At 73.1% G+C, this 52,933-nt stretch carries 52 protein-coding genes and 4 pseudogenes; 27 read left to right on the top strand and 29 right to left on the bottom strand.

Annotated features, from left to right (window positions below; all coding sequences use genetic code 11):
* Together BIV25_RS33075 and BIV25_RS33070 are read right to left on the bottom strand one after the other, a co-directional pair.
* On the bottom strand, nt 1-493 hold a 493-nt coding region (locus tag BIV25_RS33075; RefSeq protein ID WP_143076735.1), incomplete at its 3' end, for a maltotransferase domain-containing protein.
* Nucleotides 494-600: 107 nt separating this feature from the next.
* On the bottom strand, nt 601-900 hold the full coding sequence (locus tag BIV25_RS33070; protein ID WP_071376163.1) for a DUF5133 domain-containing protein: 300 nt from the start codon (nt 898-900) through the stop codon (nt 601-603).
* Nucleotides 901-1,204: 304 nt separating this feature from the next.
* Between BIV25_RS33070 and BIV25_RS33065 the strand changes: the two genes are divergently transcribed.
* Both BIV25_RS33065 and glgX read left to right on the top strand, forming a co-directional pair.
* Complete coding sequence (locus tag BIV25_RS33065; RefSeq protein ID WP_071376162.1) at nt 1,205-1,705, top strand: pep a2; 501 nt, start codon at nt 1,205-1,207, stop codon at nt 1,703-1,705.
* Nucleotides 1,706-1,734: 29 nt separating this feature from the next.
* Entirely contained in the window at nt 1,735-3,852 is a 2,118-nt protein-coding gene (glgX, locus tag BIV25_RS33060; protein WP_071376178.1) for a glycogen debranching protein GlgX, read from the top strand.
* A gap of 12 nt (nt 3,853-3,864) precedes the next feature.
* On the opposite strand, the gene BIV25_RS33055 is transcribed toward glgX, so the two are convergent.
* The gene (locus tag BIV25_RS33055) at nt 3,865-4,674 is read right to left on the bottom strand and encodes a VOC family protein (protein ID WP_071376161.1); all 810 of its coding nucleotides are present in this window, start codon (nt 4,672-4,674) and stop codon (nt 3,865-3,867) included.
* A gap of 131 nt (nt 4,675-4,805) precedes the next feature.
* Between BIV25_RS33055 and BIV25_RS33050 the strand changes: the two genes are divergently transcribed.
* The 4 genes from BIV25_RS33050 to BIV25_RS33035 all read left to right on the top strand — a co-directional run bounded on the left by BIV25_RS33050 (nt 4,806) and on the right by BIV25_RS33035 (nt 7,723).
* Nucleotides 4,806-5,279 (top strand): MarR family winged helix-turn-helix transcriptional regulator, encoded by a 474-nt coding sequence (locus tag BIV25_RS33050; protein ID WP_071376160.1) that lies wholly within the window; start codon nt 4,806-4,808, stop codon nt 5,277-5,279.
* Nucleotides 5,276-6,181, top strand: a complete 906-nt coding sequence (locus BIV25_RS33045; protein WP_256256461.1) for an ABC transporter ATP-binding protein — start codon at nt 5,276-5,278, stop codon at nt 6,179-6,181. Before BIV25_RS33050 ends, BIV25_RS33045 begins: the two co-directional genes overlap by 4 nt.
* Nucleotides 6,141-6,986 carry an ABC transporter permease gene (locus BIV25_RS33040; RefSeq protein WP_071376159.1) on the top strand — a complete coding sequence of 282 codons (846 nt, stop codon included), beginning with the start codon at nt 6,141-6,143 and terminating at the stop codon, nt 6,984-6,986. Before BIV25_RS33045 ends, BIV25_RS33040 begins: the two co-directional genes overlap by 41 nt.
* 212 nt (nt 6,987-7,198) lie before the next feature.
* Nucleotides 7,199-7,723, top strand: a complete 525-nt coding sequence (locus BIV25_RS33035) for a hypothetical protein (protein ID WP_071376158.1) — start codon at nt 7,199-7,201, stop codon at nt 7,721-7,723.
* 27 nt (nt 7,724-7,750) lie between these two features.
* Here BIV25_RS33035 and hemC read toward each other — a convergent pair whose 3' ends face one another.
* The 3 genes and pseudogenes from hemC to BIV25_RS33020 all read right to left on the bottom strand — a co-directional run.
* A complete protein-coding gene (gene hemC, locus BIV25_RS33030; protein ID WP_177235497.1) occupies nt 7,751-8,692 on the bottom strand; it encodes a hydroxymethylbilane synthase in 942 nt (313 codons plus the stop codon).
* Nucleotides 8,693-8,710: 18 nt separating this feature from the next.
* Complete coding sequence (locus tag BIV25_RS33025; RefSeq protein WP_079177036.1) at nt 8,711-9,664, bottom strand: ATP-dependent DNA ligase; 954 nt, start codon at nt 9,662-9,664, stop codon at nt 8,711-8,713.
* Between the two features lie 123 nt (nt 9,665-9,787).
* A pseudogene (locus tag BIV25_RS33020) lies at nt 9,788-10,257 on the bottom strand (LuxR family transcriptional regulator); the annotation flags it as partial.
* On the opposite strand from BIV25_RS33020, the gene BIV25_RS33015 reads away from it, so the two are divergent.
* Both BIV25_RS33015 and BIV25_RS33010 read left to right on the top strand, forming a co-directional pair.
* The gene (locus BIV25_RS33015) at nt 10,247-10,456 is read left to right on the top strand and encodes a hypothetical protein (protein WP_071376154.1); all 210 of its coding nucleotides are present in this window, start codon (nt 10,247-10,249) and stop codon (nt 10,454-10,456) included. The pseudogene BIV25_RS33020 and the gene BIV25_RS33015 overlap by 11 nt on opposite strands.
* A gap of 141 nt (nt 10,457-10,597) precedes the next feature.
* Nucleotides 10,598-10,789, top strand: coding sequence for a hypothetical protein (locus BIV25_RS33010; RefSeq protein WP_071376153.1), 192 nt, complete (start codon nt 10,598-10,600; stop codon nt 10,787-10,789).
* A 447-nt stretch (nt 10,790-11,236) separates the two neighbouring features.
* Here the strand turns inward: BIV25_RS33010 and BIV25_RS33005 are convergent, their stop codons facing one another.
* Complete coding sequence (locus BIV25_RS33005) at nt 11,237-12,046, bottom strand: DMT family transporter (RefSeq protein WP_071376176.1); 810 nt, start codon at nt 12,044-12,046, stop codon at nt 11,237-11,239.
* Between the two features lie 152 nt (nt 12,047-12,198).
* On the opposite strand from BIV25_RS33005, the gene BIV25_RS33000 reads away from it, so the two are divergent.
* Nucleotides 12,199-13,056: a LysR family transcriptional regulator gene (locus tag BIV25_RS33000; protein ID WP_071376152.1), complete on the top strand. Its 858-nt coding sequence runs from the start codon at nt 12,199-12,201 to the stop codon at nt 13,054-13,056.
* A gap of 62 nt (nt 13,057-13,118) precedes the next feature.
* Nucleotides 13,119-13,565, top strand: a pseudogene (locus BIV25_RS32995) (GntR family transcriptional regulator).
* 346 nt (nt 13,566-13,911) lie between these two features.
* Here the strand turns inward: BIV25_RS32995 and BIV25_RS32990 are convergent.
* The 3 genes from BIV25_RS32990 to BIV25_RS32980 all read right to left on the bottom strand — a co-directional run bounded on the left by BIV25_RS32990 (nt 13,912) and on the right by BIV25_RS32980 (nt 16,022).
* A complete protein-coding gene (locus BIV25_RS32990; RefSeq protein WP_079177032.1) occupies nt 13,912-14,742 on the bottom strand; it encodes an XRE family transcriptional regulator in 831 nt (276 codons plus the stop codon).
* Between the two features lie 200 nt (nt 14,743-14,942).
* A complete protein-coding gene (locus tag BIV25_RS52105; protein ID WP_218158493.1) occupies nt 14,943-15,485 on the bottom strand; it encodes an SH3 domain-containing protein in 543 nt (180 codons plus the stop codon).
* Between the two features lie 249 nt (nt 15,486-15,734).
* The gene (locus BIV25_RS32980; RefSeq protein WP_071376150.1) at nt 15,735-16,022 is read right to left on the bottom strand and encodes a putative quinol monooxygenase; all 288 of its coding nucleotides are present in this window, start codon (nt 16,020-16,022) and stop codon (nt 15,735-15,737) included.
* A 183-nt stretch (nt 16,023-16,205) separates the two neighbouring features.
* Between BIV25_RS32980 and BIV25_RS32975 the strand changes: the two are divergent.
* The 3 genes and pseudogenes from BIV25_RS32975 (at nt 16,206) to BIV25_RS32965 (ending at nt 19,740) form a co-directional block, all read left to right on the top strand.
* Nucleotides 16,206-16,731, top strand: a pseudogene (locus BIV25_RS32975) (MarR family winged helix-turn-helix transcriptional regulator).
* A gap of 142 nt (nt 16,732-16,873) precedes the next feature.
* Nucleotides 16,874-17,341 (top strand): peroxiredoxin, encoded by a 468-nt coding sequence (locus BIV25_RS32970; RefSeq protein WP_071376149.1) that lies wholly within the window; start codon nt 16,874-16,876, stop codon nt 17,339-17,341.
* Nucleotides 17,342-17,397: 56 nt separating this feature from the next.
* Entirely contained in the window at nt 17,398-19,740 is a 2,343-nt protein-coding gene (locus BIV25_RS32965; RefSeq protein WP_071376148.1) for a SpoIIE family protein phosphatase, read from the top strand.
* A 20-nt stretch (nt 19,741-19,760) separates the two neighbouring features.
* On the opposite strand, the gene BIV25_RS32960 is transcribed toward BIV25_RS32965, so the two are convergent.
* Nucleotides 19,761-20,624, bottom strand: a complete 864-nt coding sequence (locus BIV25_RS32960; RefSeq protein ID WP_071376147.1) for an oxidoreductase — start codon at nt 20,622-20,624, stop codon at nt 19,761-19,763.
* A gap of 184 nt (nt 20,625-20,808) precedes the next feature.
* On the opposite strand from BIV25_RS32960, the gene BIV25_RS32955 reads away from it, so the two are divergent.
* Together BIV25_RS32955 and BIV25_RS32950 are read left to right on the top strand one after the other, a co-directional pair.
* A complete protein-coding gene (locus BIV25_RS32955) occupies nt 20,809-21,672 on the top strand; it encodes a helix-turn-helix domain-containing protein (RefSeq protein ID WP_071376146.1) in 864 nt (287 codons plus the stop codon).
* Between the two features lie 103 nt (nt 21,673-21,775).
* Nucleotides 21,776-22,751, top strand: a pseudogene (locus tag BIV25_RS32950) (TauD/TfdA dioxygenase family protein).
* Nucleotides 22,752-22,766: 15 nt separating this feature from the next.
* Here the strand turns inward: BIV25_RS32950 and BIV25_RS32945 are convergent.
* The 3 genes from BIV25_RS32945 to BIV25_RS32935 form a co-directional block, all read right to left on the bottom strand.
* Nucleotides 22,767-23,795 carry an LLM class flavin-dependent oxidoreductase gene (locus BIV25_RS32945; RefSeq protein WP_071376145.1) on the bottom strand — a complete coding sequence of 343 codons (1,029 nt, stop codon included), beginning with the start codon at nt 23,793-23,795 and terminating at the stop codon, nt 22,767-22,769.
* Between the two features lie 67 nt (nt 23,796-23,862).
* On the bottom strand, nt 23,863-25,365 hold the full coding sequence (locus tag BIV25_RS32940) for a metallophosphoesterase (protein ID WP_071376144.1): 1,503 nt from the start codon (nt 25,363-25,365) through the stop codon (nt 23,863-23,865).
* Nucleotides 25,366-25,459: 94 nt separating this feature from the next.
* Nucleotides 25,460-26,200: an SDR family NAD(P)-dependent oxidoreductase gene (locus BIV25_RS32935; RefSeq protein ID WP_071376143.1), complete on the bottom strand. Its 741-nt coding sequence runs from the start codon at nt 26,198-26,200 to the stop codon at nt 25,460-25,462.
* A 306-nt stretch (nt 26,201-26,506) separates the two neighbouring features.
* Between BIV25_RS32935 and BIV25_RS32930 the strand changes: the two genes are divergently transcribed.
* Nucleotides 26,507-28,879 carry a M4 family metallopeptidase gene (locus tag BIV25_RS32930; protein WP_177235495.1) on the top strand — a complete coding sequence of 791 codons (2,373 nt, stop codon included), beginning with the start codon at nt 26,507-26,509 and terminating at the stop codon, nt 28,877-28,879.
* A gap of 72 nt (nt 28,880-28,951) precedes the next feature.
* On the opposite strand, the gene BIV25_RS32925 is transcribed toward BIV25_RS32930, so the two are convergent.
* The 3 genes from BIV25_RS32925 to BIV25_RS32915 all read right to left on the bottom strand — a co-directional run bounded on the left by BIV25_RS32925 (nt 28,952) and on the right by BIV25_RS32915 (nt 31,830).
* Nucleotides 28,952-30,151: a glycoside hydrolase family 64 protein gene (locus BIV25_RS32925; protein WP_071376141.1), complete on the bottom strand. Its 1,200-nt coding sequence runs from the start codon at nt 30,149-30,151 to the stop codon at nt 28,952-28,954.
* A 179-nt stretch (nt 30,152-30,330) separates the two neighbouring features.
* Entirely contained in the window at nt 30,331-31,086 is a 756-nt protein-coding gene (locus BIV25_RS32920) for a dienelactone hydrolase family protein (RefSeq protein WP_071376140.1), read from the bottom strand.
* Between the two features lie 123 nt (nt 31,087-31,209).
* A complete protein-coding gene (locus tag BIV25_RS32915) occupies nt 31,210-31,830 on the bottom strand; it encodes an L-threonylcarbamoyladenylate synthase (RefSeq protein ID WP_071376139.1) in 621 nt (206 codons plus the stop codon).
* 318 nt (nt 31,831-32,148) lie between these two features.
* Here BIV25_RS32915 and BIV25_RS32910 point away from each other — a divergent pair, with 318 nt between their 5' ends.
* Both BIV25_RS32910 and BIV25_RS32905 read left to right on the top strand, forming a co-directional pair.
* A complete protein-coding gene (locus tag BIV25_RS32910; RefSeq protein WP_071376138.1) occupies nt 32,149-33,690 on the top strand; it encodes a helix-turn-helix domain-containing protein in 1,542 nt (513 codons plus the stop codon).
* A 655-nt stretch (nt 33,691-34,345) separates the two neighbouring features.
* Nucleotides 34,346-34,618: a hypothetical protein gene (locus BIV25_RS32905; protein WP_256256454.1), complete on the top strand. Its 273-nt coding sequence runs from the start codon at nt 34,346-34,348 to the stop codon at nt 34,616-34,618.
* 4 nt (nt 34,619-34,622) lie between these two features.
* Here the strand turns inward: BIV25_RS32905 and BIV25_RS32900 are convergent, their stop codons facing one another.
* From BIV25_RS32900 to tgmA, 5 genes are all read right to left on the bottom strand, one after another.
* On the bottom strand, nt 34,623-35,090 hold the full coding sequence (locus BIV25_RS32900; protein ID WP_071376137.1) for a hypothetical protein: 468 nt from the start codon (nt 35,088-35,090) through the stop codon (nt 34,623-34,625).
* 214 nt (nt 35,091-35,304) lie between these two features.
* Nucleotides 35,305-36,453 (bottom strand): PP2C family protein-serine/threonine phosphatase, encoded by a 1,149-nt coding sequence (locus BIV25_RS32895; protein WP_071376136.1) that lies wholly within the window; start codon nt 36,451-36,453, stop codon nt 35,305-35,307.
* A gap of 45 nt (nt 36,454-36,498) precedes the next feature.
* Nucleotides 36,499-37,386 (bottom strand): Gfo/Idh/MocA family protein, encoded by an 888-nt coding sequence (locus tag BIV25_RS32890; protein ID WP_071376135.1) that lies wholly within the window; start codon nt 37,384-37,386, stop codon nt 36,499-36,501.
* Nucleotides 37,387-37,424: 38 nt separating this feature from the next.
* A complete protein-coding gene (gene tgmB, locus BIV25_RS32885; protein ID WP_071376134.1) occupies nt 37,425-38,408 on the bottom strand; it encodes an ATP-grasp ribosomal peptide maturase in 984 nt (327 codons plus the stop codon).
* 17 nt (nt 38,409-38,425) lie between these two features.
* Nucleotides 38,426-38,617 (bottom strand): putative ATP-grasp-modified RiPP, encoded by a 192-nt coding sequence (gene tgmA / locus BIV25_RS32880; RefSeq protein ID WP_071376133.1) that lies wholly within the window; start codon nt 38,615-38,617, stop codon nt 38,426-38,428.
* Nucleotides 38,618-38,777: 160 nt separating this feature from the next.
* Between tgmA and BIV25_RS53425 the strand changes: the two genes are divergently transcribed.
* The 4 genes from BIV25_RS53425 to BIV25_RS54650 all read left to right on the top strand — a co-directional run bounded on the left by BIV25_RS53425 (nt 38,778) and on the right by BIV25_RS54650 (nt 41,387).
* The gene (locus tag BIV25_RS53425) at nt 38,778-38,909 is read left to right on the top strand and encodes a hypothetical protein (RefSeq protein ID WP_256256451.1); all 132 of its coding nucleotides are present in this window, start codon (nt 38,778-38,780) and stop codon (nt 38,907-38,909) included.
* A gap of 86 nt (nt 38,910-38,995) precedes the next feature.
* Entirely contained in the window at nt 38,996-39,754 is a 759-nt protein-coding gene (locus BIV25_RS53420; RefSeq protein WP_256256449.1) for a helix-turn-helix transcriptional regulator, read from the top strand.
* A complete protein-coding gene (locus BIV25_RS54655) occupies nt 39,738-40,256 on the top strand; it encodes a hypothetical protein (protein ID WP_371273090.1) in 519 nt (172 codons plus the stop codon). Before BIV25_RS53420 ends, BIV25_RS54655 begins: the two co-directional genes overlap by 17 nt.
* A gap of 729 nt (nt 40,257-40,985) precedes the next feature.
* On the top strand, nt 40,986-41,387 hold the full coding sequence (locus BIV25_RS54650) for a hypothetical protein (protein WP_371273089.1): 402 nt from the start codon (nt 40,986-40,988) through the stop codon (nt 41,385-41,387).
* Nucleotides 41,388-41,417: 30 nt separating this feature from the next.
* Here the strand turns inward: BIV25_RS54650 and BIV25_RS32870 are convergent, their stop codons facing one another.
* The gene (locus BIV25_RS32870) at nt 41,418-42,293 is read right to left on the bottom strand and encodes a fructosamine kinase family protein (RefSeq protein ID WP_071376132.1); all 876 of its coding nucleotides are present in this window, start codon (nt 42,291-42,293) and stop codon (nt 41,418-41,420) included.
* A 188-nt stretch (nt 42,294-42,481) separates the two neighbouring features.
* Between BIV25_RS32870 and BIV25_RS32865 the strand changes: the two genes are divergently transcribed.
* The gene (locus tag BIV25_RS32865) at nt 42,482-43,192 is read left to right on the top strand and encodes a tRNA-dependent cyclodipeptide synthase (protein WP_071376131.1); all 711 of its coding nucleotides are present in this window, start codon (nt 42,482-42,484) and stop codon (nt 43,190-43,192) included.
* Nucleotides 43,189-44,409, top strand: a complete 1,221-nt coding sequence (locus BIV25_RS32860; RefSeq protein WP_071376130.1) for a cytochrome P450 — start codon at nt 43,189-43,191, stop codon at nt 44,407-44,409. Before BIV25_RS32865 ends, BIV25_RS32860 begins: the two co-directional genes overlap by 4 nt.
* Nucleotides 44,410-44,488: 79 nt before the next feature.
* Here the strand turns inward: BIV25_RS32860 and BIV25_RS32855 are convergent, their stop codons facing one another.
* Nucleotides 44,489-45,352 (bottom strand): hypothetical protein, encoded by an 864-nt coding sequence (locus tag BIV25_RS32855; RefSeq protein WP_071376129.1) that lies wholly within the window; start codon nt 45,350-45,352, stop codon nt 44,489-44,491.
* A gap of 285 nt (nt 45,353-45,637) precedes the next feature.
* A complete protein-coding gene (locus BIV25_RS51515) occupies nt 45,638-46,669 on the bottom strand; it encodes a hypothetical protein (RefSeq protein ID WP_071376128.1) in 1,032 nt (343 codons plus the stop codon).
* 6 nt (nt 46,670-46,675) lie between these two features.
* Here BIV25_RS51515 and BIV25_RS53415 point away from each other — a divergent pair, with 6 nt between their 5' ends.
* The gene (locus BIV25_RS53415) at nt 46,676-46,798 is read left to right on the top strand and encodes a hypothetical protein (RefSeq protein ID WP_256256442.1); all 123 of its coding nucleotides are present in this window, start codon (nt 46,676-46,678) and stop codon (nt 46,796-46,798) included.
* A gap of 166 nt (nt 46,799-46,964) precedes the next feature.
* On the top strand, nt 46,965-47,735 hold the full coding sequence (locus BIV25_RS32845; RefSeq protein ID WP_079177030.1) for a class F sortase: 771 nt from the start codon (nt 46,965-46,967) through the stop codon (nt 47,733-47,735).
* Nucleotides 47,736-47,775: 40 nt separating this feature from the next.
* Here BIV25_RS32845 and BIV25_RS32840 read toward each other — a convergent pair whose 3' ends face one another.
* The 4 genes from BIV25_RS32840 to BIV25_RS51510 all read right to left on the bottom strand — a co-directional run bounded on the left by BIV25_RS32840 (nt 47,776) and on the right by BIV25_RS51510 (nt 51,162).
* Nucleotides 47,776-48,942 carry a GDSL-type esterase/lipase family protein gene (locus BIV25_RS32840; RefSeq protein WP_071376127.1) on the bottom strand — a complete coding sequence of 389 codons (1,167 nt, stop codon included), beginning with the start codon at nt 48,940-48,942 and terminating at the stop codon, nt 47,776-47,778.
* 36 nt (nt 48,943-48,978) lie between these two features.
* Nucleotides 48,979-49,548, bottom strand: a complete 570-nt coding sequence (locus BIV25_RS32835) for a TetR/AcrR family transcriptional regulator (RefSeq protein ID WP_071376126.1) — start codon at nt 49,546-49,548, stop codon at nt 48,979-48,981.
* Nucleotides 49,549-49,689: 141 nt separating this feature from the next.
* Nucleotides 49,690-50,499: a LacI family DNA-binding transcriptional regulator gene (locus BIV25_RS32830; RefSeq protein WP_256256440.1), complete on the bottom strand. Its 810-nt coding sequence runs from the start codon at nt 50,497-50,499 to the stop codon at nt 49,690-49,692.
* Nucleotides 50,500-50,883: 384 nt separating this feature from the next.
* Nucleotides 50,884-51,162: a hypothetical protein gene (locus BIV25_RS51510; RefSeq protein ID WP_071376125.1), complete on the bottom strand. Its 279-nt coding sequence runs from the start codon at nt 51,160-51,162 to the stop codon at nt 50,884-50,886.
* Nucleotides 51,163-51,418: 256 nt separating this feature from the next.
* On the opposite strand from BIV25_RS51510, the gene proS reads away from it, so the two are divergent.
* Nucleotides 51,419-52,831 (top strand): proline--tRNA ligase, encoded by a 1,413-nt coding sequence (gene proS / locus BIV25_RS32820; protein WP_071376124.1) that lies wholly within the window; start codon nt 51,419-51,421, stop codon nt 52,829-52,831.
* The last annotated feature ends 102 nt before the right edge of the window (nt 52,832-52,933 follow it).

Here is a 52,933-nt window from a genome sequence, read left to right as displayed (position 1 = left end):
CCGGCGCCAGCCGGGCCCGCACCGACAGGGAATCGTCACCGAGCGTGCGTGCGGCGGCCCGGACGAGGTCGCGCTCCGCCCCCTTCGGCGCCCCGGCGGCCGCCCGCTCGAACAGCTCGGCGCCCTCCTCCAGCACCAGACCGACGTCGACACCGGCCGGGATCTTGACGCCCGCGTGGTGGCGCCAGGTGGTCAGCGGGTCCGACCAGGCCTCCACCCGGTAGGTCCAGCGGCCGGTCGCGTCCGGGGTGACCTCCGCGCCCCAGCGGTCGGTGCCGGGGGACAGCTCCCGCATCGGGGTCCACGGGCCGCGCCGGCCCTTCGGATCGCGCAGGACCACATTGGCGCCGACGGCATCGTGCCCTTCGCGGAACACGGTGGCCGTGACCTGGAAGGTCTCCCCGGTCACCGCCTTCGCCGGGCGCCTGCCGCACTCCACGGCCGGCCGGACGTCGCGTACCGGTACACGGCCGATGGCCGGGGTCCTGCGCATGTATCTCACCTCCGCCGTGCGCGAAGCCGGGCCAATGGCCCGGCTTCGCGATCCGAGACGGGCCGACTCACGTCGGTCCCGGGGGGAACGCCTTGTACGGTGCCAGCTCAGGGGCTGGACGCCGTGGAACGCCGCTCCGGTGGCGGCGCGCTTCGCGCCGAACGGCGGCGCTTCGGCCGCCCGTTCTGCTCACGCAGGTAGGTGACCAGGTTCGTGCGCAGATAGCGCTCGGCCGCGTCCGCCGCCTCGCGGGCGCAGCGTTTGCCCATCAGCACGCACAGCGTGTAACCCGAGTCCTCGAACGTGGCCCGGACCGCGCGGTCGTGGGGCGAGGCGAGCATCACGCGCTCCCACGCCCGGTAACGCCGCAACTGCCGGGCCACCTCGGCCTTGGCGGGGAGCAGCATCGCCGTCTTCACCTTTCACGCTCTCGACTGGGCGCGTTCCCGACGGTCGGGTGGCGTCCGCGCGCGGAAGGGCACGGCACCGTTACGGCGATCGAGGCTTTCACTTATGGTGCACGCACGATGACGCAGCGTCTTGTTGGAGCTTCAACCATGCCTGGCGTGTCTGGTGCTCGTGTTGCACGAATGGCGTAGTGCCCGCACCGTGGAGGTGACTCAGAAGCCATCGGCACTCACGCTGTGTGTCCGGGAGCCCTCCCGGACAGGCGAGGGGAGCACGAGCTTCGCCGGTGAGGAGCAAGCGACGATGGAGACCGCAGTGCCCTGCTACTACCACCTCGACGTGGAAGTCAGCCCGGAACGGGTGGGACAGGTCAGCCGCATCCTGGCCGCCCATTTGCGCTACTGGGACCTCGACAATCTCGCGGACCCCGTCCGCCGCGGCGCCGAACTGCTGCTGCGGGCGATCCACCAGCACGCCTCCGACAGACACACATCGATCGAGATGTGGTGGAACGGGCAGCACCTGATCACCGCCTTCGGTGACGACGACCCCGATCTGCGCCCCGACCAGGACCTGCGCTCCTGCCTCGCGGACATCGCCGCCATGAGCGACGGCTGGGGCTGCTGCACCTCGGACCGCGGCAGCACCATCATCTGGTTCACGCAGCGCGCCCGGTCCGGCGAGCGCGTCCCGCGGGTGCCCCTCACGCCCGCGCCCACCCTGCGCCAGGGCCTTCCGGTGCCGCGCACACTGCCGGTCGCACGGCTGGCCGCCCCGGACGACACCCTGGAGGGCAGCCGGTGACGTCCCGCACCTCCAGATCCCGGCACGGGCTGCCCGCATGGAGCGGGCAGCCCTACCCGTTGGGCGCCACCTTCGACGGACAGGGGACCAACTTCGCCCTGTTCAGCGAGGTCGCCGAACGTGTGGACCTGATCCTGCTGGACGACGCGGGCACGCAGACCCCCGTCCGGCTGCACGAGGTCGACGGATTCGTCTGGCACGGCTACCTGCCGGGCGTCGCCCCCGGCCGGCGCTACGGGTACCGGGTGCACGGACCCTGGCAGCCGTCCCTGGGCCACCGCTGCAATCCGGCGAAGCTGCTGCTCGACCCGTATGCCCTGGCCGTCGACGGGCAGATCGACAACCACCCCTCGCTGTACGAGCGCGCCCCCGACGGCCCGGCGCCCGCCGACAGCGCCGGGCACTCCATGCTGGGCGTGGTGGCCGACCCGTACTTCGACTGGGGCGACGACCGCCCGCCCCGCACGCCCTATGCCGACTCGGTCATCTACGAGGCCCATGTGCGCGGCCTGACCCGCACCCACCCGGACGTCCCGGAGCGGCTGCGCGGCACCTACGCCGGCCTCGCGCACCCCGCGATCATCGAGCACCTGACCTCGCTCGGGGTGACGGCGGTGGAGCTGATGCCGGTGCACCAGTTCGTGCAGGACGGCGTCCTCCAGGACCGGGGCCTGGCCAACCACTGGGGCTACAACACCATCGGCTTCTTCGCCCCGCACAACGCCTACGCCGCCTTCGGTACCCGGGGCCAGCAGGTCAACGAGTTCAAGGCGATGGTGAAGGCGCTGCACGCGGCCGGTCTCGAAGTCATCCTCGACGTCGTCTACAACCACACCGCCGAGGGCGACGAACGGGGCCCGACCCTGTCCTTCCGGGGCATCGACAACGCCTCCTACTACCGGCTGGTCGACGGCGACTGGGCGCACTACTACGACACCACCGGCACCGGCAACAGCCTGCTCATGCGCCACCCGTACGTCCTGCAGCTCATCATGGACTCGCTGCGGTACTGGGTCACCGAGATGCGCGTCGACGGCTTCCGCTTCGACCTCGCGGCCACCCTCGCCCGGCAGTTCCACGAGGTGGACCGGCTCTCGGCGTTCTTCGACCTGATCCAGCAGGACCCGGTGATCAGCCGCGTCAAGCTCATCGCCGAGCCGTGGGACGTGGGCGAGGGCGGCTACCAGGTGGGCAACTTCCCGCCGCTGTGGTCCGAGTGGAACGGCAGGTACCGCGACGCCGTACGGGACTTCTGGCGGGCCGAGCGCGGCTCGCTCGGCGAGTTCGCCTCCCGGCTGACCGGCTCCTCCGACCTGTACCAGCACAGCCGGCGCCGTCCCCGCGCGAGCGTCAACTTCGTCACCGCGCACGACGGGTTCACGCTGCGCGACCTCGTGTCGTACAACGACAAGCACAACGAGGCCAACGGCGAGGACAACCGGGACGGCGAGAGCCACAACCGGTCCTGGAACTGCGGGACCGAGGGCGACACCGACGACCCCGGCATCCTCGAACTGCGCGCCCGCCAGCAGCGCAACCTGCTGGCGACGCTGCTGCTCTCGCAGGGCATCCCGATGCTCTCCCACGGCGACGAACTCGGCCGCACCCAGCGGGGCAACAACAACGCCTACTGCCAGGACAACGAGATGTCCTGGACCGACTGGGAACTCACCCACGAACAGCGGTCGTTGACGGCGTTCACCCGGCACCTGATCGCCCTGCGCGCCGCCCACCCCGTGCTGCGCCGGCGCCGGTTCTTCCGCGGCGAGACCGTGACCAACGCCGACCAGCCGCTGCCCGACCTGATGTGGCTGCGCCCCGACGCCCGTGAGATGACCGACCGGGACTGGCAGCGCGCCGACGCGCACTCGGTGACGGTGTTCCTCAACGGCGACGCCATCGCCGAACGCGACTCCTACGGGCGCCGGATGACCGACGACTCCTTCCTTCTGCTCGTCAACGGCTACTGGGAACCCGTCGTCTTCCGGCTGCCGGGCCCCGCGTTCGCCGAACGCTGGACGACCCTCATCGACACGGCCGACCCGGACGGCATCCCGGACGAGCGGGAACACAAGGCGGGCACGCGGCTCCGGGTGGAGGCACGCGGCCTGGTCGTGCTCTCCAGGCCGTCGCGCGTCACCCGCTAGGCGGCGGAGCGCTCAGCGCTGCCGGTGCGAGGTCACCGTGAACTGGGCCCCGTCCGGGTCTCGCAGGATCGCCTCGTCCTCCGCCTCGCTGAGCACACTGCCGCCGTGCTTCTCCGCCGTGCGGGCGCAGCCCAGGACGTCCGCGACGGCGAAATGGATCTGCCAGTGCGGCCGTACGGACGGATCCGGTGCCGACTCCACCGCGCCCGAGTCGATCCGGGCCACGATGTCGCCCTGGCTGCGCAGCACCACCTCGCCGCCCTCGTACTCCACCTCGCAGCAGCCCGGCTTCCCCGACGCCCAGTCGAGGATCTCGCCGTAGAACAGCGCGGCGTCGAAGGCGTCGCGCGTGTGCAGCCGGATGAAGGTCGGCGAGGCCCGGCGCCAGGCCTCCCAGTTGCCGACCAGTTCCCCCTGCCAGATACCGAACGTCGCCCCGTCCCGGTCGGCGAGCAGCGCGGCCCGGCCCGGCGGGAAGGACAGTGGTCCGACGGCCGCCGTACCGCCGCGCTCGCGGGCCCGGGCCACGGCGGTGTCGGCGTCCGGCACCGCGAAGTACGGCGTCCAGGCCACCGCCATCTGCCACATCGCGGCGACGGCCGCGATCCCCGCCACCGGCACCCCGTCGGCCAGCGCGATACGGAAGTGCTCGCCCAGCTTCACGCCGCGCCAGCGCCAGCCCAGGACGGCCGTGTAGAACTCCTGGGTGGCCGCGAGGTCGCGGCTGGTCAGGCTCACCCAGCACGGGGCGCCGAAGACGGAGTGCGTGGAGACGACGTCCCGTCTGCGCGGTCCACCGTCGGCAGGGGTCTTGTGGTTCATGGCGGTCGCGTCCTGGGGTCGGGGACGGTCTGGCACCAGTGTCCACTGCACGGCCCGGTTCGCGCTTCTTGACCTCTCCTTTGACCGCCGTCCGGGGGGAAATACCTCTGTAGCAGAGGTAATCTTCGAAGGTGGAACACGAGAGCTACCCGGAGGAGCTGGCGGACACGCTGGTGCGCATCCAGCGGCTGATCCGGCGCCGCCTGCGCGGCGGGCTCGCCGTGCCCCGGCTGCGCGGGGCCGAGGTGGAGCTGCTGCGGCTGGTCGAGTGCCGGCCCGGCATCGGCATCTCGGACGCCGCCAGGGCGCTGCACCTGGCGGGCAACTCCGTGTCGACCCTGGTCAACCAGCTGGTCAAGGGCGGCTATCTGGTCCGCGAGACCGACCCGGCCGACCGCAGGGCCGCCCGCCTGCTGCTCACCGGGTCCGCCGAGAAGCGGCTCGCCGACTGGCAGCGCCGCCGGGCCGAGCTGGTGTCCCGGCACGTCTCACGGCTCGACGAGGCCGACCGGGAAGCCCTCCGCGCGGCCCTTCCGGCGCTGCGCAGGCTGGCCGTCACCCTGCACGAGGAACACGAGGAGCACGAGGAGACAGAGAAGCCATGACGCAGCCCGAGGAACAGGACACGGGTCCGGGCCCGACGACGAGCGAGAGCACTGGCGTGGCCGACGGAGGAGGCGAGGGTGCAGCCGACGCCGTCTCCTGCACCTCCCTGAGCTACGCGTTCGGCGACACCAGGGCAGTCGACGGGCTGGACCTCGCCGTCCGCGAGGGCGAGGTGTTCGGACTGCTCGGCCCCAACGGCGCCGGCAAGACCACCGCCATCCGCTGCGTCACCACGCTGCTGCCCGTGCCGGCCGGCACGGTCCGGGTCTTCGGCCACGACGCGGCGAAGGAACGCATGGCGGTGCGCCGGCTCCTCGGCTACGTCCCGCAGCAGCTCTCCGCCGACCAGGGCCTCACCGGCCGGGAGAACGTCGCCCTGTTCGCCCGGGTCTTCGACGTGCCCCGGCGCGAGCGCCCCGCCCGCGTCGCCCAGGCCCTCGCCGCCGTCGGCCTCGCCGACGCCGCCGACCGGCTGGCCGGCACCTACTCCGGCGGCATGGTCCGCCGCCTCGAACTCGCCCAGGCCCTGGTCAGCGCACCCCGGCTGCTGATCCTGGACGAGCCGACCATCGGCCTGGACCCGATCGCCCGCACCGGCGTGTGGGAGCACATCAACGCCGTGCGCGCCGTGACCGGCATGACCGTCCTCGTCACCACCCACTACATGGACGAGGCCGACCAGTACTGCGACCGGGTCGGCCTCATGCACCGCGGCCGGATCCGCGCCCTCGGCACCCCGGCCGAGCTGCGCCGGGGCCTCGCCGAACACCAGGGCACCGACACCCTGCCCACGCTGGAGGACGTCTTCCGCGCCATCGCCGGCAGCGGCCTCGACGACACGTCCGGAGGAGGTTTCCGCGATGTCCGCAGCACCCGCCGCACCGCGCACCGAGTCGGCTGACCACACGGATCTTCTGCTCACCCCGCCCGTGCCCCGCGCCGGCTGGCGGCTGCTGCCCGCCCGGGTCGGCGCCATGTGCGCGGTCGAGCTGCAGAAACTGCGCCACGACCGCACCGAGCTCTACACCCGCGCCGTCCAGCCCGCCCTGTGGCTGCTGATATTCGGCCAGACCTTCACCCGCATCCGGGCGATACCCACCGGCGGCATCCCCTACATCGACTTCATGGCGCCCGGCATCATCGCCCAGTCGGCGATGTTCATCGCGATCTTCTACGGCATCCAGATCATCTGGGAGCGCGACGCGGGCATCCTGAACAAGCTCCTCGTCACCCCGACCCCCCGCTCGGCACTCATCACCGGCAAGGCGTTCGCGGCCGGTGTGAAGTCCCTGATCCAGGCCGTCGTCGTCATCGTCATCGCGGCGATCCTCGGCGTGGCGCTGACCTGGAACCCGCTCAGGCTGCTCGGCGTCGCCGTGGCCGTCGTGCTCGCGTCCGCCTTCTTCTCCTGTCTGTCGATGACCATCGCGGGCATCGTGATCAGCCGCGACCGGCTGATGGGCATCGGCCAGGCGATCACCATGCCCCTGTTCTTCGGCTCCAACGCCCTCTACCCCGTTTCGGTGATGCCGGGCTGGCTGCAGGCCGTCAGCAAGGTCAACCCGCTGAGCTATCAAGTCGACGCGCTGCGCGGCCTGCTCCTCGGCACACCGTCGCATCTCGGCGCCGATTTCGCGGTGCTCGCGGTGGCCGCCGCGCTCGGCATCGCGGCCGCCTCCTCGTTGCTCGGCCGCCTCGCCCGGTGATCGCGCTCGCGCGGCCCGCCGATCTTGTACGAACGTGATGTGCGGCACGCGCGCGTACCCCCGGAAAAGGGGCCGTGAACGGATTCTTCCTGGGCAGCGCTTGATCAGCGATCAAAGCGGGCGAACCCGCTGGCCACAGCGCATTCTGCGCATTTGACAGTGCACTGAGCGCACAGATAGACAGCAGCTCTCGATAGGTCGAGAGGGGCACTGTGTACGAGCCGAACGTGGTCGGGGACTGGCACGAGTACGACGAGCATGCCGGTCTGCGGGTCCGCGTCCACCGCCTGGAGGCGGCGGAGCCGCCGCGCGGACGCGACGACGCCGCTGCCGGGCTGACGTACTTCAGTGTCCGGGTGACCGTCGAGAACCGCGGCGCGCGGCACTACGGCATCCATCTGGAGGACGGTCAGATCGACGTCCGCGTAGGCCCGGACGGCGAGGCCGCGTTCATGGACTGGCGCAACTCCCAGTTCATCGAGGGCTTCGACGTCTATCCGCTGCGCCGGGCCACCGCCGTGCTCTACGCCGCCGCCCCCGAGGCCGCCCTGACCCACGTGGACGTACAGGTGCAGCTGCGGGTGGAGGAGGAGTGGACCGACCGCCGGCTGTGGGCCGGCGGCATCGGCGTCCAGGAGGCGTCCGCCGCGGCCGCCCCGACGGGCAGCCCCCAGGGCAGCCTCGCCCACCAGGTCAGCGCCTTCCTGCGGGACCAGACGGAGCCGGGCTCCGCCTGACCCCCCAGGCCCGCGCGCCGTACGACGTCAGTGCGGGATGCCGTCGATGATCTCCCGTGCGCCCTGGCGCAGCAGCGCCACCGCGACCGAGGTGCCGAGGGTGGCCGGATCGAGCCGCCCGGCCCACTCGTGGGCGTTCAGCCGGGTCTTGCCGTCGGGTGTGAACACACAGGCGCGCAGGGAGAGTTCCCCGCTGCGGTCCACGCGCGCGTACCCGGCGATGGGGCTGTTGCAGTGGCCCTGGAGCACATGCAGGAACGTCCGCTCGGCCAACGCCTCCCGGTGCGTGTCCGGGTCGCCGAGACCGCTGACCGCGTCGATGACGCCGTTGTCGTCCTCCCGGCACTGCAGGGCGAGGATGCCCGCGCCGATCGGCGGCATCATCGTCTCCGTGGACAGCACCTCGCTGATCACGTCGGTCCGCCCGATCCGCTCCAGCCCCGCCACCGCGAGCAGCAGCGCGTCCGCCTCGCCCTCGGCCAGCTTCGCCAGCCGGCGGTTGTCGTTGCCGCGGAACGGCACGCACTCCAGATGCGGGTGCGTGGCGGCCAGTTGGGCGATCCGACGGACCGAGGAGGTGCCGATCCGGGTGCCGGCGGGCAACTCGTCCAGGGTCAGCCCGTCCGGGTGGACCAGGGCGTCCCGGATGTCGTCCCGCTTCAGGAACGCGGCGAACACCGTCCCGGCGGGCAGCGGGCGGTCGGCGGGCACGTCCTTCACGCAATGCACGGCGAGGTCGGCCTTCCCGGCCAGCAGGGCCGCATCGACCTCCTTGGTGAACGCCCCCTTGCCCTCGACCTGGGACAGGTCGCCGAGCCACTTGTCGCCGGTGGTCTTCACCGGGACGACCTCGGTGCGCAGTTCCGGGTGCAGAGCGGCCAACTCGGCGCGGACCCGGTCGACCTGAGCCAGGGCCATGGGCGAGTCGCGGGAGACGATACGGATCAATTCGGGAACCGGCATGCGCACACGATAGACCTTCGGCGTTCATCGAAGGTCTTCGGGCAGGTCGGCCGCCGACTCCTCCGGTGCGAGGTCCGGACGTAGCCGCTGCCAGACCGGCTGGCGCAGCGACCCGTTGCGGGTGCGGGTGCTGTAGGAGACCTCGCCCACCAGTCGCGGCAGCACCCAGTGGGCGCCCGCGATCCGCGGCACCGGGTCGAAGGGACACCGTCCGCTCGCCGCGGCATCGAGCAGCCGGGCCAGCTCCAGGCGCTCCGCCTCGCTCCAGCCGGTACCGACCCCGCCGACGTACCGCAGCCGGCCGCCGGAGCGCTGGCCGACCAGCAGCGCTCCGGGCAGTCCGGCCAGCCGTCCCTTCCCGGGCAGCCAGCCGCCGACGATCACGTCCTCGGACCGCATGTTCCGGATCTTGATCCAGGCGCGGGAGCGCACCCCGGGCTCGTACACCGAGTCCAGCCGCTTGCACACCAGACCCTCCAGACCGTGCTCCCTGGTCGCCGCGAGCGCCTCCGCGCCGTGCCCGGTGACCGCGCCCGGCACCGACCAGTACGGCCCCGCCAGATCCAGTTCCTCCAGCCGTACCCGCCGCCGCGCGTACGACTGCCGTACCAGGGACTCACCCAGATAGGGCACGTCGAAGAGCACCAGATGGACCGGTGTCCCGGCCGCCCTGCGCGCCGCCCGCGCGGGGGAGTGGGCGAGCCCCATCCGGCTCTGCAACAGCTGGAAGTCGGCCCGCCCGTGCTCGTCCAGAGCCAGTACCTCACCGTCCAGCACGGCGGCCGTCGTGCCCAGGGCGGCGCCGAGCGGCCGGAGTTCGGGATAGGCCGCGGTGATGTCCTCGCCCGACCGGGCACGCAACAGCACACCGCCGTCGCCGGGCAGGTACACCATCGCCCGCTGGCCGTCCTGCTTTGTCTCGTACGCCCAGCGCGCGTCCTGGGCGGCGGGCGGCAGTACGCCGGGCGTGGCGAGCATCGGCGCGATGAGCGGTAGGGACGGGGGTACGGCGGTCACGGCTGAAGTCCTCGACCGCTTCCGCCGGCCGCACGCGCTTTCGCCCGCCGGTTCCCCTGAACGGGCCCCGCAGGGCACGGCGGATCAGGCGTGCCGGGCGTGCCGCAGATGGGCGGGCACCGCCGGCACCCTGCGGTGCCCGCTGTCGGTCGGCGGCAGGCCCGGCTTCAGGAAGACGTTGCCGATGTGCTTGCTGACGGAGCGTTCGGTGATGACGAGCCTCCGGGCGATGGTGGTGTTGTCGTGGCCCTCGGCCGTCAGCCGCGGCACCTCCCGCTCACGTGGGGTGAGCGCGTGCAGGGGCGAGACCGCGTGACGGCCCGTCAACTCCGTCACCACCTCGGGGCCGAGAGCCGTGCCGCCGCGCGCGACCCGGTCCAGCGCGTCGAGGGACTCGTCCACACAGCCCACCCGGTCCTTGAGCAGGTAACCCACCCCACGCGCCCCACCGCTCAGCGACTCGGCAGCCGCTCACGCGCCGCCAGCGCCGCACACAGTCCCTCGTCACGGAAGCCGGGCGGCATCCGTACGTCCAGTACGGCGATGCCGGGCCGCTGGGAGCTGCCGCCCGAGGTCCGTGCCGAACGCGGCCGGATGGTCCGGCAGTTGATCCTGCACACCTGTGCCGAGCAGGAACGCGCGCTCGCCGAGGGCGCCCCGACCCCACGCGTCACCTGGGCGGGTGCGGCCGACGGGCTCGCCTACGCGATCGTCGGCCTGTGGCCGGCCCCGGCGACACGCGCCACGGACTGACCCCCGCGACCCCGCCCGGACTCCGGTCACCCGGGCTGCGCTCGCCTGGACTCCGGCGCCCGAGCCCGGCTCACTCGGGCCGCAGTCACCCGGGTCCACTCCACCTGGCTCCGGCTTGTCCGGATCCCGGTCACCGGGGCCATGCTCACCCGGGTCCACTCCACCAGGCTTCGGCTCGCCCAGATCCCGTTCACCAGAGCCATGCTCACCCGGGTCTATTCCACCTGGGCCGCGCTCGCCCGGATCCCAATCATCGGGGCCATGCTCACCCGGGTCCACTCCACCAGGCGTCGGCTTGTGCGGATCCCGTTCACCGGGGCCGCGCTCGCCTAGGCCCCCGGCGACGCGGGCCGCGGTCGCCTGGATACCAGTCACCTAGGCCATACTCGCCCGCGCCCACCTCATCCGGGCCGCGGTCACCTGGGTCCACTCCACCCAGCCCCCGCTCGCCTGGGCCTTGGTCCCCAAGACCACGCGCGCCCGGCCCCCACTCTCCCGGGCCTCGGTCACCCGGCCCCACCTCACCCAGCCCCCTCACCCGGCGTTCACGCGCCATCTCATGCATCGAAGGTCGCCGCGACCGGGGTGACTCACTTGAGTCAAGCAAGTGATTCTCCGGTCCCGGTCGTACAGTCCGGGGGCGGTGCGGCAGGCCCAAGCGGGGTCGGCGAAGTCCGGTGCGGTTCGGCGGCGCCCCGAAGGGGCGCGGGGAACTGCGCGACCAGCCACGACGGACCCGCAGATGACCGACGGCACGTTGCGGCACTTCCAGCGGAGCGCTTAGTCCTTCGTCGCGATGCTCACCGCGTTCGCCGCCACCACCGCCCCGATGCCTGCCCACTCCGCCACGCCCAGGCTCTGGCCCAGGACGACCCGGCCGACCAGGGCCGCCAGTACCGGGTTGACGCTCATGAACAGGCCGAAGGTCTGCGCGGGGACGCGGCGCAGGGTCAGCAGGTCGGCCAGGTAGGGTACGGCGGAGGACAGGACGCCTGCCGTCACCGCGCACAGGACGGCCCCGGCCGTCGGCGGATGGCGCAGGGCGACCACGATGCCGGCCGGGACGAAGGCCAGCGCGGAGACCGTCGCGGCCGCCGCGGCGCCCTGCGCGCCGGGTATGCGCCGGCCGACGACGCGGTTGAGCAGGATGTATGACCCCCAGCAGCATGCGGCGACCAGGCCGAGGGCCATGCCGGCGTAGTCGGCGGAGGGCCGCGGACGCATCAGGACGATCACCCCGGCCGCGGCCACCACCGCGCACCCGGCGTCCAGCCGGCGCCGCGTGGCGGCCAGGGCGATGGCCAGCGGACCGAGGAACTCCAGGGTCACGGCGAGGCCCAGACCGATCCGGTCGACGGCGCTGTAGAGGCTGAGGTTCATCGTGCCGAACACCGCGGCCAGCAGCAGGACCGGCCACCACTGGCGCCAGGTGAAGGCGCGCAGCCTGGGCCGGCCGACGGCGAGCAGGACGAGTGCGGCCACGTACTGACGCACCGCGACCACACCGAGCGGACCGAGCACCGGGAAGGCCAGCGCCCCGACGGCGGCGCCGGTCTGGTTGGAGAGCCCGCTGCCGAACATGGTGGCCACACCGGCCAGGGGCCCGGACTGTGCCGGGGACGGGGTCACGGTCGTGGGCGCGGCCACGGCCGGGCGTCGGAGAGCGCGTCGCATACCGGGATCGTGTGCCGCCCGCACGCTTGCGCAAAATGCATACTCCGCACCATCTATACGCTGAGCGTATGCACGACGTCGATCTGCGCCAGCTGCGCTGCCTCGTGGCGATCGTCGACGAGGGCACCTTCACGGACGCGGCGATCGCCCTAGGCGTCTCGCAGGCCGCGGTCTCCCGCACCCTCGCCTCCCTCGAACGCTCCCTGGGCGTACGGCTGTTGCGCCGTACCTCACGCGAGGTGACCCCCACCGCGACCGGGCTGCGCGTGGTGGCCCAGGCCCGCCGGGTGCTCGCGGACGTCGCCGACCTGGTAAGGGAGGCGACCTCGGGCCACACCCGGCTGCGGGTCGGCTACGCCTGGTCGGCGGTGGGCCGGCACACGGTCGCCTTCCAGCGGCGCTGGAACGCCGCGCACGGCGACATCGACCTGCATCTCGTGCGCGTCAACTCGCCCGCCGCCGGACTCGCCGAGGGCGCCTGCGACCTCGCCGTCGTCCGCAGACCGCTGGAGGACCGGCGGTTCGACACCGCGATCGTCGGCCTGGAACGCCGGCTGTGCGCGCTCGCCGCCGACGACCGGCTCGCCCAACGCCGTTCGGTCCGGCTGGCCGAACTGACCGACCGCACCCTGCTCGTGGACCGCCGTACCGGCACGGCCACCGTCGACCTGTGGCCGCCGGAGGCCCGCCCTGCCGTCGAGGAGATCCATGACGTCGACGACTGGCTCACCGAGATCGGCGCCGGTCGCGGCATCGGCGTCACGGCGGAGTCGACCGCCAACCAGTACCCGCGGCCCGGCATCGTCTACCGGCCGGTGCGCGACGCCGAACCCGTCGCCGTACGCCTCGCCTGGTGGCGCGACGACCCGCACCCGGCCCGGCAGGCGGTCGTCGAACTGCTCACCGAGCTATACCGGACGGCCTGAGGCGGACGGCCAGATAGCGCGAACAGAATTGTTGACAGGCTAAACAGCATGCGCTCGCGCAGCTGCGGCAGGTGATCCAGTGAGATGGCACCGGCCCAGCGGCTGGTGGAGAACGAACTCGCCGAGCAGTTCGGTGTGACGCGGGCCAGCATCCGTGCGGCACTGATCGATCCGGCGGCGCAGGGACTGGTGGAGCGGATCCGCAACCGCGGTTCGCGGGTGCGGGTGGTGACCGTCGAGGAGGCGGTCGCGATCACGGAGTGCCGCATGGTCCTGGAAGGACTGTGCGCCGCCAAGGCCGCCGTCGCCGACGGCGAGCCGGTGACGTACTCCGAGCTCGACCACCGGCTCCACGACCGCATCCGGGAGATCTCCGGCCGGGGCGCCCCCGGCAGTCCCTGAACGAACACCGGGCGATGATCGAGGCGATCAGGGCCAGGGACCCGCAGGCGGCCGAAGCGGCCGTCCGCGCCCACCTCGCCGGCGTGATCGACACGCTCGGCGACTGACCCGGCGCGCCGCCGGGCGCGTTGTGCGCCGCGTCGAGTGCCGGTCGCCGGGGTGGGTGGGCGTTCACCGACCGTGTCCATCCGCTCCGCCCCGGACAGCCGCGCCACCGCCGTCGGCTGGACCTCGGGCGTGGGCCGCTTCGGCGCCGTCTTCGGGCCGTGGTTCGGCCGGCAGCTCCTCGCGGCGGGCGACGGCGACCGGGCTTCACCGCCTTCGCCCTCGCCGGGGTGTCCTCCATGGTGTTCATCGGCATCGTCGCGCTGCGCACGCCCCGGCGCCCGGAGCGCAGCGGCAGCGGGCGGCGACTCGTCACGGCCGGCTGACCCGCCCGGCCCGCGCGTAAGGTCACCCGAGGTCGGCCGGCGTCACGTCCCGCCCCGTGCACGCCAGTTCCCCGCCCACCTCGGCACACGCCTCCACCCCCTGGGGCGAGGACACCGACAGCATCGGACTGCTGTCGCCGGCGGTGTCGTCCGCGGGATAGTCGGCCGTCAGCACGTCCTCCCCCTTGCGCACCGACACCTCGTGGGCCCGCGCCGAGCGCAGCCGGACCTGCGACCAGGCGGTGCCGCACGCCGCCGACCAGCGCAGCCGGACCGTGTAGGCGGGGTCGGTGACCGAGCTCGTGGTCCGCGCGTCCCGGGCGCACACCGAGGCGTCGGGCAGCTCGCCCTGGCACGAGCGGGCGTGGCAGCGCGGCACCGCCGGCAGGGTCTGTGCGGCGGGCGTGGTGCCGGGCCGGACGGCCAGGATCACGGTGGCGGCCACCGCCGTCACCGCACCGAACACGGCGAGCGCCGACAGCGGCAGCCAGGAGGGGAGAACGGACGCACGGCGTGACCGAACCCGGCCGGACTCCTCGGCGGGGTTCGCGCCGGTCGTGTCCGGCGTGTCCGGCGCCGACGGGGGCATGCCGCTCACATCGGCCGGATCCCACTCGGCGAGTACGGCGTCGGGATCGGCGCCGGCGAGCCGGCACAGCGCCTCCACGGCGGGCCGGGGCGGCGGCGTGCCGCCGGACAGATAGCGGTGCCACGCGGACTTGCTGTACGGAGTGCGTGCGGCGAGCGCCGCCAGGCTCAGTCCCGTGCGGTCCTTCAGCGCACGCAGTCCCGCCACCAGTGGCTCGTCCGGCGTGGTCGATGTCGATGCTGTCGATGCCTGAGGGTGCCGCATCGTGCGTCCTCGACTCCCTTTTCCGCTATGGGCTCCCCTATGGGAGGTTTCGCCCCTGTTGTCGGAATGGCTTCCCGGGAGTGCGGCGTGCGCAACACACGGTGAGGTATGAGGAAGGTGAAGTGTGGACGTACCGAAGGCCCGTTCGGGGATCGTCGAACGGGCCTTCGGTGTCCGGGTGGTGCGGCGGTGAGGGGCCGTCAGCACCAGGGCAGGGCGCGGTGGGTGCGGACGTAGTACGCCGAGACGTAGCCCCTGTGGTGCGCGAGCCGGTACCAGGTGCGGTTGCCGTGGACCCACGAGCCGTGCGTCCGGCAGGTGAGGTGCAGGTACCGGCCCGCGTGCCGGTGGCCGATCACCCGGTAGCCGGTCCCGGGGCCGGAGCGGACGTTGAGCCCCGCGTACCCGGTGGTGACGCGGCCGTAGGTGCGGTACGGACGGACGCGGTACGGTGCCGCCGCGCCGACCGGGCGGTACGCCGTGCCCTGGAGGGTGTAGTGGTGGAACCGGCGGGCGTGGTACGCGCGGCGCAGGTGGTGCCGGTGCAGGCGGTACGCGGAGTGCCTGCGGTGGTGGATGCGGTACGGGGCGTGGTGGTTGTGGTCGGCGCGGTACTGGCTGATCGCGCCGGGCACCGGGGACGAGGTGGCGGCGTCGGCGGGCGCGGCCCCGGCCGCCGTGGGCAGCAATGCGAGGACCGCGACCGTGGCCAGCAGACCGCTCTTGAGGGTCTGTCGGATCATGGCAACCTCCGGCTGTCGTTCTCGTGACCACGAGCAGTGATCACGACAGCCAGCGTTTCCGCGGCGCGCCGCCGCAATGCCGTTCCGGTGTCCCCGGGGACACCCGGGACGTCCCCCGGGACGAACCCTCGCGCCGCCCCCCCGCCCGCCTGCGCCGGAGCGGACCGGCGTGCCGCCGTGCCGCCCGTCTCGGCGCCGGTCCGGACGGCGCGTCCCGGGGCGGTGTCCGGGGTGTCCGGGGGCTCCGGGTCAGACGGTCTCGGCGAAGGTGATGGTCCGCTCCTTCAGCAACGGGAACACCGTGCCCCGGATCAGCTCCGCGAAGTGGTCCGTGCGCTTGTGCGCCTCGAAGCCGTCGCGGTCGGTGTACCGCTCGTACAGCAGGAACGCCCCCGGCTGGTCCACCACCTCGTGCGCCTCGTAGGCGAGGTTCGCGGGCTCGGACGCGACCAGCTCGCGCATCGCGCGCAGCGCGTCACGCACGGTGTCCACATCGGCGGGCGCGCACTGGTACTGGGCGACGACGGCGAAGGCCATGGGTTCCTCCGGAGTTCCTCGGGGCGGGTCGTGGTTCTGCCGATTGCAGCACGGGGGTGCCGCGGTGGCCGGTAGGACACGCGTCCGGTGGTGTCGGCCGGAATCGGGCGGCGTCGGGCGGCGTCGAGCAGGGGGCCCGCGGAAGTTACTTGACTTACGCAACGAGCTGTTGAACTCGCAGGTATGCCCACGGAACCGCTGTCCGGCCTGCCCGTCGCCTCCCCGGAGGTCGCCGGCATCGAGCGCGCCCTGACGCGCGTCACCTACCTCAGCACGCGATCCCGGCAGCACGAGCGGCTGATGGGGCTGGCCGGTGTGCCGCTGGACCGGGCCGCGGTGCGCTGCTGTGGCAGATCGCCGACTCCGGGCCGTTGCGGCCGGGCGAGCCGGCACAGCGCCTGGGCGTGGAGGCCTGGCACGTGACCCGGACCGTCCAGCAGCTCCAGCGGGCCGGCCATGTCAGCCGGGTCCCGGACCCGACGACCGGCGGGCCCAGCGGATCCAGCTGACCGACGCCGGACGGGAGGCCGTCGGACGGATCCGGGAGGCCGGCGCCCGGGGGATGCGGCTCGCCCTCGCCGGCTGGCGGCCCGAGGAGCTGCGGCAGATGGCCACGCTCTTCCACCGCATGGTCGACGACTTCCTCGCGTACACGGTCGAGGAGGACTCCGGCCGGGAGGCCGACGCCACCTCGCCGGCAGCGGGCTGACGGCCCGGTCGTCGTAGGAGGGCCGCGGTGTGCGCGCCCGTCTCTACCGTCCAGTAATATCCGGCCGCAGGCCGGCAGGGCCGCAACGCGGTACGGCCGGCGAGGCGGGGCGCGCAGTCGCCCGAAACGAGGAGGGACGGTCGTGACCGAACGCATCGAGATCGGGAGCAAGGTCGAGGACTTCGCTCTGCCCGACGAGACGGGCGCCACCCGCAGGCTCACCGAGCTGCTGGCCGAGGGGCCCGTGGTCCTCTTCTTCTACCCCGCCGCCATGACCCCCGGCTGCACCGCCGAGGCCTGCCACTTCCGCGACCTCGCCGCCGAGTTCGCCGCCGCCGGGGCCCGGCCCGTCGGCATCAGCGGTGACACGGTCGGCAAGCAGCAGGAGTTCTCCGGCGCCCACGGCCTCGGCATGCCGCTGCTCTCCGACGTCGACGGCACCGTGCGCGAGCGGTTCGGCGTCAAGCGCGGTTTCTCCCTCGCCCCCACCAAACGTGTCACCTATGTCATCGCCCGGGACCGCACCGTACTGGAGGTCGTCCGCAGCGAGCTGCGCATGAACACCCACGCCGACCGGGCTCTCGCCGCCCTGCGCGCCCACCAGGGCTGAACCCCGTTCCACCGGCGCGCTTGATGCGCCGGAACAATCGGAACATCCTTGGGCGTATGAAGCATGTCGCCGCAGTGGCGATCATCGATGCCGTCGGCACCGTGACCAGGTGGAGCGACGGCGCGCGGCAGCTCACGGGCCATCCGGCCGCGGACGTCGTGGGCCGGCCGGCGGCCGGCCTGCTCGCCGAGGACATCCCCGGCGAGCTGCTCGCCGCCCGGACCGGCACCGTCGTCCTGCGGCACCGTGACGGCCACCGTGTCCCGCTGGCCCTCACCGCGCTCCCCGTGGACGGCGCCGACGGCGAACCCGCCGGCTTCGTCGTGACGGCCCACCCGCCCGCCACGGCCCTGGCCGCCCAGGCCTTCGAGCAGGCCTCCGTGTCCATGTCCGTCTTCGACCTCAAACAGCACTACCTGCGGGCCAACCACGCCGCCGGGCATGTCCTGGGCGTCCCCGAGGAAGCGCTGATCGGCCGCCACCTCATGGAGACCGTCGAGGACGTCGAGCACAGCCGCGGCTTCCTCGCCCACCTGCGCCAGGTCGCCGAGACCGGCCGGGCGCTGCGCTACGAGAGCTTCACCGGCGCCCCCGCCCTCAACCGGGAGCACGCCTGGACCACCGAGATGTGGCCCCTGCACGACGACTCCGGCACCCTGACCGCGGTCGCCCTCGCTGCCCTCGACAGCAGCGAACAGTACTGGGCCCAGGCACGCCTCGTCCTGCTCAACGAGGCCGCGGCCGCCATCGGCACCACCCTCGACGTGGTCCGCACCGCTGAGGAACTGGTCGAACTGCTCGTGCCGCGCTACGCCGACTTCGCCAGTGTGAACCTGCTTGACTGGGTCCTCGGCACGGAGGAGCCGCCGATGATCCCGGACGGCCCCGTCACCCTCCGCCGTGTCGCCCACGGCTCCACCCACGCGGGCAACCCCGGCGCGGCCGTGCACCTCGGCGAGGCCGATGCCTACGAGCCCTCCTCACCGCTCGCCAGCGCCTTGCGCGAAGGCCACTCCGTCCTCAGCCAGGCCGGCGAGCCGGAGTTCGTGAAGTGGCTGGAGGAGCGCAATCTCCGCTCGCCCGAGGGCCGCTCCTTCCGTGAGGGCGCCCACTCCGTGCTCGTGGTGCCGCTGCGCGCCCGCGGCACCACGCTCGGCGTCGCGGTCTGCGTCCGCATGGCCCACCCCGACGCGTACGGTCCCGACGACGCGGTCTTCGCCGAGGAACTCGGCAGCCGCGCCGCCGTCTGCATCGACAACGCCCGCCGCTTCGCCCTGGAGCGCAGCACCGCCCTCGCCCTCCAGCACAGCCTGCTCCCACGCGGCCTGTCCGGACAGGTCGCGCTCGACGTGGCCCATCGGTACCTGCCGTGCGGCTCCCTGGCCGGCATCGGCGGCGACTGGTTCGACGTCATCCCGCTCTCCGGCGGCCGGGTCGCCCTGGTCGTGGGCGACGTGGTGGGCCACGGCATCCAGTCCTCGGCCACCATGGGACGGCTGCGCACGGCCGTACGCACCCTCGCCGACGTCGACCTGCCGCCCGACGAACTCCTCACCCACCTCGACGACCTGGTTCTCCTGCTCGCTGCCGAGGACAGTGGCGAGGACATCCGTGAGGAGGTCGCCGAACTCGGCGCCACCTGCCTGTACGCCGTCTACGACCCGGTCTCGCGCCGCCTCACCCTGGCCGCCGCCGGCCATCCGGCCCCGGCCGTCGTGCTGCCCGGCGGCACCGCCGAGACCGTCCCCATGGCCGCCGGGCCGCCGCTCGGCGTGGGCGGCCTGCCGTTCGAGGCGACCGAACTGGACCTGCCCGAGGGCTCCGTCGTCGCGCTCTACACCGACGGTCTGCTCGAGGACCGCGACCGGGACTTCGACGGCGCCACCGACGCGCTGTGCCGCGCCCTGACCGCACCCGTCGGCTCCCTCGACGCCCTGTGCGACAGCGTCCTGAAGGCCGTCCTGCCCGACCAGCCCGGCGACGACGTCGCCCTGCTCCTCGTCCGCACCCGCGCCCTCGGCGCCGACCGCGTCGCCACCTGGGACGTGCCTCCCGACCCCGCCGCGGTCGCCGCCTTCCGGCAGGCGGCCGGTGCCCAGCTCACCGCCTGGGGCCTGGACGAGGCCGCTTTCGTCACCGAACTCGTCGTCAGCGAACTCGTCACCAACGCCATCCGCTACGGCGAACCGCCCATCCAGCTCCGCCTGATCCGCGACCGCGCCCTCATCTGCGAGGTCTCCGACGCCAGTTCCACCTCCCCGCACCTGCGCCGGGCCAACGACTACGACGAGGGCGGCCGCGGACTGCTCCTGGTCGCCCAGCTCACCCAGCGCTGGGGCAGCCGGCAGACCGGCCGAGGCAAGACGATCTGGGCCGAACAGGCACTGCCCGAGGCCTGATCGACCAGGAGCGGTCGGGGTCAGGCCCCGATTTCGTCCAGCTCGGCCAGCGCGTCCGCAGGCAGCTCCAGGCCCGCGGCGGCGATGTTCTCCCGCAGATGCTCCGGGGACGACGTGCCGGGGATCAGCGCGATGTTCGGGGAACGGTGCAGCAGCCAGGCCAGTGCCACCTGCTGCGGCGAGGCCTCCAGGCGGGCGGCGACCTTGGCCAGAGTCTCGGACTGGAGCGGGGTGAAGCCGCCGAGCGGGAAGTACGGTACGAACGCGATGTCCAGCGCCGCCGTACGCGCCAGCAGCGCGTCGTCCTGCCGGTTGGCCAGGTTGTAGAGGTTCTGCACGGTGACCACCGGCGCGATCGCCCGCGCCTCGTCCAGCTGCGCGGCGGACACGGCGCTCAGCCCCAGATGCCGGATCAGCCCCCGCTCCCGCAGTTCGGCCAGCGCGCCGAACTGGTCGGCGACGGAGTCCTCGTTCGGGGTGTCCAGGTCGCCCAGCCGCAGATTGACCACGTCCAGGGTCTCCACCCCGAGGTTGCGCAGGTTGTCGTGGACCTGCGCCTTCAGGTCCTCCGGGTGCCGCGACATCATCCAGCTGCCGTCGGCAGCCCGGCGGGCGCCCACCTTGGTGACGAGGTGCAGGCTCTCGGGGTACGGGTGCAGGGCCTCGCGGATGATCTCGTTGACGACGACCGGGCCGTAGAAGTCTGCGGTGTCGATGTGCGTGACACCGGCCTCCACCGCGGCGCGCAGCACCGCCACCGCCCGGGCGCGGTCCTTCGGCGGGCCGAAGACGTGCGGCCCGGCCAGTTGCATGGCGCCGTAACCGACGCGGGTCAGGGTCAGGCCGTCGGCCGGGGTGATGGTGCCGCCGAGCTGTGCGGTCATGTCGTACCTCTCAGTATGCGAAGTGTGTGCGCTATGTGATGCGTGCGGTGTCTCCGGGCGCCGGTTCCTCCGGTGGCCTCGTCGTCCACCCTGCGCCGGGGGCGGGCGGCGGTGGCAGTACCCCCGTGTTCCTGGGAGTGGCAGGGACAGTCACCGCTGCCCGGCCGGCCGTACGGTGGGTGCCATGGACGGTTCGAACGCGCTCGGTGAGTTCCTGCGCGCCCGCCGGGCGCTGGTGCGGCCCGAGGACGTGGGGCTGCCCGGCGGCGGGCTGCGCCGGGTGCCGGGGCTGCGCCGCGAGGAGGTCGCGATGCTCGCCGGCATCAGCTCCGACTACTACCTGCGGCTGGAGCAGGGCCGGGACCGCAACCCGTCCGTGCAGGTCCTGGAGGCCATCGCGCGCGTGCTGCGGCTGGACGCCGACGCCACCGCCCACCTCGTCTCGCTCGCCCAGGACCGGCCCGCCACCGCGCTACGGCCCGGGCCCCGCGCGCGGCAGGTCCCGCAGAGCCTCCTCCAGCTGATCGACGGCTGGCCGCGCAACCCCGCCTATGTGCAGAACCGCTATGCCGACTGCCTGGCCGCCAACGCCCTCGCCACCGCGCTCACCCCGAACTACCGGCCCGGCGTCAATGTCCTGCGGGCCGTCTTCCTCGACCCCGCCGAGCGCGAGCTGCGCCGGGACTGGGCGGACCTCACCGAGGAGGGCGTGGCCGTGCTGCGGTCCGAGGCCGGGGCGGACGCCGCCGACCCCCGGCTGCGCGACCTGGTCGGCGAGCTGTCCCTGCGCAGCGAACGGTTCCGCACGCTGTGGGCGCGGCACGAGGTGCGGCCCCGGCGCGGCCGTATCAGCCACCTGACCCATCCGCAGGTCGGCGACCTCGAACTGCACTCCGACAAGCTGTCCGTGGACGGTACCGACGGACTCACTCTGGTCGTCTTCCACGCGGTGCCGGGCAGTCGCAGCGCCGAACTCCTCGACATCCTCGGCAGTCTCAGCGCGCCGACGGGGGAGGCCGCCGCAGCGGAGCGTGTCGAGGACCCGTAGGGGAGGTGCGTTGCCCGGCGCTCGTCCGGGAGTTCGCCGTGTGCGGGCGTGCAAGGTGTCACGATCGGTTCCGGAGCCGGTACCGACGAGCATCGGAGCGCGCATGACGACGCACAGGGCCACCGACCGGGCGGCGGAGCATGTCGAGGGCGTGGAGGTGAGACCGGTCGCCGGGTACCTCGGCGCCGAGATCTCCGGCGTCGACCTCGCGAGGCCGCTCGACGACGCCGTGGTGGCCCTGATCCGGGAGGCGGTGCTGCGCTGGAAGGTGGTGTTCTTCCGCGGACAGGAGCTGGACCACGCCCGACACGTCGTCTTCGCCCGCCGCTTCGGCGAACCGGTCGTCCTCGGCCGCCGCGGCAGCGCCTCCCCGGCCGGATTCCCCGAGGTGGAGACCACCGCGGACCGTCTGGAACCGGGTGGCCGGTTCGGCATGGAGCACGAGGAGTGGCTGCGCCGGCGCCGGCACACCCTGCTGCGCGGCCGGCACTGCGACCACGGCGCCCGGATCGACCTGCCGGCCGCGACGATCCTGCGCGCCGAGAACGTACCGCCCTATGGCGGCGACACCACCTGGGCCGACCTGGCCGCCGCGTACGCCGGTCTGCCGGCGCCGGTGCGCGCCTTCGTGGACGGGCTGCGCGCCGAGCACCGGCTCGGCGTCGGCTATCAGCCCCGGCCCGGCGATGACGCGTACGTCCGCCACCCCCTGGACCATCAGGTGGCCTCCGTCCATCCGCTGGTGCGGGTGCATCCGGAGACCGGGGAGCGGGTGCTCTTCGTCAACGGCTACTACCTGGAGCAGATCGCCGACGTCTCCCGTCCGGAGAGTGCCGCGCTGCTGGAGATGCTGCTGGAGCAGGCCGTGCGCCCCGAGTACACGGTCCGCTTCCGCTGGGAGCCCGGCAGTGTGGCCTTCCGGGACAACCGGGCCACCACCCACCTCGCCCCCAGCGACAACGCCCATCTGGGTTTCCCCCCGGATCATGCACCGGGTGATGCTCGCCGGGGAGGTGCCGGTCGGAGTCGACGGCAGGCCGTCGGAGCCGGTCACCGGTACCGAGGCGGGGCGCTGGTGAAGCGGGCCGCGCCGGTCAGCTCGCGAGGCGCCGGCCGAGGGCGGGGGCCAGGTTCGTCGCCATGTCGGTGAGGATCTGGACGTAGTCCTCGTGCGCGAAGGTGAACGGCAGCGCGAACGCGACCTCGTCGACCTCGCGGAACGCGGCGTGCGCGTGCAGCCGTTCGGCGATCTGCGCCGAGGTGCCCACCAGGTCCGGCGCGAACAGCAGCCGCCCGGGGCCCTGCGGGGTGGTGGTGCGCGGCAGCCGCTCGGCCGCGTACGCCTCGTACTTGGCACGCTGCTCCGGGCTCGCGGAGTCGGTGGGGATCACCACCAGACCCTGCGAGACCCGGGCGGCCGCGCCGTCGGGGTGGTGGGCGCGGAACTCCTCGATCAGGGCCAGCTGGATCGCGGCGAAGTCCGGTTCCCCGTGCGGGTCTTCGGCCTTGACGACACTGCTGGTCAGGAAGTTCATTCCGTGCTCACCGGCCCAGCGCGCCGAGCCGAGGCCGGCGCCGCCGTACCACAGCCGCCGGCCGAGGCCGGGGGAGTGCGGCTGGACCACGTCGGAGAACACCTCGAAGCCCTCGACCCCGCTGAAGTCGCTGGCGGGCTTGCCGCGTACGAAGTCCAGCAGCCGCCGTACCCGCTCGTAGGAGAAGTCCTCGGCGCCGGCGGTGTCCGGGTGGAGCGCCTGCCTGACGTGGTCGTAGTGCATCGGCGGGCCGACGCTCACGCCCGGGTTCAGCCGGCCGCCGGACAGCAGGTCCACGGTCGCCAGGTCCTCGGCGAGGCGCAGCGGGTTCTCCCAGCCCAGTGGGATCACCGCCGTGCCCAGCTCGATGCGCCGGGTGCGCTGGGAGGCCGCCGCGAGGACCGCCACCGGGGAGGAGATGCCGTACTGGAGGTGGCGGTGGCGGACCCAGGCACTGTCGAAGCCCAGCCGCTCGCCCAGCTCGATGATCTCCAGCGTGGACTCGTGGCCCCGCGCCGGGTCCGCCGCGTCGAACAGGCCGATCGTGAGAAAGCCCAGCTTGCGCAGCGGGCGTGGGGTGGACGGCACGGGCTCCTCCAACGGTCGTACGCCGGCAGTGCCCCGATTCTGGCAGGCCAATGTGACAACTGTGTGATCACTTCAGCGGGATGAAGACCTCGTCCTCGACCGGCGGATCGATCTCCTGAGCGCGGTTGCCGGTCGCGGCGAAGCAGCGCAGCCGGACCTCCTCCGGGGCGACGTCGAGCCGCAGGAAGCACTTGAAGAACGGCGGGCTGTAGGTGGCCGAGCCGGGTGAGAACAGCGAGGTGTACGCCTTGCGCACGGGCAGCCGGAACCGGGACGTGCGGTCCGGGCGGCCGCCCGTGCCGAGCAGGCCCGCCACCAGCCGGGTGCGCCGGGTCACCCGGGCGTCCGGACCGGGCGCGCGGCCCGGCTCGATGCCGAGCCGCTCGGCGACGACGGCCGTGGCCTCGGACTCGGTCAGGCCGAAGAAGCGGGGCAGACGCAGCCGGCGGCCGTACAGGCGGCTGTAGAAGGCCAGCGAGTCGCCGCGCAGCGGATAGCAGCGGAAGTCCCGCTCGGTGACACCGCCGACCGACACCCGGGGAATGGTGTGCGTGGCGTGCATGAACGCACCACCGCCGCCGGAGACGACGTACTGGATGGTGCGGCCGTCCACCTCGACCGGATAGCGCTGGTAGTTGTGGATGTCACCGCCGATCGCGGCCACGTAGTGGTGCTCCGGGTCCCGGACGACGTCGTCCACCGTGCCGCCGCCCTCGATGGCGCACGGGTGGTGCTCGCCGTCGACGTACAGCGGTGAGCCGGTGACGAGGATCTTCGGCTTCGGCCCCCGGGACACCGCGCGCAGCCAGGCGCCCTGTTCGGCGTCGATCGTGCCCAGCAGCCCGGTGTCGATGCCGACGATCCGCACGGGTCCCGCGTCGATCGCCCAGTACGGCCCCGGCTGCTCGGCCCGTTGACCGGGCTTCGCGCGCAACTCCCGGGCGGCGGCGAGGCGTTGCTCGTCGGTCGGGGCGGGACGGTGCCACAGCAGGGCGCGCCACCAGGCGGCGGTGAGCGGGCGGGGCCGGGGCTCGGGGCCGAGCGGCGGGGTGTCGGCGCAGAAGACGCGCATGAACGCGCCGAGGTCCTCGTACCAGTCGTGGTTGCCGGGTATCGCGTAGATCGGCGCGGGATAGTCCTGGTAGGGGCGGAAGAACTTGTCGTGGTAGTCGTCGGCGGTGCCGACGGGGTAGATCACGTCGCTCGTGACCACCGTGAAGTCGGTGTCCTGACTCGCCTTCAGAAAGCCCGGCACGACGGCGTACTGAGGGTCGTCGCCCTCGCCGGTGTCCCCCATGACCATGAAGGAGAAGACGTCGGGGACCGCACGCCGGATCACCTTGTCCGCGGGCGCCCCGGCCGCCTCCCGGCGGGCGACCCAGCGGCTGCGGGTGCGCCCCGTCGGATCGCCGAACCAGGACGCCAGCACGCCGTTGCGGGCGGCCCACAGGGTCCGTGGATCGAGCCACGAGACCTTTTCGACGTGGTCCGGCATCAGCTGCTTGTAGGCACCGGGCTCGGCCGAGCCCCAGCCGGCGCCCTGTGCGGTATCGCGTGAGGAGTCAGACACGCCTGCACCGTAACAACGCGCCGGTCAGCGGGGGTTGGCGGGGCCGGGTCCGCCCTGAGGGGACCGGCGTGGCGGTCAGGATGCCGACGGAGCGTCAGGTCAGGTTCAGGCCGCCGTCGAGCAGGATGACCTCGCCGGTCAGGTAGGTGCTGGCGAGCACCGACGCGACCAGGTCGGCCACGTCGGCGGGTTGGGCCGGGCGGCGCATGGGGGCGCGTTCGCGCCACAGTTCGTGTGCCTGCGTCCAGTCCTGTGTCATCGGCGTGTCCACCAGGCCCGGGGCGACCGCGTTCACCCGCACGTCCGGTGCGAGCGCGGCGGCGAGCAGCCGGGTCACGTGGTTCAGTGCCGCCTTGCTCGCCGCGTACGGCACCGACGAACCCTTGGGCCGTACCCCGGCGTGGCTGGTGATGTTCACGATGCTTCCGCCGCCGGGGGCCCTGCGCAGCGCCGGAAGTGCCGCGGTGCACAGGATCCAGGGCGCGACGAGGTTGACCTCCAGCAGCCGCCGCCAGTCCGCCGGTGTCGCGGCGGCCAGGTCGGCGTGCGGGATCGGCCAGCTGATGCCGGCGTTGTTCACCAGCACGTCCAGCCGCCCGTACCGGCCGAGCGCCGCCTCGACCAGCCCGCGCGTCTCGTCCTCCGCCTCCAGGTCGGCCTGTACATAGGCGCCGCCCAGCTCGGCCGCCAGGGCCTCACCGGCCCGGGTACTGCTGCGCGAGTGCACGACCACCCGCATGCCGTCGGCCGCCAGCCGCCGCGCCACGGCCTCCCCGATCCCCGACGTGGACCCGGTGACCAGGGCGACGGGCCGCTCGCTCTGTTCGCTGCTCATGATCGGCCATCCTGTCACGCGGTCTCTCGCAGTGGCGGAGTCCCCGGTTCCGTCCCCGCAGGTCAGCGACCGGCATAGGGAAAACCCTCGAATGGCCACGCGCGTGGCTGACATGTGCGGGTCAAGGCTGACATTCTTCCCCAGCACATCGCACCTCCTCGCTGTGCGCGGATCCCGCACAGCCCAGCTCGCCCGGGCAGCAGACCCGTCTGCCCGTCTGTCACCGGCCGCGACCCGGCGGCCGCAGCAGGAGGAGTACGAGTGAGACCCCACAGATCGGTTCCCCACAGAGCGCGCAGACGCGCCATGGTCGGCGCTGCCCTGATCTCCACCGCGGCCTTCCTCGCCGTCGGCGTCCAGGCCACGCCGGCGGCGGCCGGGCCCGCCGCCCCCCACCCGGGCCCGCTGCGCGCGGGCGGCCTGGAGGCCAGGCTCAGCCCCGCCCAGCACCAGGCGCTGATGAAGAGCGCCCGTCAGCAGACCGCCGCCACCGCCCGCACCCTCGGGCTGGGCGCGCAGGAGAAGCTGGTCGTCAAGGACGTCGTCAAGGACAACGACGGCACCGTGCACACCCGCTACGAGCGCACCTACGCGGGCCTGCCCGTCCTCGGCGGCGACCTCGTCGTGCACACCCCGCCCGCCTCGCTGGCCAAGGGGACGGTGACCACCACCTACAACAACAAGCAGAGGATCGAGGTCGCCTCCACCACCGCGGCCTTCACCAAGGCGGCCGCCGAGGCCAAGGCGCTGACGGCGGCCAGGGCCCTCGATGCAGAGAAGGCCACCGCCGACAGCGTCCGCAAGGTCGTCTGGGCCGGAAACGGCACCCCGAAGCTCGCCTGGGAGTCCGTGATCGGCGGCTTCCAGGACGACGGCACGCCCAGCCGGCTGCACGTCGTCACCGACGCCACCACCGGCAAGGAGCTGTACCGCTACCAGGCGGTCGAGACCGGCGTCGGCAACACCCGGTACAGCGGGCAGGTCACGCTGTCGACGACCCAGTCGGGCTCGACGTACACGCTGACCGACGGGACGCGCGGCGGCCACAAGACGTACAACCTGAACCACGGCAGCTCGGGCACCGGGACCCTGTTCTCGCAGACCAACGACACCTGGGGCGATGGGACCACGTCCAACGCGGCCACCGCGGGCGCCGACGCGGCCTACGGCGCGCAGGAGACCTGGGACTTCTACAAGAACACCTTCGGGCGCAGCGGCATCAAGAACGACGGCGAGGCCGCCTACTCCCGCGTCCACTACGGCAACTCGTACGTGAACGCCTTCTGGGACGACAGCTGCTTCTGCATGACCTACGGCGACGGCCAGAACAACGCCGACCCGCTGACCGCGCTGGACGTGGCCGGCCACGAGATGAGCCACGGCGTCACCGCCAACACCGCCGGGCTCGACTACACCGGAGAGTCCGGCGGGCTGAACGAGGCGACCTCCGACATCTTCGGCACGGGCGTGGAGTTCTACGCGAACAACAGCTCCGACCCCGGTGACTACCTCATCGGCGAGAAGATCAACATCAACGGCGACGGCACCCCGCTGCGGTACATGGACAAGCCGAGCAAGGACGGCGGGTCCGCGGACAGTTGGTACTCGGGCGTCGGCAGCCTGGACGTGCACTACTCCTCAGGCCCGGCGAACCACATGTTCTACCTGCTGTCCGAGGGCAGCGGCACCAAGGTCATCAACGGCGTGACCTACAACAGCCCGACCTCCGACGGCGTCGCCGTCACCGGCATCGGCCGGGCCGCCGCGCTCCAGATCTGGTACAAGGCGCTGACGACGTACATGACGTCGAGCACGAACTACGCCGCCGCCCGTACCGCCGCCCTGAACGCGGCCGCCGCCCTGTACGGCACCGACTCCACGCAGTACGCGGGCGTCGGCAACGCCTTCGCCGGCATCAACGTCGGCAGCCACATCACCCCGCCGAGCAGCGGCGTGACGGTCACCAGCCCGGGCAGCCAGACCTCGACCGTGGGAACGGCCGTGAGCCTCCAGGTCCAGGCGAGCAGCACCAACAGCGGCGCGCTGACCTACAGCGCCTCCGGCCTGCCCGCGGGCCTGTCGATCAACAGCTCGACCGGCCTGATCACCGGCACACCCACCACCGCGGGCACCTCCAGCGTCACGGTGACGGTGACCGACTCCACCGGCGCGAGCGGTACCGCGGCCTTCGGCTGGACGGTCAACCCCACGGGCGGGGGCGGCGGTTGCACCTCGGCCCAGCTGCTGGCCAACCCCGGCTTCGAGTCCGGCGGCACCGGCTGGACCGCGAGCAGCGGTGTGATCACCACCGACTCCGGCCAGGCCGCCCACGGCGGCTCGTACAAGGCGTGGCTGGACGGGTACGGCAGCTCGCACACCGACACCCTGTCCCAGTCGGTGACGATCCCCGCGGGCTGCAAGGCGACGCTGACCTTCTACCTGCACATCGACACCGCCGAGACCACCGGCAGCACGGCGTACGACAAGCTGACGGTGACCGCCGGTTCGAAGACGCTCGCGACGTACTCGAACCTCGACGCGGCCTCCGGCTACAGCCAGAAGTCCTTCGACCTGTCCTCGCTGGCGGGCTCGACGGCCACGCTGAAGTTCAACGGCGTGGAGGACGTCTCGCTCCAGACCAGCTTCGTCGTGGACGACACCGCCCTGACGACCGGCTGATCCGGCAACCGTAAGCCCGCACGGCCGCGGTCCCGCACCCGGGTGCGGGACCGCGGCCGTGCGGGGCCACCGTCAGCCCAGCGGGTCCAGCGTGAGATACGCCTGCTGTGGATCGCCGTCGTTCACCAGCGACTCCTGGTTGCCGACGTCGTCGAAGGCGAACGCGTAGGCCAGGCCGTCGGCCATCTGGCCGTGGACCGCGCGGGCGTACTGGTTGGTCACCGCGTCCTGGTAGAAGTCGCCGGGGGTGGTGTCCGGCTGGTTCGAACTCGTCAGCAGGGTCGAACGGTTGAAACCGGCGCACAGCGTGCGGGAGATGGGGCCGCGGACCTTGTCGTTCGGCGCGTCGAGCAGCTTGTGGCAGCCGAAGACGCTGTCCGCGTCAGGCTTCTGGAAGCTGGTGACGACCGTACCCGAGGCGTCCGTGAAGTTCATGACGTCCCCCGAGACCCGCCCGAAGTACTTGGTGTCCGGCTGGTCCGCGAACGGTGTCACGGTCAGCGTGCTGGTCGTGTACTTCTGCCAGACCCGGTTCACGTAGTCGTCCATCACGTTCGCCGGCAGGGCACCCGTCTCCACGCCGTACAGCGGGGACAGCGCACGCAGCACGGTGCCGTCGGAGCGGGTCTGGACCAGTCCGGACCAGCCGCCGGACTGCGCGCGCAGGGCGTTGAAGAAGCCCGTGTAGCCACCGGACTTGAGATGGCCGGTGGTGCTCACGCTGCCGTCGGCCCGCTTCACCCCGACCGCGTACGGCGCCGAGAACATGTCCACCTGGGTGCTGTTGAGCCACAGCCCCGCGTCGTTCAGCGTGTACTCGGACCAGTTGAAGAGGATGTCGCGGTTCGGGTCGGACGGGTTCTGCACGGCGGGCTGGACAAGGCCGCCGGTGGTGAGCCGGAAGTCCAGCTTCTGGCCGTAGGAGAAGTAGATCCGGCCGGAGAACTTCGGTATCCGGATGGTGGACGACTGGCCGGGTGCCGGGCCCGCGATCGACGCGTCCGGCGCGGGCGTCGGCGGGTTGCCGCCCGCGGGCCAGGCGTGGAAGGCGCCGTTCGCATCGGCCCAGCCCTGCGCTCCGGAGGAGAGCTGGGTGCCGAGGTCGTAGACGTAGACCGGTTCGGAGCGGCCCGAGTTGTTGGTGATCGTCAGCGCCAGGGTGTCCGGGACGGCGGCGCCGGCGCGGTCCGGGGCGCCGAGGGCGAGCACTCCGCCGACCAGGGCCGCCGCGGCCGCCAAGGGCAGCGCGGGGCGTGCGAGTTGATGCGGCACTCTCCATACCTCCGTGTGGGGTCGGGGTGGTACGGATAATGGTCCGTACCAGTTCTGAGAGCGCTCTCAGACTCGTGGTGCAACTGCGTGCGTGTCAATGCGTGGAACAAGACCGGCTCCCGGCACCCGCTGTGCGGCGGGTGCCGGGAGCCGGTCGGTGTCCGGTGGGTGAGCCGGTGTCAGAAGGTGCGCTCCAGCAGACCGAGCAGGGCGGTCCAGTGCCGCTCGGACGCCTCCTCGTCGTACGCGGTGGTGTCCTCCTGCGTGTAGCCGTGCTGGGCGCCCGGGTAGACCTCGCAGGTGTGCCGGACCCCGGCGTCGGTCAGGGCCTTCTCGAAGCGCTCGATCTGCTCCGGCGGTAGCGAGGGGTCGTTGTCGGCGTGCCCGAGGTACAGCTCCGCCTTGATGCGCGGGGCGCCCAGGTGCGGGCTGGCCGGGTCGTCGGTGGCGAGCGCCGCACCGTGGAACCCGGCCGCGGCCGCCACCCGGTCCGGATGCGCCGCGGCCGTCCACAGGGCGAGCCGGGCGCCCATGCAGTAGCCGGTGACCCCGACCGGTCCGTCGGCGACCAGCGGGCTGTCGGCCATCCAGCGCAGATAGGCCGCGGAGTCCCGCTCGATCATCTCCGGGTTCAGGGCGAACACGATCGGTCCGAGCTTCTCCCAGATGGTCGGATCGGCGGACGGGTCCTTGAAGTCGGGCAGTTCGACGACCGGGGCCCGGCCGATGCGATAGGTCACGTTGGGCACCAGCACCGTGTAGCCGGCGGCGGCCAGCCGGTCGGCCATCTTCTTCAGGTGCGGGCGCAGGCCGTAGGCGTCCTGGTAGAGCAGCACACCCGGGCGGGATGCCCCGTCCGCGGGGTGGACGAGGTAGGCGTCAGCGACGCCGTCCTCGGTCGGGATGTCGAGGTCGGTTCGCTGGAGTTCGGTCATGGTGAGCAAGCCTCCCTGGGGAATGGGGCGCCGGACGGCGTTCGCCCCCCGGCGCCGGCTACGGCCCATGCTGCCACGCAAGATCGGCGGCGCCGCACCGGGTGTGCCGTGCGGCCGCCTCGGTCACTCGAAGCGGCCGGTGTCCCCGGCGCCCCGCCGGACGATCTCCGCCTCGCCGCCGGAGAAGTCCACGACCGTCGTCGGCTCGGTGCCGCACTCGCCGGAGTCCACCACCGCGTCCACCATGTGGTCGAGCCGGTCCTTGATCTCCCAGCCCTGGGTCAGCGGCTCCTCCTCGTCCGGCAGCAGCAGCGTGCTGGACAGCAGCGGCTCGCCCAGCTCCGCCAGCAGCGCCTGGGTGACCACGTGGTCGGGGATGCGCACACCCACCGTCTTCTTCCTCGGGTGCATCAGCTTGCGCGGCACCTCGCGGGTGGCCGGGAGGATGAAGGTGTAGCTGCCGGGGGTGGACGCCTTCACGGCCCGGAAGACGTCGTTGTCCACCCGTACGAACTGGCCGAGCTGTGCGAAGTCCCGGCACATCAGGGTGAAGTGGTGCCGGTCGTCCAGATGGCGGATGGACCGGATCCGGTCCATGCCGTCCTTGCTGCCCAGTCGGCAGCCCAGCGCGTAACAGGAGTCGGTCGGGTATGCGATGAGCGCGTCGGAACGAACCGCGTCCGCGATCTGGGCGATGCTGCGGGGCTGCGGGTTGTCAGGGTGCACGTCGAAGTACTTCGCCACCCGTCGAGCTTATGCCGCCCCATGCGTCCCGCGCGCACCGGCCGGGGCCGGGTGAGATCCGTGCACCCGCCGTGCCTCGAAAGTCTTCCGAGGTCACGCGCGTACGTCCCGGATTCCGGGGCATCCGCTCTCTGAGGCGCGCAGGGCCACCCCCCCGGCCCCGGGCGCCGCGACTCCGCCGACGGCCTACCCCCCCCAGGCCGTCGGCGGAGTCATGTCCGCGCTGCCCGCGGGCAGGGGACGCGAACGGGCCCCTTCGGGTAACGTGCCGACTGCGTATGCGCAGGTCAACGCGGAGACCAGGAGGGGTGAAAGGACGTGGCCGGCCCACCGGACGACAGTGCGCCGCCTGTGCGGCCGTACGGCGGTGACGGTGCCTGGGCGCAGCAGCTGCTGGACCATCTGCGGCCCGCCGGCCGCGATCCCGGCCGCCTCGTCGCCTGGCTCGCCCGCAGCACCGGGTCGATCGTGTGCCTCCTGGACGCCCACGGCCGTCTGCTCGCCGGTGAGCGCCTGCCGCTCGACGCCGCCGTGGTCGCCGACGTCTGTGCCGGCCGGGTCGCCGCCGCGGCGCTGGAGGACGGCGTACGACACGTTCGCCTGGTCGGGATACGGCATCCCGGACCCGGCCCGGCGGCGGGCGCGGTGCTGGCGCTGGCCCGCCCGGCGCCCTTCGACCAGCACACCGCGGAGATCCTCAACCACACCGCAGGAGTGCTGGAACTGCTGCTCAGGGAGCGGGAGTTGGCCGACTCGGGGCGGCGGCTGCGGCGGGCCACGGCCGATCTGCGGCTGGCGATCCTGCAGCTGCTGATGGTGGAGGACACCGTCTCCGCCCGCCGCGTCGCCGCCGGGCTCTGGCCCGGACTGCTGGAGGAGGACACCGCCCGTGTCTACGTCGTCGAGACCACCGCCGCCGAACGGGACCGGCTCGCCGAGGCCTGCGCCGACGCCACCGCCGGCCGGGCGCTCGTCGTGCGCTGCCCCGCGATGGACGGGCACGTCATCGTCGTCGGCCCGTCGTCCGAGGTCGGGGAGCTGCTGCGGTCCCTCGTCACCGGCCGCCCCGGCACCTTCCTCGGCGGCAGCCCCCGCCAGCGCCTCGCGCTGACCGCCACCGCCTACGGCCAGGCCGTCACCGCCCTCGCCGTCGCCCACTTCCGGCCCGAACGGTCCGCGGTCTACGCCGCCCGCACCCGTCCCGCCCAGCTCATGGACCCGGCCGGACTGCGCGCCTGGGCCGGCGCGGCGCTCCGCCCGCTGGACGCGCTGCCGCACCACGTGCGCGCCGAACTCCTCGCCACCACCGGGCTGGGCCTGGAGTTCACCGCCGTCAGCGCGGCCAAGGTGCTCGGCGTCAGCCGGAACACCGTCCGCGCCCGGATGGACCGGGTCGCCGGGCTGCTCGGCGCCGACTTCTCCCGGCTGGCCGTCCGCGCCGTCGCCCATGTCGCGCTCAACACCGAGGCGGCGCACGGCCCGTACGATCCCGGCGGCGCCGCGGCCCGCCCGGCGGACCGGGGCGGGCTCGCGGACCTGTTCGGCACGCGCGCACTGCGCGCCTGGGCCGAGGGCCTCCTCGGCCGGCTCGACGCGGACGGCCGGGACCTGCGCGGCACCCTGCGCGCCTGGATCGCCGCGGACGCGCACGCCGAACGCGCGGCCCGGTCGCTCGGCGTCCACGCCCAGACCGTACGCGAGCACGTCCGCTCGGCCGAGCCGGTCCTGGAGCGCCGGTTGACGGCCGGCGGCACCGATCTGTACGAGACCGTCCTCGCTCACCTGGTCGCCGGTGAACTACCCGTACCCGAACTCGGCACGACGAACCGGGACCAACCGGACTCACCTGTGCATGGGTGAGTGCCGGGCGGGCCCCGCCGGGCACCGGTGCACTACCCGGGACCGCCTCCCGTACGTAAGTTCAGTGTTGCGCGGGGCACGACCGGAACGGGGGACCGGTCGGGGCCCCGCGACGTCGTCCGGTCAACCGGTGGGTGTGCGCGGCAGGTTGTAGACGTGCGCGACTGCCCCGGCGTCCAGATGCCGACGGTGGCGCCGGGGATGTCCGCCGTGTGCATCGCCTGCTGCACGGCGGTGTCGAGCCGGCGGGCCACGGCGGGTGTGAGGTCACGGACCTCCGGTCCCGAGGGCGTGGGGCTGGGCGAGTCGGCGGCGGGCACGGCGGCCGGTGCCGCCCCAACGGGTCCCGCGGCGAGCGGTGCGATCAGCCTCCCCACCGTGACGGCGACCGCCGCTCCCCTCAGCAGGCGTGCGGACGATTGCGACATGGGCTGGCTCCGAGCACGTGGGAGCGGAACGTGCGGTGAGGGGGAGAGGCCCGGCCCGGACCTTCCCAGCGTAGGAGAGCCCGACCGCACCGCCCGTTGAGCCGGACGGGTGCCGGCGGGATGCTTGTACGACGGGTACGGTGCCTCGTTCGAGCGACGAGCTCACCCGACCCGGTGAGCCGGGGCGGCCGGGCGTACCGACGGCGGCTCCGGCGCGTTGCCCCGGCATGGACCGCTTGGACGGCTCGGACCGCTTGAACCCGGCGTACCGCCTGGACCGGATGGACCGGCTGGAGCAGCTGCGCCGGGCGGACCGGCTGGAGCCGACGCGCCGGATGGACCGGTCCGAGCAGCCGGACCGGGCCCGGGAGCCGATCTACGCCCGGCTCGTCGCGGAGTGGCGGGCGCACGGGCGGGCCGTGCCCGCGGAACCGGACGTGCTCTTCGCCGTCGTGCGCGGATTCGCCCCGCGGGCGCGGCCCGCGGCCGAGCGGACCTGACCGGTCACTGCTCGGCCGGCGGAGCGAGCACCGCGAGTGTGCCGTTGGCCTGCCGCAGCGCCTCTTCGAGGGCGCCGGGCGCGTGCAGGGTGCCGGTGCCGTCGGGCGGGACGAGCCACTCCAGGAAGCGCGCGGGCCGGTACGGCGGCGGTACGGCGACCCAGGCCCCCTTGGTCGCGTACCGCAGTCCCGCGCCCACCCAGCCGCCGGACGGGTCCGGCGGCAGGAAGAACCCCACCCGGCCCGCCGCCGTGTCGACCAGCGTCGGGCCCGGCGCGGCCGCCCCGGGCCGCCACAGCAGGTCCAGGGCGAGCAGGCCGAGCTGGTCGGGAACGCTCAGTACGTCCCAGAAGCGGCCGACCTCCAGCAGTGCGATGCCCTCCCCGTGATCCCACTCCCATTTGCAGGAGCGGGGGTCCGCCGCCGCAGCGGCCAGCCACTCCACGCCCCGCGTCCACATCGTGTTCGTCATGCACTGCTCCGGATGTCCTCGCCCGCCTGCCTCGGTGCAGGGGACGGCCATGGCCGGGTACGCCGTACGTCATGCGCCCGCACAGCAACCCGGCATATGCATGCTCGTAGATATTTCTACCTGGCGGAAGGGGTGGCGCGGCATGGCGTTTGAGCTGGTTCGTTCGAACTCGGGCCGCAGGTTCGGCAGTTGGGGAAAGAGGTGAGGGGAGGTGTCACCCTTTCGAGGGCGGACCCCCGTGGGGAGCGGGCCGACCGGGTGGCGGGTCGGGGGCCAGCACCAGCATGGTGACATCGTCCCGGACCTCGTAGCTCAGCCGGGCGAGGTCCTGCCACACCAGTTCCGGCAGCTCGGCGGAGGCCGAGCCGGACAGGGCGGCGAGCCTGGCCGGCAGCGGATAGAAGCCGCCACCGCCGTCCCGTGCCCGCGCCTCCCACACCCCGTCGGAGGCCAGGAACAGCCGGTCGCCCGGGCCGAGCCCCACGGTGACCTCCTTCGGCGGTTCCACGCCGACCAGCGCCAGCCCCAGCGGCGGCCCCGGCGCGACGGTCACCTCCAGGGCGCGCTCCCCGTCCAGCAGCACGGGCGCCGGATGACCGCAGGCCACCACGCGCACCGCACGCCCGTCGGCGGAGAACTCCAGCAGCACCCCGGTGGCGAACAGCTCCCCGTTCGGCACGCCGGCCGCGTCCACCGCCAGCCTGCGGTCCATCCGCGCCGCCACGGACTCCAGGTCCGGCTGGTCCAGCACCGCCTCCCGGAAGGCGCCGAGCAGCGACACCACGGTCGCGACGGCCGACAGTCCGTGCCCCCGCACGTCCCCCATCACCGCGCGCACCCCGTACGGCCCGGCGCGCACGTCGAAGAAGTCGCCGCCCACCAGGGTCCCGTTCTGCGCGGCCCGGTAGAAGCCCGTGCACCCGACGCTCCCGACCCGCTTCGGCAGCGGCGGCATCACGGCGCGCTGCACCGCCTCGCCGATCTCCCGCTCCTCGTCCAGCTGGGCGTCGCGGTGACTGCGCACGTACGACACGAACACGCTCAGCGCGGCCACGAACACGATGGTGAGCAGATCGGTGTTGCCCGGTCGGTTCAGATGGGTGGCCGGGACGTTCAGCGCCACGACCACGCCGACGCCGAGCACGCCGGTGGCCAGCGGGCCGTACGACAGGACGGACAGCGGCGGAATGGCACCGAGCAGAAAGCCCAGGTCGCGGGCGTGGGGGGTGACCAGTGTCGCCGCGCTGACCGCCACGAGCAGCACGACGGGCAGCACCCTCACCCACCACGGCGGCGGCGCCCCACGCAACCAGCCGCGACTCTCCCGGTCCCCGCGCGGCACCCAGTCGCGCACCGATCTCACATCCCCAAGCTACGCCGCGCCCCCGGCCCGGGCCTCCTGCCGGGGTCACTCCTCGCCGTAGGACAGGCGGGCCTGTGCGGCCGAGAGGATTTCGGTGACACGGAGGCCGAAGGACGCGTCGCAGGCGTGGGGGCGTCCGGTGCGGACGGCGGTCAGCAGGGCGTCGGCGGCCCGCGCGAGGGCGGGGACCGCGCCCTCCGAGCTGCCGGGCAGCTGGGTCGTGCCCGCCTCGCCCCGCAGTTCCACGTCGGCCCCGGCCGCCGCCGGCGGGGCCGTCAGGCTCAGGGTCAGGGTGCTGGAGGCGCCGGTGGCATGGTCGAGGACCAGGTGCACGGTGTCCGCCGGACCGTGTGCCGCCGCCGACACCTGCCGTACGTCGCCGAGCACGGGGAGCAGGACGGACAGCGCGTGCGGGCCCACGTCCCACAGAGCTCCCTTCTCGCGCCGCCACGGTGACGCCGCGAACGGGCTGTCGGACGTGAACACCGCCCCCAGCCACTGCGCCCGCGCCGTGAACCAGCCCGCCACGGCCGCCTGCTCATCGACCCAGGCCTCCGGCTCCTTCTGGAAGCGCGCGGTGAAGAACACCACGGACGCCACCCCGGCCCGCTCCGCCGCCGCCACGACGGCCCGGCCCTCGGCGGCCGACACCGCGAGCGGCTTGTCCAGCAGCAGATGACGACCCGCTCGCGCCGCCCGCACCGCCAACTCGGCCTGTACGGACGGCGGCAGGGCCACCGCCACCGCGTCCACGTCGGCCAGCAGCGCGTCCACGTCGTCGTACGCCGGGACGTCGTACTGCCCCGCCAGCTCCCTGGCCGCCTCCGGCCGGCGCCCCCACACCCCCGCGAACCGGAGGGCGGTGTGTCCGGCGAGCGCGGGGGCGTAGGCCGCCCGGGCCCACGGGCCCGTCCCCAGCAGTCCGATGCGCATGCAGCGTTCCTTTCTCCGAGCCGATGCTCCCCGCACCCTCAAGATGCTGCGCTCCGGCCGCCCTCCGCACACCTGCGGCCCGAACCGCCTTCCCACGCGAGCCAGTTGGCGATCGTCGCGGCGATGGGCTGGCCTGTGTCCATCTCGACGAACCCGAACTGACCCGACTGGTTGCACTCCAGGAACCACCAGATCCCGTCCGCGTCCTCGGCGAAGTCGAACGCGCCGTATGCCAGTTGCGCGCCCTTCATGTACCGCCGTACGCCCTCCGCGACGCTCGCGGGCACGTCCACGGGCAGCCAGGGGGAGACCGACGGGGCGAAGCGGACGTCCACGTCGTCCGGACGGGCGTCGGGGGCGGTGGGTTTGCGCGCGGCCAGCAGGGTGTCGCCGACGACGGTGAGCCGGATGTCGGCCCGCTTGGCGATCCGCCGCTGGAGCAGCGTCGGGCCGAAGGCGACCGCCGAGAAGTCCGTGTCCGGCGCGACCCGGCTGGTCGGCACCGCGCGCGGCGGCTCCTGGGGATGCGCCCCGGAGACCGGCTTGACCACCAGATCCGGGAAACGCTCCGCGAACTCCCGCGCGGCCTGCGGGAACGTCGTGATGAGCGTGGCCGGGACGGGCAGGCCGCCGCGCTGGGCGAGATGCAGCTGCCACGGCTTGTACCGGGCACGCCGGGCCGCGTCCGGATGGTTCATCCAGCGCGTCTCGCCGCACCGCAGCATGCCGTACAGCGCCTGCGTGGACTCCTCCGTCAGCCAGGCCGACGGGTGCGCGGCGCGGGCCGCCGCGGCACCGGGCCTGCGCACCCAGACGGAGCGCAGGCCGTTCATGCTCACCAGGCGCCCGCCGACCGACAGATGTCCGTCGTAGGCGCCCTGCACGTACTCGCCCGACAGCGCCACCCCGTTGGTCAGATCGGCGGGATCGAGCCGGACGACGGGCACGCCGGCCTCGCCCAGCCGGAGGACCACCATGTCCGCCGTCACGTCCTCTTCACTGGTCAGGATGAGTACGGTCATGTTCTGGGGTCCGCGGTTCAGTCGTCGAAGTGCGTCTTGGAGCCCGCGGTGGACGTCGTGGTCCCCAGGGCCCTGAGCGTGGCGTGGTCGGTGGCGGCGGCGCGCCCGTCCGGGAGGACGTTCAATTGCAGTCCGGAGTCGTACGCATACGGAGTGGTGACGTCCAACTGCACAGCGGGCCGCGCGTAGTTGAGCGTGAACGGTTGCATGGTCTCTCCCTGGTTCGGCTTTTCACGTCCTTATACGAATCGAACGAGTGAATGGTTTCCTTACGCTGCGTAATCGCAGGTCGGAGCGGGTCCCGCGAGAGCGCCCCACAAGAAACCGACACATCGCCGGCCCGTTGTGAGGGCCGGATAGCATGCCCTCATGGCACATGACGCCGACGATGTCCACGACGTTCACACCGCGGCCGACGGCGCCCCCGCGCACCGCGCGGCCCAGGACGCTGCGCCGCTGGGCCGGTTGCTCACAGCGACGGCCTGCGTCATCAGCGCCTGACGACCCGGCTCGATGAGATCCGCCAGGGCGTCAGGAAGAAGGCGTCCGGTGGAAAGCGGGCGTCAGGTAGAAAGACGGATGTGGAAATGACGGACCAGCCCGACGAGCTGTTCTCGGCGGTGGACTCGCTGCTCGCCGCCGTGGACGACGGCACCGTGCTGCCCACCCCGGCGGAGCGGACACGTCTGCGCGAGGCGGCAGGCCTGACCGAGGCCGCGGTCGCGCAGGCCCTCGGCGTCCGCGTGCCCAGCATCCAGGCCTGGGAGGCGGGCCGCGCCGAGCCGAAGGGCGACCGCCTGGACGCCTACCGGCGGCTCCTCGACGGCCTGACCCGGCGCTACCCGGCCCCGGCGACCGCGGCGCTCGCGCCGCCGCCCGGCTCGTCCGTTCCGGATGCCCCGTCGCCCCGGCCCGCGGTTCCGGCCACCGAGTCCGCCCCGCCGCCCGCGCCCACCACCCCGCCGACCCCGGTGGCGTCCTCCGATCCGGCCACCGGGGCTGGGCATCCGGCCGTTCCGGCCGCTGTCGCCGGTCGACCGTCCGTCCCGGCGGATCCGCGTCCGGTCGCCCCGCCCGCGGGGCGACTCCGTGTGCGCCGCTCCCGCTCCGGGGGACACGCATCGGCCGACCCCTGGACTCCACGGTCCGCAGGACGTCCTTCCCGGACCGGCGGCCGACTCCGGCGCGCCCGGACCGGCCCCGCGCGCCGCGGCCCGGCGCCCCGCTGCCCGAAAGCCCGTGCCCAGGAAGGCCGCCCCCGGCACGTCCCGCACGCCCGCCTCCGCCCCCGGCACCGTCGACCCCCGCTTCGCGCACGGCCCCCTCGCCGTGCTGGACGCCGATGACGACGGCCGGGTGAGCGCGTACTGCGTCGGCGGGCTCGTGCTCGACGTGCCCGCGGCCTCACTGCCCGATCTGGTGGAGTGGACGCTCACCGGGGCGCGGCTCGGCCAGCCCCGGCTGCACCGGTCAGGGAAGGACGCCGATCCGCTCGTCGTCCTCACCGAGTCGGCGTGCGTGCGCTACGGACTGCCGCCGAAGCTGAGTGACGAGGAGCGGCTCGCCGGCCGGATCCCCGACACGCACAAGGCGGTCCGGCAGCTGCTCAAGGCCGACTGGCTGCTCACCCGGCGCGGATTCGGCCCCTGGGCCTGGGTCTACCGCCCCGCCGAGGGCAGCCGGGGCCACACGTCCACTTCTGCCTGCCGTCCTGGCACGCGCTGGGCAGCCGCTACTGGGGCGGCGCGGCCGACCTGCCCCCAGCGGAGCTCGCCCACGTCCTCGGCACGTACGCCACGCGCGTGCTCAGCCCGTGCGGTTCCACGGCCGCGACGGGCCTGGAGCTGATGACCGCCCTGCACCCGCCGACCCGCGCGGTGCGCGACGCGGCCGGTACATGGGTGTCCGCCCCGAACCCGGGCGCCCTGACCGAGGCCGTCGACTGCGCGCCCTGCGAGGCCCCGGACGGGCACCCGCTCCTGGCTCACCTGCCCCGCTTCCACGAGCGGACCCCGGCCGAGATGCTCCGGGAGGAGGCCTACGACTGGGCCCGGCCGCTGACCGACGAGGAGTGCATGCGGCCGTACCTCGTCGGCATCGACGTCAACATGGCGTTCGCCGCGGCGGCCAACCGTACCGTCGTCGGCCTCGGCGCCCCGGCGCACGTGCACAACCCGGAGTTCGACCCGGCGCTGCCCGGCTCCTGGCTGGTCGACCTCTCCCACGTACGGCTCGACGAACGCCTGCCGAACCCCTTCACCCCGGACGGCGAGCCGCCCGAGGGGCCCGCCTGGTACGCGACGCCGACCGTGGCGTACGCCCTCGAACTCGGTTACGAGGTCGCGCCGTTGGAGGCGTACGTCCGTCCCGAGCACGGCCCGTACCTGGACGCCTGGTACACCAGGCTGCGCGACGCGTACGTCGCCACGATGGCCGACCTCGGCGTCACCACCGGCATGGCGCCCGAGGAGTACCTCGCCGCGATGGAGCGGCACAAGGGCCGTGACCCGCGGCTCGCCCTCGTGCTCTCGGCGATCAAGGCCACGGTCAAGGGCGGCATCGGCAAGCTGCGCGAGCGTGGCCGTTCCGGGTGGCGGCCGGGGGGAGCGGCGGCTGGCGCTGGACCGGCCGACCTGGCGTCCGGACATCCGCGCCGCGGTCATCTCCAAGGCCCGGGTCAACATGCACCGCAAGATGCTGGCCACCGCGCGCGCCACCGGCCAGTACCCGGTCGCGGTCCTCTCCGACTGCGCGGTCTACGCCTCCACCGGCCCGACCCCGCTCGACTTCCTGCCCTACCGGGACGGCAAGCCGCTGCCCGGCGGGTTCCGGGTCGGGGTGAGCCCGGGCATGGTGAAGCACGAGGGCACCCGGAGCGTGCTGTGGGCGGAGGGCCTGCGCGAGGAGTACGGCGACGGGCTGAACCTCGCCCGCTACATCAAGTCCGGCGAGATCACCGCCCCGGACGCGGGGGAGTAGCGCCGGCCCCGTCTCACCGCCTCACGGCGCTCACCGCGCGAGCGCGCTCCGTGCCACCGCCAGGGCCTGTTCCGCGTAACCGCGCCCGAACAGCACGGTGTGCACCAGCAGCGGGAACAGCTGGTGCACGCCCGCCCGTTCACGCCAGCCGTCGGCGAGCGGTGCCGTCCCGTCGTACCCGGCGAGCACCCGGTCCAGGTGCGGACAGCCGAACAGCGCGAGCATCGCCAGGTCGGTCTCCCGGTGTCCGCCGTGCGCGGCCGGGTCGATGAGCCGGACCTCGCCGTCGGAGCCCCACAGCACGTTGCCGTTCCACAGGTCGCCGTGCAGCCGGGCGGGCGGTTCGGCGGGGCCGGCCAGCTCCGGCAGCCGCGCGCAGACCCGCTCGAACACGGCCGCCTCGCCCGGCCGGAGCGTTCCGCGGTCGACCGCGCCGCGCACGTACGGCAGCACACGGTGTTCGGCGTACCAGCGGGGCCAGTCGGTGCCGGGCGTGTTGCGCATGGGGGCGAGGCCGATGAACGCGTCCTCGGGGCCGTCGGGCGGCGGCGCGCCGAAATCCGCAGCACCCGCGGCATGCAGGGCCGCCAGGCCCTGGCCGAAACGCAGCGCCGCGTCGGGGTCCGGATGCCCGGTGTGCACCCGCTCCGTGACCATCCAGCGCTCGTCGTGCCCGAGCACCGCCGGCACCCGGACCGTGCCCGTCGCGGCCAGCCAGCGCAGCCCTGCCACCTCGGCCCGTACGGCCCCGGGCGCGTCGCCGCGCTTGACCATCACCCGGGTGCCGCCGTCCAGCGTGACCTCGGCGGGTGAGCCGGACCCCGCCCGCGCGCCGGTGACCGGGCGACCGGTGAGCCGGGACGCCGCCCGGCCCGGATCCTCGTGAGCCTCGTCGCGGGTGACCACGGCCCCAGAGTACGGCGTTCAACAGTTGCACGGGACATGGAACTTCGAGCATTGATACGACGGTTTCCAGCCAAAACCAGGTAGTAACTGCACGTACTGATTCCGTACGACTAGCGTGAGGGCGCCGCGCAGCCACACCGGGGGCACCGGGCTCCGCAGGGACTAGCGCGCGGCGGAGGATTCCCTCTGTGACCACAGCATCCGTGCTGCTGGCCGACCTCTTCGAAGTCCAGCCGTACACCTCCCACTGTGAGGTCATCCTGGGCGAGGGCGCGCACGCGGTGATCGGTGTCTCCCCGGGCAACAGCTACTTCTCGGCCCGCCGCCTGCACGCCCTCGCCCGCTGGGGGCTGGACCACTTCGACCGGGTCGACTTCGTCTACACCGACCTGTACGTCGCCGAGATGTACGAGGCGTCGGGCTATCCGCCGGACGAGGCCCGGCGCAAGGCGGTGAAGAACCTGCGCGGTGTGCGCGCCAAGGTGCGGGACGCGGTGAACGGGGCGGACCCGGACGGCGCGCGGCTGGACTGGCACCCGATGTCGGAGTTCCGTACCAACCCCGCCTATCAGGAGATCCACCGGCAGCTGGCGGCGCGGCTGAGCGCCGACGGCGCTTTCCGGGCCGTCTGCGACGCCCTGGTGAATCGTTTCCTCACCGCGCGCGGCGAGGAGCCGACCGAGCGGCTGCGAGCCGTGTGCCTGGAGTACGTGTGCGCCGAGGCCCCGCTGTTCCTGGACACCCCCGCGATCCTCAAGGTGCCCTCCTCGCTCAACTGCTATCACCAACTGCTGCCGATGGCCGAGCTGTTGTACTCCCGCGGCGCCGGTCTGCGCGCCTCCCGCAACCAGGGCCACGCCGTCGTCACCCCCGTCGCCGTCGAAGGAACCGCCGCATGACCACCGCCACCGGCACCCGCGCCGGCCACCCGCCCCTGCTCGACTTCCCGTTCTCCTGGAACGGCACCCAGGTCCCCGCCGAGGTCGAGGACATACGCGCCGCCACCCCCGTACGGCGCGTGCGGACCATCGCCGGTGACGAGGCCTGGCTCGTTTCGTCGTACGAACTGTGCGCGCAGGTGCTGAAGGACGACCGGTTCTCCCTGAAGGACACCTCGGCCCCCGGAGTGCCCCGGCAGTACGCGCTCACGATCCCGCCCGAGGTCGTGAACAACATGGGCAACATCACCGGCGCCGGACTGCGCCGCGCCGTGCTGAAGGCGCTCAACCCGAAGTCGCCGGGCCTGCTGGAATGGCTGCGCGAGGAGGCGCACCGGCTGGTGGACCGGCTGCTGGCCGACAGCCCCACGGCCGACCTGCGGGGCGCGTTCTGCGAGCCGTACTCGGCGGGCATGCACTGCCGCATCCTCGGCATCCCGCAGACCGAGGCCCCGGCCTTCGCGCGCAGCCTCGACATCGCCTTCATGAACGCGCCCTGCCCGGTCACCGGTGCGCGGATCAACTGGGACCGGGACATCGCCCGGATGACGGCCCTCCTCGACGATCCGGCGACGCACGCGGCGACGGGCCTGATGGGCGAACTGGCCGCCCTGCGCGACGACCCCGACTACGCGCACCTCACCGACGAGATGCTGGCCACGGTCGGCGTCACCCTGTTCGGCGCCGGTGTCATCTCCACCTCCGGCTTTCTCACGATGGCCCTGGTCCACCTGCTCACCCACCCCATCGCCCGCGACCTCCTGCGGGAGCGCCCGGACCTGATCGGCCCCGGCGTCGAGGAACTGCTGCGGGTCAACCTCTCCATCGGCGACGCCCTGCCGCGCCTCGCCCTGGCCGACGTCCGGCTCGGCGACGTCCGTGTCCGCGCGGGCGAACTGGTCCTGGTGCTGGTCGAGGGCGCCAACCTGGATCCCGGCAAGTTCCCCGACCCGCACCGCTTCGACATCCACCGCGACAACGCCGCCGACCACCTCTCCTTCGGCGGCGGCGCCCACTACTGCCCGGCGACCGCGCTCGGCCGCGCCCACGCCCGTATCGCCCTGGAGGTCCTGCTCGCCCGCCTGCCCCGCCTCGCCCTCGCCGTCCCGCCCGGCCAACTGGTCTGGCGCACGGGCTTCATGAAACGGATCCCCGAACGCCTGCCGGTCACCTGGTAGCAGGTGCCGCCCGTCCGCCCGCGCGGAGCTTCCGCCCCGGGGGCCCGGGCGGGCGGCATTTTCATCAGCGGACGCCGGGCTACGCCTTCCGGGGCAGGCCCACCGGGTTGCCCGGCGGCAGCAGGCCCGAGGTCATGACGGCGTCGGCCAGGGGGTCCAGCAGCGCGGCGAGGCGGGCGCTGCGGTCGGGGCCGAGCGCCGTCCAGGGCCCCTCGGCGGCCGTGTCGGTGAGTGCTTCGACCTCCGTGCGCAACGCCGCACCGGCCGGGGTGAGCGACCCGCCCGCCGCGAGCAGACCCCGCTCGCGCAGCCGGGCCCCGGCCGCCTCCCAGTCCGCCCGCTCCCACTTGCGCGTCTCGCGCAGGAACTCCCCGTCCGACTCACCGTCCGCGGCCTTGAGCACCATCGCCTCGACCGGGCCGAGCCCCTGACTCACCAGCACCGCGACATGCGAGTCGCCACGGTGTTCGCGCAGCGTCGTCAGGCCCTGCCACAGCCGCGCGGCCGGGCGCCCGGGGCGCTCCAGCGCCTGGTTGGCGGCGGCCAGCACCCGGCCCGTGGTGTCCGCCGCCGCGGCGGCCTCCCACGCCAGGTCGGCCGCCTCGGCGAACTCGGCGGAGCCGACGGTGTCCGCGCCGAACAGAGCGGTCATCGCCGCGTCCAGGGCGTCCAGACGGGTGGCCAGCACCTCGGCCGGGGCCGCGTACCCCCAGGCGTCCGGCAGGGCCCGGGCGACTCGCGCGGGGTGGAAGACGTAGAAGCAACTCGTCACCACGGACGGGGACACGGCGCCGAGCGGCGCGGCGCGCAGCGCGAAGTACCCCATCCAGTAGCCCCGCAGTCCGAGTGCGTCCGCCGCCCTGTGCACCTCCGGCGCGAAGTACACGAGATCGTGCACCGGCTCGTACCGCTCCCACAGGGCCCGCGCCATCCCGTCCGCCACTGAAGCCTCCTGCCGCCTCGGCATGCTGTACCTGTCACATCTGCCTGTGGGCACCAGCCTGCGTTATGACGCTGGTCATAACAAGAGGTTCGGGAGAGTTCAGGAAAGTTCGGGAGCGGAGAAGCGCCGCGCGGTGGTGGCGCCACGCCGACGTGTTCCCCCGGACGGCCGCTCGAAGAGGGTGATCACTGGGTCAGACGGGTGGCTCGATGACTCCATTGGGCGGCTCAGATGGTGCGAGTCCTGGCCCTCGCTGACGGTGGTTCATGTCGAGGCCGGGTCCATTCAGCTGATGAGGTATCCGCTGCCTGGCCGCGACGGAAGGACATCGCTATGCGTTCTGCCCGCAGGCTTCTGGCCACGGCGGCCGTCACGGCCGCCCTCGCCTTCGCCACGCCCGGCGCCGCGCTCGCGGTCGCCCACCTGGGCGACGACGGTGGCCGCGACGACTCCTCCTACAGCCGCGACAACGGTCGCGGCGACGACCGGGGCCGTGACAGCGGCCACGACAGCGGCCGCAACAACGGCCGAGGCAACGACAACGGCCGTGACAATGACAATGATCGCGGAGGCGACCGTGGCAACGGTCGCGGACACGGCGATCTGCACGGTGGAATTCACACAGGTGGCGGAGCACTCGCCCTGGTGCGCGGTGACAGCCACGGCGGAGACCGGGACCGTGGCGGCGACGACGACCACGGCCGGGGCGGTGACGACCGCGGACGTGGCGGCGACCGCGGCGGCGACAACGAGAGGGGTCGTGGCGAGCCGCGTGGTGGCATGCACACCGGTGGTGGTGCGCTGGCCATGGTGACCGGTGACGGCCAGGGCGGGGACCGTGGCCGTGGCGGCGACGACGGTGGCGACCGCGGACGTGGCGGCAACGACCGAGGTGGCGACAGCGACCGCGGCCGTGGCGACGACCGTGGCGGCAACGACCGTGGCGGCGACAACGACCGGGGTCATGGCGACGACCGGGGCCGTGGCGAACCGCACGGTGGCATGCACACCGGCGGTGGCGCGCTCGCCATGCTGACCGCTGACGACCAGGGCGGGGACCGTGGCGGCGACGACGGTGGCGGCAGCGACCGAAGTGGCAGCGACCGAAGTGGCAGCGACCGTGGTGGCAGCGACCGTGGTGGCAGTGACCGTGGTGGCAGTGACCGTGGTGGCAGTGACCGTGGTGGCAGTGACCGTGGTGGTAGCGACCGTGGTGGCAGCGACCGAGGCGGTAGCGACCGAGGTGGCGACAGCGACCGGGGCCGGGGCGGCAACGACCGGGGTGGCGACGGCGACCGGGGTCGTGACGAGCCGCATGGCGGCATGCACACCGGTGGTGGCGCGCTCGCCGATTCGGGCGTGACCGCGGGCGGCCTGGCCGTACTCGCCCTGGGCGCGGGCGCCATGTACGTGGTGCGTCGCCGGAAGGCCGGTCAGGGGTCCTGACCCGGCGGCTCGTTTCCTGAGGCAGCGGCCGCCGCCGACGTGTCCCTCGCGTCGGCGGCCCGCCGCCCGGGGACGTCCTCCGCGTCCCCTCCATGAGCGCCGGGCCTCGGCACCGGCGCCCTTGTTCTGATCCCTGTGCTGCCGTATCCGAGCGAGGTGGTGTCCGATGGCAGCAAATCCCTCCTCCCCGTCACATACGAACGGGCGGGGTTCCGGTCGCGGTGGACGGCTGACACTGTGGTTGGTGGCGATCGTCCTCCTCTTCACCAGCGTGTTCGGCGGCCATCACAAGACCGGTGACTCCTCGCAGACTTCCCGGTCCTCCGGTGCGGGCGCCTCCTCGACCACCGACCGAGGTGGCTACTCGACCACCGACCGCGGCTCTTCCTCGACCAGCGATCGCGGTGCCTCCCCGGCCACCGGCCAGGACACCCCCGCGACCGGCGATCCGCAGCGGTCCCGTGCGCAGCAGACCGGTCCGTCACTGCCCCGGTCCGCACCGACCCGCCTGATCATCCCGAAGATCGACGTCGACGCCCCCTTCACCACCCTGTCCCTCGGTGCCGACCGCAAGCTCCAGCCGCCACCGGCCGACGACACCAATCTGGTCGGCTGGTACTCCAAGGGTGTCGCGCCCGGCGAGCGGGGTGCCGCGATCATCGCCGGGCACCTCGACACCACGACCTCCCCTGCCGTCTTCGCCAATCTCGATGATCTGGCGCCCGGTGACGAGTTCACCGTGGAGCGCGCCGACGGACAGGACGCGGACTTCGTCGTGGACGACGCCAAGACCTTCGCCAAGGACGAGTTCCCCAGCAAGCGCGTGTACGGCGAGGTGCCGCGCGCCGAGGTCCGGCTCATCACCTGCACCGGGCCGTACGACCACGCGGCGAAGGACTACACCGACAACCTGGTGGTCTTCGCCCACCTGGTGTGACAGGTCCGCCACGGGAAGCCCGTACGGCCAGACGGCGCGGTCAGGCGGTGCCGTCCCCGAAGGGGCCGCCCGTGGTGAACGCCCGCGCCGCGAAGCGCTCGCCGATCCGGCGGTGCGCGGCGGCGTCCGGGTGCAGGTCGTCGGGGAGCGGGAGTTCGCCGGAGTCGGCCTCGCCGTACAGGTCACGGCCGTCCAGGTAGTGCAGGTTCCGGTCCTCGGCCGCGCGCTCGCGCACGATCCGGTCCAGCTCCGCACGGATGACGTTCAGCGTGAGCTTGCCACTCGCCGTCTCCGCCGGGTCCCCGACGGCCCGGAACCGCAGCCGGCCCTCGCTCACGGCGGAGAAGTCCGGGGCGCTGGGACCCGGCGTGTCCTCGTGCATCGGGCACAGGATGGGCGAGACGACGAGCAGCGGCGCGTCCGGGTGGCCCTCGCGGACGGTGTCGAGGAAGCCGTGCACGGCCGGGCCGAACGCGCGCAGCCGCATCAGGTCGGCGTTCACCACGTTGATGCCGAGCTTGACGCTGATCAGGTCGGCGGGGGTGTCGCGCAGCGTGCGCGCGGTGAACGGGTCGAGCAGGGCGCTGCCGCTCAGCCCCAGGTTGATCAGCTCGACCCCGCCCAGGGCCGCGGCGAGCGCCGGCCAGGTGGTCGTGGGGCTCGCGGCGTCGGAGCCGTGGCTGATCGAACTGCCGTGGTGCAGCCACACCGCGCGGCCCCGGTCCGGCACCGGCTCGACGGACGCGTCGGCCCGCAGCGCGACGAGCTCGGTCGTCTCGTTGTGCGGCAGCCAGATCTCGACGTCCTTGACCGTGTCGGGCAGGCCCGCGAAACGGACGGTGCCGACCGGGCCCGGCCGGCGCTCGACGCTGCCGGTCGTCATGTCGATCGTGAGTGTGTTGCCGCCTTCGACCCGGCCGCTGCCGGCGAGCCGTCCGTCGACGAGCAGGTCGTACACGCCGTCCGGGCGCGGCGGCGCGCCGACGTAGATCCGCTTGGTCGCCAGGGCGTCCAGCTCGACGACGGTCGCGCGGGTGCGCAGGGCCAGCCGTACTCCGGCGGGCTGGGACTCCACCATGGCGAGCTGCGGGTCGGCGCACTGGGCGCGGGCGCGGGCGGGCAGCCGGTGCGGCAGGAGTCCGTGGGCGGTGCGTTCCACCTCCAGCGCGCCGCGCAGGAGTTCGGGGGTCAGGGGGATGGAGTGCATGGTGTCGGCCTGCGTTTCGGAGAGTAGCCGGAAAGGTCAGGGGGTGGGCCAGTTGCGCAGCAGGGCGTCGAGCGCGTCCAGGATGCGCGTCCAGGACTCCTGGGAGTCGGGGGCGCTGTGACTGAATCCGCCGCTCAGCTCCAGGCTGACGTAGCCGTGGAAGACGCTGCCGAGGAGGCGCACCGCATGCGTCTCGTCGGGTTCGGTCAGGTCGTAGCCGCGCAGGATCGCCCGGGTCATCCGGGAGTGCCGGCCGCCCGCGCTGGCCGCCGCTGCTTCGGCGTCGAGCGGGTGGCGGGTCGCGGCGTAGCGGCCGGGGTGTGCGCGGGCGTAGTCGCGGTACACGTCGGCGAAGGCGGCCAGGGCGTCCTTGCCGGCCCGGCCGGCGAGCGCCTCGGCGGCGCGGTCGGCCAGCTCCTCCAGGGCGAGCAGGGCGATTCGGGTCTTGAGGTCCTGGGAGCTCTTCAGGTGCGAGTACAGGCTCGCGACCTTGACGTCGAACCGCCGGGCCAGCGCGGACACGGTCACCTGCTCGAAACCGACCTCGTCGGCCAGCTCGGCCCCCGCACGGACCAGGCGCTCGGTGCTCAGACCCGCGCGAACCATAAGCTTTCTCCTCTGTAGCGTAATCGATTATGGACATGCCTAAATAGTTTAGGCAAATGGAAGTGTGCTGTAGCCCGGTCGGGTGGAAAGGGCACGGGTGGTCAGCGGGCGGTCGACTCGCGCAGCACCAGCGAGAAGGGCTCACGAACTCCTCCTGGTCCGCGGGCGGTCCCGCGCTGCCCGGCCGGGCGACGAGCAGGGCGACGGTCCGCTCGGCCCTCGGGTCGTGATCCGGATCCACCGTGGCCGGCGACGGGACGAGGAAGGCACCTTCGTCGACGTTGTCGTCGGCGCCGGCACGCTCTGGACCAGGGCCGGGCCGGCGGGCAGTCCGGCGGCCGCCAGTGCCTGCCGGCAGCCGGTGTGGCGCAGGCTCGACACGTCGACCTCGTCGCGCGGCGGTCCGCGCACGACGGCCACGCGGCGGCAGCCCCGCTCGACGAGATGCCGGGTGGCGGCGGCCGACGCCTCGACGCTGGGCATGGCGACATGGTCCACGGGACCGCCGAAGATCCGCTCGCCGAGGATCACCACCGGGTGGTCCACCTTCAGTGCCTCGACGTCGGCCGGGCCCATGCCGACCGTGCTGAGGACGAGCCCGTCGTAGAGCCGGTTGTGGGACAGCGGCAGCGCGGCCAGCCCGTTCTCGCGGCGGGCCGCGGTCTGCTCGACGGCCACCCGCAGCCCGTGCCGGCCGGCCGCGGTGACCACGGCCTCGGCGAGCCGGCCGTAGTACGGGCGGTTCACCTCGGGGACCGCGAGGCCGAGGGTGCCGGTGCGGCCCTTGCGGAGGTTGCGGTCGGCCATGTCGACCCGGTAGTCGAGCCGGGCCATCGCCGCGAGGACGCGCTCCCGGGTGGCGGCGCGGACGTCGGGGTGGTCGTTGACGACGTTGGAGACGGTCATCGCCGACACCCCGGCCGCCCTCGCCACGTCCTGGATCGTCGCCACGCTCACTCCCGCCCGCTGCCGCCCTCCACCCCGCTGCCCTCGGCGAGACGACAGAGGGGCGGCGCCGTGGGCGGGCACGTCGACGGTCAGGTGCCGGCCCGTCGTGCGCGACCGCCGTACGGCTCCACAGCTCCCGGACCCGGTCGCCGGGACGGGCGCCGAGCGAGCCGAACGGCACCTCGTTGCGGCAGGGCGTGTCGGCCAGGGAGAACACGGCGGCGTAGCGGGTACGGCCGTCGGGGTCGCGGGCCGTCCACAGCACCAGGTCGTTCTCCCGCAGCACCCCGCGGTTGCAGGTGCTGTGCCACAGCACGGCCAACGCCTCGTCGCTGGTGAGGAGTTCGATGGTCTCGGGCGGACTGCTCGGCAGGTCGCCGCCCGTCATCAGCGGCCAGGGCCCCAGAACCTCACTCGCCAGGGCTCCGCGCGCCCGTTCTCCCGGCGCAGCCGCACCATCGGGCTGTCGCGGGCCCGGGGCACGTACTCGACCCACGGCGCCCGGGGTTCGCACAGGGCCATGAACTCACGGGTGCCGTAGTGGTCGTTCTCCTCGACGTTCCCCCAGTGGGGGTTGGCCGTCCGGGGCCGCTTCCCGCGCGGTCCGGCGCCGTCCCGCCAGTGGTACGCGTCGGCGGGACAGCCGCCCGGCCGGCGGAGACACACCGCCCAGCTGCCCGGCGAGGTGTCCGTACAGGTGGCGGCTGATCGTGGGCCCCGCGATGCCGAGGCCGATGAGCGTGGTGACGGTCGGCACGGGCGTACTCCGATGCGGGAGGAGTCCGAGGCAGGCCGAGGCGGGTCGGGATCCTTCGCTGCGAGATCCTTCGTATCGACAAAGAGCGACAGCGCCGCCCCGGCCCGGTCAAGGGGGCGGGAAATGGTTCGCGCGGCGCCGGCCGGCCGTCCTAGCCTGCCCGGCATGGCAAAAGCACCCGTTCTCACGCCCCGGGCGGACGACTTCCCGCGCTGGTACCAGGACCTGATCACCAAGGCGGAGCTGGCCGACAACGGCCCGGTGCGCGGCACCATGGTCATCCGACCGTACGGGTACGGCCTGTGGGAGCGGATGCAGCAGGACATGGACGCCCGGATCAAGGCGACCGGCACGCAGAACGCCTACTTCCCGCTGCTCATCCCGGAGTCGTACCTGACGCGGGAGGCCGAGCACGTCGAGGGTTTCGCGCCCGAGCTGGCGGTCGTCACCCACGCGGGCGGCAAGGAGCTGGAGGAGCCCGTCGTGGTCCGCCCCACCTCCGAGACGATCGTCAACGAGTACTTCGCCAAGTGGGTGCAGAGCTACCGCGATCTGCCCCTGCTCATCAACCAGTGGGCGAACGTGGTGCGTTGGGAGCTGCGCCCCCGTCTGTTCCTGCGCACGACGGAGTTCCTGTGGCAGGAGGGCCACACCGCGCACGCCACGTACGAGGAGGCCCGGGACTTCGCGGCACGCGTCCAGAGCGAGGTCTACGGCGACTTCCTGCGCGACGTCCTCGCCATGGACTTCGTCTCCGGACGCAAGACGGCCCGGGAGCGGTTCGCCGGCGCGGTCAACACGCTCACGCTGGAGAGCATGATGGGCGACGGCAAGGCGCTCCAGATGGTCACCAGTCATGAGCTGGGCCAGAACTTCGCCAAGGCCTTCCACACGCGCTATGTGACGAAGGACGGGCGTCAGGAGCACGTCTGGCAGACCTCCTGGGGCTCCACCACCCGCATGATCGGCGCGCTGGTGATGACCCACGGCGACGACGACGGGCTGCGCGTCCCGCCCGGGCTGGCCCCGGTGCAGGCGGTGGTCCTGGCGGTGAAGGGCGACGCGGAGGTGCTGTCCGCCGTCCACGCGCTCGGCGAGCGGCTGACGGGGGCGGGCGTGCGCGTCCACGTGGACGACCGCACGGACGTGCCGTTCGGCCGGCGCGCGGTCGACTGGGAGCTGAAGGGCGTCCCCGTACGGATCGAGGTGGGCCCGCGCGACCTGGAGAACGGCACCGCGATGCTGGTCCGCCGCATCCCGGGCACCAAGGAGCCGGTCGCCGCCGCGGCGCTGCCCGCGCTGCTGCCCGGGGCGCTGGCGGACGACCAGGCGCTGCTGCTCGCGCAGTCCCGCCGGCGCCGCGTGGACCGCACGGCCGAGGTGACTACTGTGGCGGAGGCCGCCGAGGCCGCGCGGACCGGCTGGGCCCGCATCCCCTGGGCCGCGCTCGGTCCCGACGGCGAGGCCCGGCTGGCCGAGCAGGGCGTGTCGGTACGGTGCCTGGTCGCGGCGGACGGTTCGGTGCCGGGGAGCGAGGACGAGCCGGGGACCGTCGCGGTGGTGGGCCGGGCGTACTGAGGCGGCCGCTCCGTCTGTCCCCCCCACACACACATGTCGTCGTGCAACCTCGGCTGACCTGCGGCTTGTGCCCGGCGGGGCACAATGGAACGCTTCGTCCGC

Origin of the sequence: Streptomyces sp. MUSC 14, assembly GCF_001866675.1 — a bacterium.
In the GTDB taxonomy this organism is placed as follows: Bacteria; Actinomycetota; Actinomycetes; order Streptomycetales; family Streptomycetaceae; genus Streptomyces.
This window is presented reverse-complemented; position numbering and strand designations above follow the sequence as displayed.

Coding starts and splice junctions, on each gene's coding strand:
- BIV25_RS33070 (WP_071376163.1), bottom strand. CDS start 900: ATGCTGCTCCCCGCCAAGGCCGAGGTGGCCCGGCAGTTGCGGCGTTAC.
- BIV25_RS33065 (WP_071376162.1), top strand. CDS start 1,205: ATGGAGACCGCAGTGCCCTGCTACTACCACCTCGACGTGGAAGTCAGC.
- BIV25_RS33055 (WP_071376161.1), bottom strand. CDS start 4,674: ATGAACCACAAGACCCCTGCCGACGGTGGACCGCGCAGACGGGACGTC.
- BIV25_RS33045 (WP_256256461.1), top strand. CDS start 5,276: ATGACGCAGCCCGAGGAACAGGACACGGGTCCGGGCCCGACGACGAGC.
- BIV25_RS33040 (WP_071376159.1), top strand. CDS start 6,141: ATGTCCGCAGCACCCGCCGCACCGCGCACCGAGTCGGCTGACCACACG.
- BIV25_RS33025 (WP_079177036.1), bottom strand. CDS start 9,664: ATGCTCGCCACGCCCGGCGTACTGCCGCCCGCCGCCCAGGACGCGCGC.
- BIV25_RS33015 (WP_071376154.1), top strand. CDS start 10,247: ATGCCGGGCCGCTGGGAGCTGCCGCCCGAGGTCCGTGCCGAACGCGGC.
- BIV25_RS33010 (WP_071376153.1), top strand. CDS start 10,598: ATGCTCACCCGGGTCCACTCCACCAGGCTTCGGCTCGCCCAGATCCCG.
- BIV25_RS33000 (WP_071376152.1), top strand. CDS start 12,199: ATGCACGACGTCGATCTGCGCCAGCTGCGCTGCCTCGTGGCGATCGTC.
- BIV25_RS32990 (WP_079177032.1), bottom strand. CDS start 14,742: ATGCGGCACCCTCAGGCATCGACAGCATCGACATCGACCACGCCGGAC.
- BIV25_RS52105 (WP_218158493.1), bottom strand. CDS start 15,485: ATGATCCGACAGACCCTCAAGAGCGGTCTGCTGGCCACGGTCGCGGTC.
- BIV25_RS32980 (WP_071376150.1), bottom strand. CDS start 16,022: ATGGCCTTCGCCGTCGTCGCCCAGTACCAGTGCGCGCCCGCCGATGTG.
- BIV25_RS32965 (WP_071376148.1), top strand. CDS start 17,398: ATGAAGCATGTCGCCGCAGTGGCGATCATCGATGCCGTCGGCACCGTG.
- BIV25_RS32960 (WP_071376147.1), bottom strand. CDS start 20,624: ATGACCGCACAGCTCGGCGGCACCATCACCCCGGCCGACGGCCTGACC.
- BIV25_RS32955 (WP_071376146.1), top strand. CDS start 20,809: ATGGACGGTTCGAACGCGCTCGGTGAGTTCCTGCGCGCCCGCCGGGCG.
- BIV25_RS32935 (WP_071376143.1), bottom strand. CDS start 26,200: ATGAGCAGCGAACAGAGCGAGCGGCCCGTCGCCCTGGTCACCGGGTCC.
- BIV25_RS32930 (WP_177235495.1), top strand. CDS start 26,507: ATGGTCGGCGCTGCCCTGATCTCCACCGCGGCCTTCCTCGCCGTCGGC.
- BIV25_RS32920 (WP_071376140.1), bottom strand. CDS start 31,086: ATGACCGAACTCCAGCGAACCGACCTCGACATCCCGACCGAGGACGGC.
- BIV25_RS32905 (WP_256256454.1), top strand. CDS start 34,346: ATGGACCGCTTGGACGGCTCGGACCGCTTGAACCCGGCGTACCGCCTG.
- BIV25_RS32900 (WP_071376137.1), bottom strand. CDS start 35,090: ATGACGAACACGATGTGGACGCGGGGCGTGGAGTGGCTGGCCGCTGCG.
- BIV25_RS32890 (WP_071376135.1), bottom strand. CDS start 37,386: ATGCGCATCGGACTGCTGGGGACGGGCCCGTGGGCCCGGGCGGCCTAC.
- tgmB (WP_071376134.1), bottom strand. CDS start 38,408: ATGACCGTACTCATCCTGACCAGTGAAGAGGACGTGACGGCGGACATG.
- tgmA (WP_071376133.1), bottom strand. CDS start 38,617: ATGCAACCGTTCACGCTCAACTACGCGCGGCCCGCTGTGCAGTTGGAC.
- BIV25_RS53425 (WP_256256451.1), top strand. CDS start 38,778: ATGGCACATGACGCCGACGATGTCCACGACGTTCACACCGCGGCCGAC.
- BIV25_RS53420 (WP_256256449.1), top strand. CDS start 38,996: ATGACGGACCAGCCCGACGAGCTGTTCTCGGCGGTGGACTCGCTGCTC.
- BIV25_RS32860 (WP_071376130.1), top strand. CDS start 43,189: ATGACCACCGCCACCGGCACCCGCGCCGGCCACCCGCCCCTGCTCGAC.
- BIV25_RS51515 (WP_071376128.1), bottom strand. CDS start 46,669: ATGCGGCTCGTCACGACCCCGGTCGCCGTCGCCACCCCGGTCGTTGCC.
- BIV25_RS53415 (WP_256256442.1), top strand. CDS start 46,676: ATGCACACCGGTGGTGGCGCGCTCGCCGATTCGGGCGTGACCGCGGGC.
- BIV25_RS32845 (WP_079177030.1), top strand. CDS start 46,965: ATGGCAGCAAATCCCTCCTCCCCGTCACATACGAACGGGCGGGGTTCC.
- BIV25_RS32840 (WP_071376127.1), bottom strand. CDS start 48,942: ATGCACTCCATCCCCCTGACCCCCGAACTCCTGCGCGGCGCGCTGGAG.
- BIV25_RS32835 (WP_071376126.1), bottom strand. CDS start 49,548: ATGGTTCGCGCGGGTCTGAGCACCGAGCGCCTGGTCCGTGCGGGGGCC.
- proS (WP_071376124.1), top strand. CDS start 51,419: ATGGCAAAAGCACCCGTTCTCACGCCCCGGGCGGACGACTTCCCGCGC.